The sequence below is a fragment of the Aureivirga marina genome (genome assembly GCF_015767265.1).
GTDB classification, from domain to species: Bacteria; Bacteroidota; Bacteroidia; order Flavobacteriales; family Flavobacteriaceae; genus Aureivirga; species Aureivirga marina.
This window is the reverse complement of sequence record NZ_JADPIB010000006.1, coordinates 115,344-173,014: the sequence shown is the minus strand read 5'-3', so window position 1 is coordinate 173,014 and position 57,671 is coordinate 115,344. Positions and strand designations below refer to the sequence as shown.

57 protein-coding genes (2 of these 57 cut by a window edge) are annotated in these 57,671 nt (G+C 27.3%); 35 read left to right on the top strand and 22 right to left on the bottom strand.

Features of this window, described 5'->3' with window-relative positions; genetic code table 11:
- The 7 genes from I1A51_RS13760 to I1A51_RS13730 form a co-directional block, all read right to left on the bottom strand.
- Nucleotides 1-502: the 5' portion of a GNAT family N-acetyltransferase gene (locus I1A51_RS13760; RefSeq protein WP_196894879.1), read on the bottom strand. 215 nt of this gene lie to the left of the window's left edge; 502 of the gene's 717 nt are visible here — the first part of the coding sequence; it begins with the start codon at nt 500-502; the stop codon falls past the left edge of the window.
- Nucleotides 503-506: 4 nt separating this feature from the next.
- The gene (locus tag I1A51_RS13755) at nt 507-920 is read right to left on the bottom strand and encodes a nuclear transport factor 2 family protein (protein ID WP_196894878.1); all 414 of its coding nucleotides are present in this window, start codon (nt 918-920) and stop codon (nt 507-509) included.
- 4 nt (nt 921-924) lie between these two features.
- The gene (locus I1A51_RS13750; protein ID WP_196894876.1) at nt 925-1,467 is read right to left on the bottom strand and encodes an NADPH-dependent FMN reductase; all 543 of its coding nucleotides are present in this window, start codon (nt 1,465-1,467) and stop codon (nt 925-927) included.
- A 79-nt stretch (nt 1,468-1,546) separates the two neighbouring features.
- A complete protein-coding gene (locus tag I1A51_RS13745; protein WP_196894874.1) occupies nt 1,547-2,134 on the bottom strand; it encodes a Crp/Fnr family transcriptional regulator in 588 nt (195 codons plus the stop codon).
- Nucleotides 2,135-2,197: 63 nt separating this feature from the next.
- A complete protein-coding gene (locus I1A51_RS13740) occupies nt 2,198-2,590 on the bottom strand; it encodes a YybH family protein (RefSeq protein WP_196894872.1) in 393 nt (130 codons plus the stop codon).
- A gap of 115 nt (nt 2,591-2,705) precedes the next feature.
- Complete coding sequence (locus I1A51_RS13735) at nt 2,706-3,641, bottom strand: NAD(P)H-dependent flavin oxidoreductase (RefSeq protein WP_196894870.1); 936 nt, start codon at nt 3,639-3,641, stop codon at nt 2,706-2,708.
- Nucleotides 3,642-5,255 (bottom strand): S8 family serine peptidase, encoded by a 1,614-nt coding sequence (locus I1A51_RS13730; RefSeq protein WP_196894862.1) that lies wholly within the window; start codon nt 5,253-5,255, stop codon nt 3,642-3,644.
- Between the two features lie 478 nt (nt 5,256-5,733).
- Here I1A51_RS13730 and I1A51_RS13725 point away from each other — a divergent pair, with 478 nt between their 5' ends.
- Nucleotides 5,734-8,781 carry a T9SS type A sorting domain-containing protein gene (locus I1A51_RS13725; protein ID WP_196894860.1) on the top strand — a complete coding sequence of 1,016 codons (3,048 nt, stop codon included), beginning with the start codon at nt 5,734-5,736 and terminating at the stop codon, nt 8,779-8,781.
- A 51-nt stretch (nt 8,782-8,832) separates the two neighbouring features.
- Here the strand turns inward: I1A51_RS13725 and recQ are convergent, their stop codons facing one another.
- A complete protein-coding gene (gene recQ, locus I1A51_RS13720; protein WP_196894858.1) occupies nt 8,833-11,031 on the bottom strand; it encodes a DNA helicase RecQ in 2,199 nt (732 codons plus the stop codon).
- An 83-nt stretch (nt 11,032-11,114) separates the two neighbouring features.
- Between recQ and I1A51_RS13715 the strand changes: the two genes are divergently transcribed.
- The 5 genes from I1A51_RS13715 to I1A51_RS13695 all read left to right on the top strand — a co-directional run bounded on the left by I1A51_RS13715 (nt 11,115) and on the right by I1A51_RS13695 (nt 15,051).
- Complete coding sequence (locus I1A51_RS13715) at nt 11,115-12,080, top strand: KpsF/GutQ family sugar-phosphate isomerase (RefSeq protein ID WP_196894856.1); 966 nt, start codon at nt 11,115-11,117, stop codon at nt 12,078-12,080.
- 8 nt (nt 12,081-12,088) lie between these two features.
- Nucleotides 12,089-12,898 carry a twin-arginine translocase subunit TatC gene (tatC, locus tag I1A51_RS13710; RefSeq protein WP_196894854.1) on the top strand — a complete coding sequence of 270 codons (810 nt, stop codon included), beginning with the start codon at nt 12,089-12,091 and terminating at the stop codon, nt 12,896-12,898.
- A gap of 2 nt (nt 12,899-12,900) precedes the next feature.
- On the top strand, nt 12,901-13,257 hold the full coding sequence (locus I1A51_RS13705) for a carboxymuconolactone decarboxylase family protein (RefSeq protein WP_196894852.1): 357 nt from the start codon (nt 12,901-12,903) through the stop codon (nt 13,255-13,257).
- Between the two features lie 29 nt (nt 13,258-13,286).
- Nucleotides 13,287-14,027, top strand: a complete 741-nt coding sequence (lptB, locus tag I1A51_RS13700) for an LPS export ABC transporter ATP-binding protein (protein WP_196894851.1) — start codon at nt 13,287-13,289, stop codon at nt 14,025-14,027.
- Nucleotides 14,028-14,253: 226 nt separating this feature from the next.
- Nucleotides 14,254-15,051 carry a carboxypeptidase-like regulatory domain-containing protein gene (locus tag I1A51_RS13695; RefSeq protein ID WP_196894850.1) on the top strand — a complete coding sequence of 266 codons (798 nt, stop codon included), beginning with the start codon at nt 14,254-14,256 and terminating at the stop codon, nt 15,049-15,051.
- Nucleotides 15,052-15,208: 157 nt separating this feature from the next.
- On the opposite strand, the gene I1A51_RS13690 is transcribed toward I1A51_RS13695, so the two are convergent.
- From I1A51_RS13690 to I1A51_RS13680, 3 genes are all read right to left on the bottom strand, one after another.
- Nucleotides 15,209-17,467 carry a M1 family metallopeptidase gene (locus I1A51_RS13690; RefSeq protein WP_196894849.1) on the bottom strand — a complete coding sequence of 753 codons (2,259 nt, stop codon included), beginning with the start codon at nt 17,465-17,467 and terminating at the stop codon, nt 15,209-15,211.
- A gap of 68 nt (nt 17,468-17,535) precedes the next feature.
- Nucleotides 17,536-18,039 carry a DUF6702 family protein gene (locus tag I1A51_RS13685; protein WP_196894848.1) on the bottom strand — a complete coding sequence of 168 codons (504 nt, stop codon included), beginning with the start codon at nt 18,037-18,039 and terminating at the stop codon, nt 17,536-17,538.
- Nucleotides 18,040-18,619: 580 nt separating this feature from the next.
- The gene (locus tag I1A51_RS13680; RefSeq protein WP_196894847.1) at nt 18,620-20,530 is read right to left on the bottom strand and encodes a hypothetical protein; all 1,911 of its coding nucleotides are present in this window, start codon (nt 20,528-20,530) and stop codon (nt 18,620-18,622) included.
- A 177-nt stretch (nt 20,531-20,707) separates the two neighbouring features.
- Between I1A51_RS13680 and I1A51_RS13675 the strand changes: the two genes are divergently transcribed.
- Nucleotides 20,708-21,958: a PKD domain-containing protein gene (locus I1A51_RS13675; RefSeq protein ID WP_196894846.1), complete on the top strand. Its 1,251-nt coding sequence runs from the start codon at nt 20,708-20,710 to the stop codon at nt 21,956-21,958.
- A gap of 92 nt (nt 21,959-22,050) precedes the next feature.
- On the opposite strand, the gene I1A51_RS13670 is transcribed toward I1A51_RS13675, so the two are convergent.
- Nucleotides 22,051-22,812, bottom strand: a complete 762-nt coding sequence (locus I1A51_RS13670; RefSeq protein ID WP_196894844.1) for a prolipoprotein diacylglyceryl transferase — start codon at nt 22,810-22,812, stop codon at nt 22,051-22,053.
- A 6-nt stretch (nt 22,813-22,818) separates the two neighbouring features.
- A complete protein-coding gene (locus tag I1A51_RS13665) occupies nt 22,819-23,274 on the bottom strand; it encodes a DUF4064 domain-containing protein (protein WP_196894842.1) in 456 nt (151 codons plus the stop codon).
- Nucleotides 23,275-23,445: 171 nt separating this feature from the next.
- On the opposite strand from I1A51_RS13665, the gene I1A51_RS13660 reads away from it, so the two are divergent.
- The 3 genes from I1A51_RS13660 to I1A51_RS13650 all read left to right on the top strand — a co-directional run bounded on the left by I1A51_RS13660 (nt 23,446) and on the right by I1A51_RS13650 (nt 25,575).
- Nucleotides 23,446-24,012: a Crp/Fnr family transcriptional regulator gene (locus I1A51_RS13660; RefSeq protein ID WP_196894840.1), complete on the top strand. Its 567-nt coding sequence runs from the start codon at nt 23,446-23,448 to the stop codon at nt 24,010-24,012.
- A 73-nt stretch (nt 24,013-24,085) separates the two neighbouring features.
- On the top strand, nt 24,086-24,487 hold the full coding sequence (locus I1A51_RS13655) for a hypothetical protein (RefSeq protein ID WP_196894838.1): 402 nt from the start codon (nt 24,086-24,088) through the stop codon (nt 24,485-24,487).
- A gap of 215 nt (nt 24,488-24,702) precedes the next feature.
- The gene (locus I1A51_RS13650; RefSeq protein WP_196894836.1) at nt 24,703-25,575 is read left to right on the top strand and encodes a cation diffusion facilitator family transporter; all 873 of its coding nucleotides are present in this window, start codon (nt 24,703-24,705) and stop codon (nt 25,573-25,575) included.
- A 34-nt stretch (nt 25,576-25,609) separates the two neighbouring features.
- On the opposite strand, the gene I1A51_RS13645 is transcribed toward I1A51_RS13650, so the two are convergent.
- Nucleotides 25,610-26,167, bottom strand: coding sequence for an RBBP9/YdeN family alpha/beta hydrolase (locus I1A51_RS13645; RefSeq protein WP_196894834.1), 558 nt, complete (start codon nt 26,165-26,167; stop codon nt 25,610-25,612).
- A gap of 87 nt (nt 26,168-26,254) precedes the next feature.
- On the opposite strand from I1A51_RS13645, the gene I1A51_RS13640 reads away from it, so the two are divergent.
- From I1A51_RS13640 to I1A51_RS13620, 5 genes are all read left to right on the top strand, one after another.
- Nucleotides 26,255-27,145 (top strand): AraC family transcriptional regulator, encoded by an 891-nt coding sequence (locus I1A51_RS13640; protein WP_196894833.1) that lies wholly within the window; start codon nt 26,255-26,257, stop codon nt 27,143-27,145.
- Nucleotides 27,146-27,619, top strand: coding sequence for a hypothetical protein (locus tag I1A51_RS13635; protein WP_196894831.1), 474 nt, complete (start codon nt 27,146-27,148; stop codon nt 27,617-27,619).
- A 109-nt stretch (nt 27,620-27,728) separates the two neighbouring features.
- Nucleotides 27,729-28,367, top strand: a complete 639-nt coding sequence (locus I1A51_RS13630) for an MBL fold metallo-hydrolase (protein WP_196894829.1) — start codon at nt 27,729-27,731, stop codon at nt 28,365-28,367.
- On the top strand, nt 28,368-28,577 hold the full coding sequence (locus I1A51_RS13625; RefSeq protein ID WP_196894827.1) for a hypothetical protein: 210 nt from the start codon (nt 28,368-28,370) through the stop codon (nt 28,575-28,577).
- Between the two features lie 178 nt (nt 28,578-28,755).
- Nucleotides 28,756-29,112 carry a DUF1330 domain-containing protein gene (locus tag I1A51_RS13620; RefSeq protein WP_196894825.1) on the top strand — a complete coding sequence of 119 codons (357 nt, stop codon included), beginning with the start codon at nt 28,756-28,758 and terminating at the stop codon, nt 29,110-29,112.
- A gap of 141 nt (nt 29,113-29,253) precedes the next feature.
- Here the strand turns inward: I1A51_RS13620 and I1A51_RS13615 are convergent, their stop codons facing one another.
- On the bottom strand, nt 29,254-29,991 hold the full coding sequence (locus I1A51_RS13615; RefSeq protein ID WP_196894823.1) for a hypothetical protein: 738 nt from the start codon (nt 29,989-29,991) through the stop codon (nt 29,254-29,256).
- A 262-nt stretch (nt 29,992-30,253) separates the two neighbouring features.
- On the opposite strand from I1A51_RS13615, the gene I1A51_RS13610 reads away from it, so the two are divergent.
- Both I1A51_RS13610 and I1A51_RS13605 read left to right on the top strand, forming a co-directional pair.
- Complete coding sequence (locus tag I1A51_RS13610) at nt 30,254-31,261, top strand: 2-hydroxyacid dehydrogenase (RefSeq protein ID WP_231374037.1); 1,008 nt, start codon at nt 30,254-30,256, stop codon at nt 31,259-31,261.
- Nucleotides 31,262-31,284: 23 nt separating this feature from the next.
- A complete protein-coding gene (locus I1A51_RS13605; RefSeq protein ID WP_196894821.1) occupies nt 31,285-31,818 on the top strand; it encodes a DUF1572 family protein in 534 nt (177 codons plus the stop codon).
- Between the two features lie 31 nt (nt 31,819-31,849).
- On the opposite strand, the gene I1A51_RS13600 is transcribed toward I1A51_RS13605, so the two are convergent.
- Nucleotides 31,850-34,165, bottom strand: coding sequence for a zinc-dependent metalloprotease (locus I1A51_RS13600; RefSeq protein ID WP_196894819.1), 2,316 nt, complete (start codon nt 34,163-34,165; stop codon nt 31,850-31,852).
- Between the two features lie 143 nt (nt 34,166-34,308).
- Between I1A51_RS13600 and I1A51_RS13595 the strand changes: the two genes are divergently transcribed.
- Complete coding sequence (locus I1A51_RS13595) at nt 34,309-35,073, top strand: TIGR02757 family protein (protein ID WP_196894817.1); 765 nt, start codon at nt 34,309-34,311, stop codon at nt 35,071-35,073.
- A 41-nt stretch (nt 35,074-35,114) separates the two neighbouring features.
- On the opposite strand, the gene I1A51_RS13590 is transcribed toward I1A51_RS13595, so the two are convergent.
- Nucleotides 35,115-36,767, bottom strand: coding sequence for a hypothetical protein (locus I1A51_RS13590; protein ID WP_196894815.1), 1,653 nt, complete (start codon nt 36,765-36,767; stop codon nt 35,115-35,117).
- Nucleotides 36,768-36,898: 131 nt separating this feature from the next.
- Between I1A51_RS13590 and I1A51_RS13585 the strand changes: the two genes are divergently transcribed.
- The 11 genes from I1A51_RS13585 to I1A51_RS13535 all read left to right on the top strand — a co-directional run bounded on the left by I1A51_RS13585 (nt 36,899) and on the right by I1A51_RS13535 (nt 45,575).
- A complete protein-coding gene (locus I1A51_RS13585; protein ID WP_196894813.1) occupies nt 36,899-37,504 on the top strand; it encodes a hypothetical protein in 606 nt (201 codons plus the stop codon).
- Nucleotides 37,505-37,510: 6 nt separating this feature from the next.
- Nucleotides 37,511-37,843: a hypothetical protein gene (locus I1A51_RS13580; RefSeq protein ID WP_196894811.1), complete on the top strand. Its 333-nt coding sequence runs from the start codon at nt 37,511-37,513 to the stop codon at nt 37,841-37,843.
- A 1-nt stretch (nt 37,844) separates the two neighbouring features.
- Entirely contained in the window at nt 37,845-39,362 is a 1,518-nt protein-coding gene (locus I1A51_RS13575; protein WP_196894809.1) for a peptidoglycan-binding domain-containing protein, read from the top strand.
- Nucleotides 39,363-39,444: 82 nt separating this feature from the next.
- On the top strand, nt 39,445-39,786 hold the full coding sequence (rpsF, locus tag I1A51_RS13570; protein WP_196894808.1) for a 30S ribosomal protein S6: 342 nt from the start codon (nt 39,445-39,447) through the stop codon (nt 39,784-39,786).
- A 5-nt stretch (nt 39,787-39,791) separates the two neighbouring features.
- The gene (gene rpsR, locus I1A51_RS13565; protein WP_196888487.1) at nt 39,792-40,088 is read left to right on the top strand and encodes a 30S ribosomal protein S18; all 297 of its coding nucleotides are present in this window, start codon (nt 39,792-39,794) and stop codon (nt 40,086-40,088) included.
- Between the two features lie 16 nt (nt 40,089-40,104).
- Nucleotides 40,105-40,551 (top strand): 50S ribosomal protein L9, encoded by a 447-nt coding sequence (gene rplI / locus I1A51_RS13560; RefSeq protein ID WP_196894806.1) that lies wholly within the window; start codon nt 40,105-40,107, stop codon nt 40,549-40,551.
- Nucleotides 40,552-40,630: 79 nt separating this feature from the next.
- Nucleotides 40,631-41,104, top strand: coding sequence for a DUF6495 family protein (locus tag I1A51_RS13555; protein ID WP_196894805.1), 474 nt, complete (start codon nt 40,631-40,633; stop codon nt 41,102-41,104).
- A gap of 4 nt (nt 41,105-41,108) precedes the next feature.
- Entirely contained in the window at nt 41,109-41,783 is a 675-nt protein-coding gene (locus tag I1A51_RS13550; protein ID WP_196894803.1) for a TrmH family RNA methyltransferase, read from the top strand.
- Nucleotides 41,784-41,898: 115 nt separating this feature from the next.
- Complete coding sequence (locus I1A51_RS13545) at nt 41,899-43,032, top strand: hypothetical protein (RefSeq protein WP_196894801.1); 1,134 nt, start codon at nt 41,899-41,901, stop codon at nt 43,030-43,032.
- A gap of 79 nt (nt 43,033-43,111) precedes the next feature.
- Nucleotides 43,112-44,554: a serine hydrolase domain-containing protein gene (locus tag I1A51_RS13540; RefSeq protein WP_196894799.1), complete on the top strand. Its 1,443-nt coding sequence runs from the start codon at nt 43,112-43,114 to the stop codon at nt 44,552-44,554.
- Entirely contained in the window at nt 44,544-45,575 is a 1,032-nt protein-coding gene (locus tag I1A51_RS13535) for an RNA ligase family protein (RefSeq protein ID WP_196894798.1), read from the top strand. The genes I1A51_RS13540 and I1A51_RS13535 overlap by 11 nt, the downstream gene beginning before the upstream one ends.
- 37 nt (nt 45,576-45,612) lie before the next feature.
- Here I1A51_RS13535 and I1A51_RS13530 read toward each other — a convergent pair whose 3' ends face one another.
- On the bottom strand, nt 45,613-46,680 hold the full coding sequence (locus I1A51_RS13530) for a putative type IX sorting system protein PorV2 (protein WP_196894796.1): 1,068 nt from the start codon (nt 46,678-46,680) through the stop codon (nt 45,613-45,615).
- A gap of 110 nt (nt 46,681-46,790) precedes the next feature.
- Between I1A51_RS13530 and I1A51_RS13525 the strand changes: the two genes are divergently transcribed.
- The 5 genes from I1A51_RS13525 (at nt 46,791) to I1A51_RS13505 (ending at nt 52,579) form a co-directional block, all read left to right on the top strand.
- Nucleotides 46,791-48,086, top strand: a complete 1,296-nt coding sequence (locus I1A51_RS13525) for a mechanosensitive ion channel family protein (RefSeq protein ID WP_196894794.1) — start codon at nt 46,791-46,793, stop codon at nt 48,084-48,086.
- A 6-nt stretch (nt 48,087-48,092) separates the two neighbouring features.
- Nucleotides 48,093-49,256: a helix-turn-helix domain-containing protein gene (locus I1A51_RS13520; RefSeq protein WP_196894792.1), complete on the top strand. Its 1,164-nt coding sequence runs from the start codon at nt 48,093-48,095 to the stop codon at nt 49,254-49,256.
- A 215-nt stretch (nt 49,257-49,471) separates the two neighbouring features.
- Nucleotides 49,472-50,353: a hypothetical protein gene (locus tag I1A51_RS13515; RefSeq protein WP_196894790.1), complete on the top strand. Its 882-nt coding sequence runs from the start codon at nt 49,472-49,474 to the stop codon at nt 50,351-50,353.
- 12 nt (nt 50,354-50,365) lie between these two features.
- Entirely contained in the window at nt 50,366-50,815 is a 450-nt protein-coding gene (locus tag I1A51_RS13510; RefSeq protein WP_196894788.1) for a hypothetical protein, read from the top strand.
- A gap of 276 nt (nt 50,816-51,091) precedes the next feature.
- Entirely contained in the window at nt 51,092-52,579 is a 1,488-nt protein-coding gene (locus tag I1A51_RS13505) for a catalase (protein WP_196894786.1), read from the top strand.
- A 52-nt stretch (nt 52,580-52,631) separates the two neighbouring features.
- On the opposite strand, the gene I1A51_RS13500 is transcribed toward I1A51_RS13505, so the two are convergent.
- From I1A51_RS13500 to I1A51_RS13485, 4 genes are all read right to left on the bottom strand, one after another.
- Complete coding sequence (locus I1A51_RS13500; protein ID WP_196894784.1) at nt 52,632-55,313, bottom strand: carboxypeptidase-like regulatory domain-containing protein; 2,682 nt, start codon at nt 55,311-55,313, stop codon at nt 52,632-52,634.
- The gene (locus I1A51_RS13495) at nt 55,300-56,025 is read right to left on the bottom strand and encodes a GLPGLI family protein (protein WP_196894782.1); all 726 of its coding nucleotides are present in this window, start codon (nt 56,023-56,025) and stop codon (nt 55,300-55,302) included. Before I1A51_RS13495 ends, I1A51_RS13500 begins: the two co-directional genes overlap by 14 nt.
- 98 nt (nt 56,026-56,123) lie before the next feature.
- The gene (locus I1A51_RS13490; protein WP_196894780.1) at nt 56,124-56,396 is read right to left on the bottom strand and encodes a hypothetical protein; all 273 of its coding nucleotides are present in this window, start codon (nt 56,394-56,396) and stop codon (nt 56,124-56,126) included.
- 609 nt (nt 56,397-57,005) lie between these two features.
- Complete coding sequence (locus I1A51_RS13485) at nt 57,006-57,344, bottom strand: biotin/lipoyl-containing protein (RefSeq protein WP_196894778.1); 339 nt, start codon at nt 57,342-57,344, stop codon at nt 57,006-57,008.
- A gap of 118 nt (nt 57,345-57,462) precedes the next feature.
- Between I1A51_RS13485 and I1A51_RS13480 the strand changes: the two genes are divergently transcribed.
- A protein-coding gene (locus I1A51_RS13480; protein WP_231374036.1) for a serine hydrolase domain-containing protein crosses the window boundary here: on the top strand, nt 57,463-57,671 show its 5' end (the start). 1,372 nt of this gene lie beyond the right edge of the window; only the first 209 of its 1,581 coding nucleotides appear in the window; the start codon lies at nt 57,463-57,465; its stop codon lies beyond the right edge, outside the window.

Here is a 57,671-nt window from a genome sequence, read left to right as displayed (position 1 = left end):
CTAAATAAATTATTCCACACGTCACATATTCATTTTCATGTTTACCAATAAATAATTGAATATTTTTATAACCGATTAATGAAAAAATAGTCATTTGATCTATTTCATAATTAAAAGATTTTTCCGCTATTTCTTTAAAGAATACACCTTTTTGAAAAGTATCAACAAGTTCTATTTCTTTTATATTAGAAAAAGAATTTTCGATAGATTTTAAATTTAGGAACATCGCTTTTACTGTGGAATAATTGGTGAAATTAGAATTTTTAAAACTAAAATTTAAATGATTATTCCCAGGGATTGCTATTGCATTCGGAATTTCATGATTTCTGATTTTATCCTCGAAATCTAAAACATTTTCAGAACAAATATTGAAAACTTTAGAAGGCCAAATATGATGATTAATTAACGTAAAATCAAATTCAGGATTTTTATAAAACGATCTGGTTCTCTCTCCAATTAATTTCCAAAAATCAAAAAGATTTTGAATGATTTTTGCTTCCATAATTTTATTTTTTTGAAGCGATTAAAAGTGCAGCAGAATCTTCAAAAAATCTATATTCTTTGATTTTTGAATCTTCAATAATGCAAATTTGCACCCAATCACTTTTGAATAATTTTCCCGTTGATTTTACTTCATGAACAAATTTACCAATTGCAACAACAGTATTTTCTTCTGAAATAATTCTTTTAATATCAAATTCTTTCGGATGAAATAATGCTAAAATATTTGTGATAAATTGACGAACATTTTCACGTTTTCTATAAGTTCCGTGTAATTCTTCAGTTTTTCTATTTTCATTTTCCTTAACGCTTACAATCAAACAATCTTCATGAAAAATTTGTTCAATTTCTTCCATATTTCCATTTTTAAAAGCTTGAAAATAATTTTCAACAACTTTTTTTGCATTTTCTGTTTTCATTATTTTATATAGATTTAATAAATTCATTAAGTAATTTTTGCAATTCAACTTTTAAGGTTTTATCTGTGATTGTTTTCTTTTCCTCGTCATAATTTTCAAAGAAATTTCCTAAAGAAAAACTTGTTGTAGATTTCCCTCCCCACATTGGAATAAATTTTTCTAATAGAATTAAATGTGAATTTCCACCATTTTTTCCTGGAGAAGTGCTTAATAAAAAAACCGATTTATTATTAAAAAAAGGTTGTTCAATTCTAGAAAGCCAGTCAATTATATTTTTTAAAAAAGCAGAAGGAAGTCCATTATGTTCTGGAGAAGAAATTAAAAAAGCATCCGAATTTGTAAAAGCTTTATACACTTCTTTTACAGTTTCTGGAAAACCATTTTTTTCTTCATCTAAACTATAAATAGGAAAAGATAATTCGTCAATATCAATAAATGAAACTTGAAAATTAGAGTTTTCTTCTATTTCATTTATAGCGATTTGTAATAGTTTTTTATTAATAGAATTGGAACTATTACTTCCTGTAAAAGCCAGTATTTTTTTCATTGTATTTCGTATTAAAGATTGAATACAACAAAAATAAATCAGCTAAAAATCTTAAATCTTAAGGTACCTTAAGAAAGTCTTATTTTGCAATTTTTTTTCGCATAGCGCTTAAAAATTCAGGTGTAATTCCTAAATAAGAAGCGATCATATATTGAGGAACGCGTTGTTCGATATCTCTATATTGTGAGCGGAATTCTAAATATCTTTCTTCCGCAGTTTTGCTTAAAGTATTGATTGTTCTATCTTGAAGAGAAACATAAGCTTTTTCAAATTTTAATCTAAAAAAACGCTCTATTGCTGGAATTTGATCAAAAAGTTCGTTTAAAGAATCTCGATGAATTTGTAGAATTATAGATTTTTCAATTGCTTGAACAAATTGCTTAGATGGAGTTTTGGTTAAATAACTATACAAATCATTTACCCACCAATTTTCAATTCCAAATTGCAAAATATGTTCTTTTGCTTCCTGATCCATATAATAATTTCGCAAACAACCTTTATAGATAAATTGCATATGATTTGAAACGTCACCAGGAAAAATCAAAATTTCTTTTTTCTTTAATTCTTTAATTTTAAAGTGATTTTTAACTAAAGAAATTTCATTTTCTTTCAATGAAATAGTTTCTTGAAAATGTAAAATTAATACGTCTTTCGGATTTTCTATCATGATTGTAAAATTAGAATAAAAACAAAGACAAAAAGAGCTAAAAAAAATAATTATAGAATAAAATTAATAAGGAACTGTATTCATTCCGCCAATTATTTTCCAACCATCATTTGATTTTCTCCAAGTATGAATAATTCGTGTAGATTTTGAAGATTCGATTTTTTCAGTAATCTTATTTTTAAAAACAAATCGAACAACATAAAGTGCAATCACAACACAATCATATTGTTTTACAGAATGTTTTTCTAAAACATATTTGAATTCTAAATTTTTTCCTTGTTGTACAAAATGGATAGATTCTCCAATTTCGCTTTTTGTTCTTGTTTCATCACTCCAACTTGGCCAAGCAACCAAATCTTCATCCCAAAGTTTTAAATAAGAATCTAAATCTAGATTATTTAAAACTTTCCAATAATGCTCTTCTAATTTCCAAACTTCCTTTTCAGCAGAATTCATAATAAGATTATTTTGAGTTAACTATCTTAAATTTAATGAATTATATTTTAAAAAAGAATCAGGAAATAAATTTTGAAAATAAAAAAAGGTAGCGATGAAACTACCTTAATATTGTTTAGCAAAAACTTTGTTTTACTTCATTATATTCTTGTAAAATATTGTCTAAAATTTCTTTTGCAGGTAAAATTTCTTGAATTAAACCAGCTATTTGACCGATTTCTAATTCGCCTTCATCTAAATCACCTTCAAACATTCCCTTTTTTGCTCTAGCTCTTCCAAGTAAACTTTTTAAATCATCTACAGAAGGATTTTTTGTATATAAATCTTGTAAATCATTAAAGAATTTATTTTTAATTAATCGAACAGGAGCCAATTCTTTTAAAGTTAAATGAGTTCCGCCATCTTCTGTATTTACAATTGTATTTTTAAAATTGATATGTGCAGAAGACTCTTCTGAAGCAGCAAATCGACTTCCAATTTGAACACCATCAGCACCTAAAACTTGTGCAGCTAGCATTCCTCTTCCAGAAGCAATTCCTCCAGCAGCAATTACAGGAATTTTTACTTTTTGTTTTACCATCGGAATTAAAGTAAAAGTAGTAGTTTCTTCGCGACCATTGTGTCCTCCAGCTTCAAAACCTTCTGCAACAACGGCATCAACACCAGCAGCTTCAGCTTTTAAAGCAAATTTTACGCTACTTACTACATGTACAACCGTGATTCCTTTTTCTTTTAAAAAATTTGTCCAAGTTTTTGGATTTCCAGCAGAAGTAAAAACAATTGGTACTTTTTCTTCCACAATAATATCCATAATTTCTTCAATATTTGGATACAGCATCGGAACATTTACACCAAAAGGTTTGTCAGTAGCTTTTTTACATTTTTGAATGTGTTCTCTTAAAACATCAGGGTACATTGAGCCAGCTCCAATCAATCCTAATCCACCAGCATTACTAACTGCTGCTGCAAGTTTATAACCACTTACCCAAATCATTCCAGCTTGAATTATTGGGTGTTCAATTTTAAAAAGTTCCGTTATTCTATTTGTCATTTATTCTTTGATAATTTTTCGGGTTGTTTTATTTTTTTCGTCCGTAATTCGAACGATATAAATTCCAGAAGTTAAAATGTCAAGATTGATTCCATTAGGTGTATTAGTGAATTTTTTATCCATAATTTTTTTACCTAAAACATTAAATATTTTAATATCAACTTGAGAAGAAGCAGATTTAATTTTTAAATAATCTTTTACAGGATTAGGGTAAATAGTTAAATCTGTATTTTGAATGATTTCATTTTCCTCTAAAATTTTTGTGATATTAGGAATTCCATAACCTTCTTGATCTGTTGGATTGTTATATAAATGTGCAGATTTTCTTAAAAGATCCATGATTTCCAAATTAGTTTTATCTGGAAAAGCTTCCCATAAACAAGCTACAACTCCACAAAGTACAGGAGAAGAAAACGAAGTTCCATTAGAAGTTTTAATTTGTCCAATAGCATCAATTACATAAACATTTCTACCTTCAGCACAAACATCTGGTTTGATTCTTCCGTCAGAAGTTGGGCCGAAAGAACTAAAATTTGCAATATTTCTATTAGGATCAACAGCACCAATTGTAAAAACATTTTTAGCATCAGCAGGAACACCGATATAATGCCAAGCATCATTTCCGCTATTTCCAGCAGAAGTAACTAAAATCATTCCTCTAGAAAAAGCAATATCCGCAGCTCTTGAAGCAAATGCAGTTTGTCCATTCATATCTGCATATATATAGCTATAATTTGGATTGTCATATTCTGTATAACCTAAAGAAGTATTGATAACGTCTACACCTAAACTATCAGCTCTTTCCACAGCTTGTACCCAATTACTTTCTTCGATTGGCATTTCTTGGCTAGCATCTTCAGTTATAAATAAATAAAAACTTGCATTAGGAGCAGTTCCAACAAATTCGTTTGAAACATTCCCAGCAATATCAGAAAGAACCAAAGTTCCATGAGAATTTCCCATGTAAAAATTCTCAGAATTGTTTACGAAATTATAACCACCTAATATTTTATTATTATCTCTTAGATAAGCAAAAGCATCTAAATTATTTACATTTGGAAAACCAGCATCAATCACGGCGATTGTCATTTCACTTCCTGTATAACCAAGTTCGTGAAGTTTTTCACCACCTAACATTTCGATTTGATTTGTAGCATTTCCATAATTATAATTTTCGGTTGTTTCTAATTTTTTAGAAGCATCAAAAGTTTTAGAATTCTTTTTAACTCTTGAAGAAACACCTGAACTATTTAATGTTTTATCAGCAAATTCAATATGAGAAACAAAATTTTTATTTTCTAAATTAGAAATAACTTCAAAAGTTCCTTGAATATGAAGTGCATTCATCCATTTAGATTTGGCTAAAATTTGAATTCCTGTTGTATTTTTAATTTCATTATAATAAGATGCATGAATTGGAGCATCTTTTTCATCCAAAGAAATTCCTTGTTTGATTCTTCTATCCAAAGCTTTTTGTGAAAGCATTGTTAGAGGATTTTCAATAAAATTGTTTGCTTCTGGCTTATTACTAAAATAAATCCAAGCATCTTGAATTGTATTTTGAGAAAAAGCCCAAACTGGAAGTAGAGTAATAATTAGTAATAGTTTTTTCATAATTTCTATTGAGATATTATTCTCCGAAAATACCACTTTTTTAATTTTCTTTTAAAAAGAATGCTAAAAAACTTCTTGAAAAGGCAATTTTACCTAAACTTTAACAAGCATTCTTAATTCAATGAAAATAGAGAAATCGTAGGTTTAAGCTATAATTTTAATGCTTAAATAAATGGTAAACAATCTGTTATGTTTTCAAATTTCAATTTAATATTATTATATTGGTGTAGTGAAAATAAAATAATTGGAAAAATATGCAAAAAATTACACGGATGAAAAAAACATAAAATCTCTAGTTATAACTACGAAAAAAGAAATGATTTGAACATCATTTTAATCAATATGTAAAGTGTTTAAGCAACTAAAATAATACCCGTTTCTTACATCATTTTCGATTTCAATAATCCCAATTTTGAATAGAAAATAATTATGTGAATTTAACCTATTACTAACTTAAACATTCAAAAACAAATTGATTATGAGGATTTTTTCTCTATTTATAACATTGTTGTTTTTTTCTACTACAATGGGGCAAAATGGACCAGGAGGGGTCGGAAATACTGACGGTTCTTCTGCGTTAGAACTATGGCTTATACCAGAATCGATGAAAAATTCTGGAGGACTTACACCTTCAAACGGTGAAACGATTTATCAATGGAATGACATGAGTGGAAATAATTCTCATGCATATTACCTACAAAACAATACTGCAAGTCAAAAAGGAAAAGGAGTTTATGTTACAAACTCTGTAAATTCCTATGCTTCTTTTGATGGGCAAGATTTAAATCGAAATTTTAGAACTACAAATTATGTAAATGGACGTAGCATTTTTGTTGCAAATACTCCTGGAAGTCATAATTTTATTGGTGGTCTTGTTGGATTTGAAGGCGATAAAGGAATTCGTAGAACAAAGACAAATCCCAATCAATGGCAAGCAATTGGAGCAGAAGAAAATAATGATGATGCTTGGAGTGGAACACAAGGAAATTCATTTATTGATGGTGCTTCAGGATATACACATAACCAAAAATTTCATATACTAACACAATTAAGAAAAATTAATAATGGAGGAACAAATGTTAATAATCGTTTTTTCCTTGGGGGTTATTACGCATATTATTGGTATGGTTGGGATGTGAGAGAATTCAATGGTTCTATGTCGGAAGTTATAGTTTTTTCAGATCAAATTACTTTAGCAGAAAGAATTATCATTGAAAATTATTTAAGTGCAAAATACGGTTCTGAATTGGCTTCTAATGGAAATGGGTTTTATAAAATGGATAAAAGTTCTAACGGAAATTTTGATTTTCATGTGGCTGGAATTGGGAAAGCTTCCGATGGAAGTTCTCATTTACATTCTAAAGGAACTGGTATTGTTTCCATGAAAAATCCGAGTAGTATTTCAAATAATGAATTTATTTTCTGGGGAGCTGACACTAAAAATATTCACGATTATCATTTTAACTATAATTCGATGAATTTCTCTTATCGATTATCAAATACATGGAGAGTAGATAAAAAAAATGATGTAGGAAATGTAGATATTGCATTTGAAATGACTGATATTGATATGGAAACAATTGATTCTGATTGTAATGATTTTAAATTAATTGTTTCTAGTAGTGAAAGTTTTGGAACTTATGTTTCTTATCCTTTAACACAAAATGGAACAGAGTGGAGTGCTTCTGGAGTTTCTTTTTCAGATGGAGATTATTTTACTTTGGAATACTTGCCAATGATTGGTTGGAATGGTTATGCTTATAAAAATGGAAGTGGAACAAATGAAGCTCCTTCTATGGTTGATGGATGTAAAAGATTAATGATTGATTCTCAAAATTCTTCAGGAATGACAGCTATTTTATCTGAAAATGCTGAGGTAAAAGAATTAGTTGTAAAAGAAGGCAATACTTTAGTAATTGAAGATGGAATTGCTTTATTTATTGAAGATGGAATGCAATTAGATGGAGATATTCGTTTGTTAGGAGATGCACAAATTATACAGAAACATTCAGAATCTTCAAAAGTTACTGGAGAAGGTAAAATGTATCGTCAAAGAAAATCTTTGCATCCGACAAAATATACAGTGCAATATTTAAGTTCACCAGTTTCTAGTGAAACGGGTGATAAGCATGATGTAACGGATGTAATTCATGTTGGAGGAAATTATGATGAATTAATTTATGGTGGATACCAAGGAGTTACTGCGAATTCAAATCATTCTGAATATACTTATGTGGAAAGTCCTTTTGATGCAGGAACAGCGCCTTTACAGTTAAGTAATTATTGGTTATGGAGATTTGTAGATGGAAGTTCTTATAATGATTGGGAATTTATTCGTGATGAATTTGTAAAAGTGAAAGCTGGTGAAGGTTTTTCTATAAAAGGAACTGGAAGAGATGAAACTTATGTATTTATAGGAAAACCAAATGATGGAATTTACACAACAACAATTTCACCAAATAATGAAAGTGTTTTAGGAAATCCTTATCCATCTGCATTTGACTCAAATAAATTTATTTTAGATAATATAAATGTGATTAAAAATGGAACATTACATTTTTGGGATCATGTTTCTGCAACTTATCATGGAATTGAAGATTATTCTGGTGGATTTGCTACTTTAAATTTATTAACAGGAGTTAAAGCAATCCATATTAACACAGGAGAAGAATTAATTGGTGCGAAAACACCACAAAGATATTTGCCAGTTGGACAAGGATTTATTGTTTTAGGTTCTACATCAGGTGGAACAATTACTTTTGATAATTCGCAAAGAGTACATAAAACAGAGGAAACAAGTGAATCTTTTTTATTAAGAACTACAAATAATCAAGAATCTCAGGTAAGTATTTTGAAAATGAGTTTTGGACATTTTACAGAAAACAATCAATTAGGTCTTAGACAAATTGCTGCTGGTTTTAAAGAAGGATTAACAACAGATCATGAAAATGGATATGATAGTGAAATGATTGATGAACAAGAAACTGATATCTTTTGGAAATTTCAAGGAAATGATAGAAAATATGTTATTATTGGAGTTTCAGAATTTCATGTAGATCATGAATTGCCTTTAGCTGTAAAAACAGAAAGAGACGGAATTCATACATTTAAAATTGATGAATTAATAAATATTGATGCAAAAGTATTTTTAAAAGATAGAGCAACAAGTTTAACTCATGAACTTTCTGATATTCCATTTGAATATTTTATCGAAAAAGGATACCATGATAACCGATTTTCGATTGTTTTTGAGCCACAAGAAGGTTTAGATATTGCAGAAGATAACTTAAATGAAATTAAGGTTTTCTATTCAAATTTGACAAATGAAATTGTAATTCAAACTAAAAATGAAACGATTGAGCAGGTTTCTATGTTTAACTTACTAGGTCAATCTATTATAAATAAAAAAGTAGAAAGTTTAAAAACAGAATATAAAGTTCCAATTCAAGAAACCATTTCAGAAGGAGTTTATTTGATAAATGTCAAAACTGAAAAAGGAATAAAAAGTATAAAAATCAAAATTTAAAACATAAAAAAAAGCAACCTTTTTGGTTGCTTTTTTTGTTATATCGTAAGATTAATTTGCGACATCACTAATAAATTTAATTCGCATTAATCGTAATTCTTCATAATCATAATCACCATCGAATTCTTCCAAAGCATCTTCAATTTTATCCGTTTCTGCTTCCATGAAATATTCAAAAATTTCTTCTTGTTGTTCGTCGTCAAGAATTTCATCTAAATAATAATTAATATTTAGTTTGGTTCCCATATAAACGATTCGTTGCATTTCATTAATTAAAGCTTCAAAATCTAATCCTTTCGATTTTGCAATATCTTCTAAAGGAATTTTTCTATCTGTATTTTGAATAATGAAAAGTTTTAAAGAAGAATTTTCTCCTGTACTTTTAACAACTAAATCATCTGGACGAACGATATCATTTTCTTCAACATATGTAGCAATTAATTCAACAAAAGGCTTACCGAATTTTTTTGCTTTTCCATCACCAACTCCATGAACATTACTAAGTTCTTGAATATTGATAGGATATTTTAAAGTCATATCTTCCAAAGAAGGATCTTGAAAAACAGCAAAAGGCGGAACACCTTTTTGTTTTCCAACTTTCTTACGAAGATCTTTAAGCATTTTCATTAATTGTTCATCAACAGCTCCACCAGAAGATTTAGAATTTGTTATAATTCCAGCATCATCTCCATCATCGTAGACATGATCTTCTGTCATCATAAAACTTGCAGGATTTTCCATAAATTTCTTTCCTAAATCTGTAAGTTTTATTACACCATATTGCTCAATTTCTTTTTTGATAAATCCAGCAACAAGAACTTGACGAATTAAAGCCATCCAATATTTCCCATCTTTTTCTTTTCCAATACCAAAATAAGGTTGGTCAATTGTTTTATGAGATTTTAAAACAGCATTTTGTTGTCCAACTAAAGTATTTACAACATCTTTAGCTTTATATTTTTCGTTTGTGTCTTTAATAATTTCCAATAAAGTTTTCACTTCATCTTTGGCTTCGTGCTTTTTCTTTGGATTACGAACATTGTCGTCCATATCAGCGCCTTCCCCTTTAACATCATCAAATTCTTCACCGAAATAATGTAAAAGATATTTTCTTCTCGACATTGAAGTTTCAGCATAACCAACAACTTCTTGAAGAAGTGCATGACCAATTTCTTGTTCTGCAACTGGTTTATTTGCCATGAATTTCTCCAATTTTTCAATGTCTTTATAAGAATAAAAAGCCAAACAATGACCTTCACCGCCATCACGACCAGCACGACCAGTTTCTTGGTAATAACTTTCTAAACTTTTAGGAATATCATGATGAATAACAAAACGTACATCAGGTTTGTCAATTCCCATTCCAAAAGCAATAGTTGCAACAACAACATCAACATCTTCCATTAAGAACATATCTTGATGTTTCACACGAGTTTTGGCATCTAAACCAGCGTGATAAGGAACAGCTTTTATACCATTCACTTGTAATAGTTGTGCGATTTCTTCTACCTTTTTTCTACTTAAACAGTAAATAACACCAGATTTACCATCATTTCTTTTGATAAATTTGATAATGTCTTTATTTACGTCAACTGTCTTTGGTCTAACTTCATAATAAAGATTAGAACGGTTAAAGGAAGCTTTAAACGTTGTAGCATCTGACATTCCAAGAGTTTTCAAGATATCTTCTTGAACTTTTGGAGTAGCAGTTGCAGTTAAACCAATAATCGGAACATTTCCAATCTTCTTAATGATGCTTCTAAGGTTTCTGTATTCTGGACGGAAATCGTGTCCCCATTCCGAAATACAGTGCGCTTCATCAATAGCAACAAATGATATCTTTTGAGACTTTAAAAACTCAACATATTCTTCTTTTGTTAATGATTCGGGAGCAACATATAACAATTTTGTAATTCCTTTTTCAACGTCATGTTTTACCTGTGCAACTTCCCCTTTATTTAGAGAAGAGTTTAAAACATGAGCAATTCCGTTTTGCTCAGAGACACCTCTAATCGCATCTACTTGATTTTTCATCAAAGCGATTAATGGAGAAACAACGATTGCTGTTCCTTCTTGCATAAGAGCGGGTAATTGGTAACACATAGATTTACCACCACCTGTAGGCATTATAACAAAAGTATTTTGCTTATTCAGTATACTTCTAATTACTTCTTCTTGAAGCCCTTTAAATTTAGAAAAACCAAAATATTTTTTTAAAGCCTTATGTATATCAATTTCCTGTCTATTCATTACTGTTTTTAATCTAATTTTAGATACCTTTGCATCAATGAAAGAAAATATAAAATTTATTTATAAACTAAAAATTTAACCTTTTGGATAACAAAAATAACATTATTGCAAATGCAAAGCAAACAATTGCACTAGAAAGCAAAGCCATTGCGAATTTAAGTAATTTTATTAATTCTGACTTCGAAAAGGCTGTTAAATTTATATACGAGTCAAAGGGTAGAGTTATTGTATCAGGTATTGGAAAAAGCGCAAACATTGCTACTAAGATAGTTGCGACTTTAAATTCGACTGGAACACCGGCTGTTTTTATGCATGCTGCTGATGCAATTCATGGTGATTTAGGAAACATTCAAGAGAACGATGTTGTCATTTGTCTTTCAAAAAGTGGTAACACACCTGAAATAAAAGTTTTAATTCCACTAATTAAAAATTATGGAAATAAAATAATTGCAATCACTGGAAATATTGATTCATTCTTAGGAAAAAATGCAGATTTTGTTTTAAATACTTTTGTAGAAAAAGAAGCTTGTCCAAATAATTTGGCTCCGACAACAAGTACTACAGCTCAGTTGGTTATGGGAGATGCACTAGCAGTTTGTCTTCTAAATTTAAAACAATTTTCTAGTCAAGATTTTGCAAAATACCATCCAGGAGGAGCTTTAGGAAAAAGATTGTATTTAAGAGTTAATGATTTAATTGCTAAAAATGAAGCTCCAAAAGTTTCACCAGAAGATTCTATTCAAAAAGTGATTGTAGAAATTTCTCAAAAAAGACTTGGAACAACTGCTGTTGTGGATGCTAATAATTTAATAGGAATCATAACGGATGGGGATATTCGTAGAATGTTAGAAAAGTCTACAGATTTTTCAAGTTTAACGGCTAAGGATATTATGAGTGAAAATCCGAAACATATTCACCGAGATGCTATGGCAATTGAGGCTTTAGAAGAAATGGAGACAAATAATATTACACAAATTTTAGTTACTGATAATGGAGAATATGTTGGAGTTGTTCATTTACATGATTTAATAAAAGAAGGAATTTTTTAAAAGAATATATGTCAAAAAAAGAAACCAATAATATGTCATTTTTAGCTCATTTAGAAGAGCTAAGATGGCATTTAATACGTTCTACATTAGCAATTTTTGCTGTTGCAATTGTAGTTTTTATATTTAGAACACAAGTTTACGAACAATTTTTATTTGCACATTTAAATGGAGATTTTCCAACATATCAATGGCTTTGTAATTTAAGTAAAGCATTGAGTATAGAAAGTGAAATGTGTAATTTAGAATTTGGGACAGACACTTTACAGAGTTTAAATCCATCAGGACAAATTATGAATGCGGTTTGGACTTCTTTAATTTTAGGGTTTATTGTTGCTTTTCCATACATTATATGGGAAATGTGGCGATTTATCAGTCCAGGATTACACCAAAATGAAAGAAAAAAGTCAAGATTATTTATCTTTTCAGCTTCTATTTTATTCTTTTTAGGAGTTTTATTTAGCTATTTTATTGTTGCACCTCTTTCAGTGTATTTCTTTTATAGTTTCCAAATTACGGATATTATTAAAAATCAATTTAGTTTCCAATCACATATTAGTTTAATAACAAGTACACTTCTTGGAGTTTCTCTAATGTTTGAATTACCTGTGATTATTTATTTCTTAAGTAAAATGGGACTTGTGACACCAGAATTTTTAAAGAAATATAGAAAAATAGCAATTGTTTTAGTACTTGTTTTGGCTGCGATTATTACACCTCCAGATATTGCAAGTCAAGTAATTGTTTCTATTCCAATTTTAATTTTATACGAAATAAGTATTCATATTTCTAAATTTGTAATAAAAAATCAAGAACATTAATTATGGCAGATTTGATCAAAGAATTTAATGATTATCGTCAGAAAATGAATGATAAAATTCTTTCTGAAGATAATAAAGTAATAAAAAGATTTTTCAACTTAGATACAAATGCATACAAAGAAGGACATTTAGATGTAAGAACAAAAGAGCTTCTTGGTTTAGTTGCTTCTGCAGTTTTACGTTGTGATGATTGTATAAAATATCATTTAGAATCTTGTTATAAAGAAGGATTAAATAAAGAAGAAGTTTTAGAGGCTTTGTCTATTGCAACACTTGTAGGAGGAAGTATCGTGATTCCACATTTAAGAAGAGCTTATGAGTTCTGGGAAGCTTTAGAAGAAAGCTCTAATCAGAAATAAAAATTGTTTTTCAACGTTAGTATTTAGATATGATATTAAGAGCAGACAACATAATTAAAAAATACGGAAGTAGAACTGTTGTAAAGGGAATTTCTGTAGAAGTAGAGCAGGGGCAAATTATTGGACTTTTGGGTCCGAATGGTGCTGGTAAAACAACATCATTTTATATGATTGTAGGAATGATTGAGCCAAATGAAGGACATATTTATCTAGACGATACAGAAATTACAAAATTTCCGATGTACAAAAGGGCACAGCAAGGAATTGGGTATCTTGCACAGGAAGCTTCTGTTTTTAGAAAATTAAGTGTGGAAGATAATATTTTATCAGTGCTTCAATTTACGTATAAGTCAAAAAAAGAACAAAAAGAAAGACTAGAAGAACTTATTGATGAATTTAGTTTAGGTCATGTTCGTAAAAATAGAGGAGATTTATTATCAGGAGGAGAGCGAAGAAGAACGGAGATTGCAAGATGTTTAGCTTCTAATCCGAATTTTATTTTACTAGATGAACCTTTTGCTGGAGTTGACCCGATTGCAGTAGAAGATATTCAAGAAATTGTAGCGAAACTAAAAGATAAAAATATCGGAATCTTGATTACAGATCATGATGTACAAGCAACTTTAGCGATTACAGATAAAACTTATCTAATGTTTGAAGGAGGAATTTTGAAAGAAGGAACTCCACAAGAATTAGCTGATGATGAAACAGTTCGAAAAGTTTATCTGGGAGAAAGTTTTATACTTCAGGAGAATAAGTTTAAAAAATAAAAAAATAGAAGGCACTTTTTAAAAGTGTCTTTTTTTTGGTTTAATAAAGATTATTTATTTCTAATAGATTAAAAATTAATTTTTTATAAAAAAATGGAATGATTCTAGCTTAAGTTTGTCTAAATTAGAATCATTAAAATATTCTAAAAAAATAGATTAAAGTCTTTTTTATTACAGACTTTGTTTATTTTAGCCTTTATTCAATTACATTTTACACAAATAGAATATGCAGAAGAAACTATTTTTACTACTATCTTTACTATTTATCACAAGTTATTCTTTTTCACAAGAAACAGAAGAAACTCCAACTCCAAATAAATTAAATGGACAAATTATTGATGGAACTACAAAAAGTCCAATAAATGGAGCACATATTTATAATTTAAATACTGTAATTGGTACAGCAACAAATAATCAAGGAAATTTTGAAATTTCAGCGCAAGCAAATGATACCATTTTTGTTTCGCACGTTGGTTATCAACCGATAAAACTTAGAATTACAAACGATTTATTAAAAGGAAATGAATTAGTAATTTCAATGTATGAAAAAACAGTGCAAATTGCTGAGGTAAATATTAAAGCACATGATTTAGTTGGTGTTTTGGAAGTAGATGTGAAAAATATTCCAGAAGATAAGTATACAAGAATTCATATCAATGGATTAAAACAAACATATGAAGTAGGAAAACCTTCTAAAAAAACGTTTAGTTCCCCTGTAGATGCTATTTATCATCCTGTAGATTTTCTCTATAATTTGTTTGGAAAAAAACCTAAAGAGCTAAAGAAGTTGAAAAAACTTAAAGAAGAAGATAATCTAAGAAGGCTTTTAGAGAGTAAGTTTAATAGAGATTTAATGATGGAATATTTAAACTTAAGTAAACAAGAATTAGATAATTTACTAGATGATTGTAATTATAGTAAATATTTCATTGAAAAAGCAAGCGATTTGCAAGTGATTGAAGCAGTTTTAGAATGTTATGAAAGTCACAAAGCAGTAAAGCAAGGAAGTACAAAAAGAAAGTAAAAAACAAAACATATTTATAAAAAAAGAGCTTAAGAAATTAAGCTCTTTTTTTATGTCTTAAATTAAAATGTAAACGTAATTTGAGAAATAAAATAAGTAATAAAAAAACCGAAAGAATTAATTCTTTCGGTTTTAGTTTTATATTGAAAATCTATGATTATTTAGATTTTTTGTTTTTAAACTCTTCAAATTTAGAAGGCTTCGCTTTTGGCCAACTATTGTTTGTTTGGTCAATATCAGCTAATTCGTTTTCTGGATCTACAGTAATAGATTTTAATTTCTTATCAAATCCGAAAACTTTCATTACTTCTTTATCGTTAAATCTCCAGATTTGTGCTGGGAATTGTTTACGTTCTTTTGTTCCATCTTCAAATTCAAACTCAACAATAAGTGGCATTACTAATCCACCAGGTTTTGAGAATGTAATTTCATAGATATATTTAGCAGAAGTTAATTCAGCTTTTGCTTCTTCGTCTAAATGTTCGTTAATATGTCCTGATAAAACAGCGTAATCTTCTGGCTCAACACTTTTTAATTTCTCATCAAATACTTCACTTTTCTCATTAACTAAGAATAAAGCAGGTCCGAATTGATCGATTGACATTCCATATCTTTTAGCTAATTCAAGAGCTTTTGGAGTTGGTTTATCTGTTACATAGAATAAATTTACATCTTTAATTGCAATATCATTCCAGTCTGTAGTATAGAACCATCCTCTCCAGAACCAATCTAAATCAAATGCAGAAGCATCTTCCATTGTACGGAAGAAATCAGCTGGAGAAGGGTGTTTAAACATCCATCTTTGTGCATAAGTTCTGAAAGCATAATCAAATAATTCTTCTCCCATAATTGTTTTACGTAACATCCATAATCCAGCAGCTGGTTTTGCATAAGCATTTGCTCCGAATTGGTAAATGTAGTTTGATTGTGTCATAATTGGAGAAATTCTACTTTGATCTCCACCCATATAACCAACAACTTTTGTAGGTAAACTTCTTACTGGGAAATTAGGATCATACTCATATTCAGCTAACATTTCAACAAAAGAATTAATTCCTTCATCCATCCAAGTCCAACGACGCTCATCAGAATTTACAATCATAGGGAAGAAGTTATGTCCAACTTCGTGAACAATTACACCAATCATTCCATATTTTACTCTATCAGAGTATGTCCCATCAGGTTTTGGACGACCATAATTGAAACAAATCATTGGATATTCCATTCCTTGTCTTCTAGCATGTACAGAAATTGCTTTATGATAAGGATAATCAAAAGTCATTCTTGAATAAGTCTTCAATGTTTGTGCAACAACTCTAGTTGAATGTTCTTCCCAAAGAGGGTTTCCTTCTTTTGAGAATAAAGAATAAGCCATAACAGTCTTACCATTTACATCAACAGCCATTGCATCCCACATAAATTTACGAGAAGTAGCAAATGCAAAATCTCTTACATTTGTAGCTTTATAATGCCAAGTTTTTTTCTTAGTTGAACGTCCTTTTTCTGCTTTTTCTGCTTCTTCAGGTGTTACAATATACATTGGATTATCAAACGTTTTTTGTGCTTTTTCAAAACGTTTGTATTGCTTATTAGTTAATAAACTTTTTGTGTTTTGTAAAACTCCTGTAGCATTCATCACGTGATCTGAAGGAACAGTAATTTTTACATCATAATCACCAAATTCTAAAGCAAACTCACCACGTCCCCAGAATTGCATATTTTGCCATCCTTCAATATCGCTATATACAGCTAATCTTGGGAAAAATTGAGCAATAACGTAGATATTGTTTCCACTTGGAAAAGGCTCATATCCAGAACGTCCACCTTCTTTGATGTAATTATTTATATTATACCACCATTTAATTGAAAACTCATAAGTTTCTCCTTGTTTTAAAGGTTTTGGAAGATTGATTCGCATCATTGTACGATTAATCATATAAGATACATCTTTACCTGCTGCATCTTTTACATAATCAATTTTAAATCCACCATCAAATTTATGTCCCATGATTTTTTTTGTAAAATCTTCTGGACTATAAACAGTATTTACACCTTCAGAACTTTGATCAGGAGATTTAGAATCTTTTGCTCTTACATTCTGATCTAACTGAACCCATAAATATTCTAAAGGATCTTGAGAATTATTGTGGTAAGTAATTTTTTCTTCTCCGTAGATGCGATTTTTATTCTCATCTAGTTCTAACTCCATCACATAATCTACCTTTTGTTGTGTGTACATTGGTCCTGGAGCACCTGAACCTGTTCTGTACATATTTGGAGTAGGTAGTTCTTCGTTTAACTGTTTAAATTTACTAATGTTGTAATGACCTGTTTTTTCTTGATTTTCAGTTTCTTGAGCGAAAATTGCAGATGAAATCAAGAAAAGAGATAATAGTGAGTGTTTAAATCTTCTCATGAAAGTTAGTAATAAGTTTAGTTTAAGCTCCGAAAATACTTATTTTTTTTATACTTAACAGAATTTTATTAAAAAATTAACAATCCTTTATTTTCTCGTTTTGTTAAGTGAAAAGTTTTATATTTTCCATTGATTTCCAGTTTAATAATATTTCTTTGTTCTGGATAAGTTTCCATAATTGCCGTGTTTTTTATTTCAAACGACTTTATTTCTTCTTGAAATGGAATTTCTAAATAGAATAAAACGATATCTGTATCGTATTCTTTACCGATATATTTAAATTTTTGTTTCTTTTTATTTATCCAAATTTCAAGATGTTTTTCTACATAATTTTTCATTAACTCTTTCGCATCTGGAGCTTCTTTAGGTGTGTCTAATTCTAAATCTTTTTGATGTAAATTTTCTAAAGTCAATTCTAAATCATCAATAAAAGCATTTGAAATGATTTCAAAACTTTTGTTCTTTTCATTGTATTTTATATCTGTTAAAGAAATATAATATTTATGTAATGTAAATGAAGAAAGACTTATAATTAACAATAGGAATAAACCACTTTTTTGGATAAATTTCATGTTCAGATATATTTAATTCTGCTACAAAAATAACGAAGTTTCTAATACTATTATTTTTTAAAAAGAAATTTTTAAGAGATAATAAAATGTGTAGATTTTAATAAATGTTATTAAAAAATTGAATTTCAATAAATTAAGAAATACTTTTTTATTATATATTAAATAATTGTTAAAAAACTAAGAAGAATAGGAGGGATTTAATATTATAGTGTTATATTGCAACTCAATTTATAACAAGAGTGCCAGACAAAAATCAATTATTCTTTACTAATTACCACATTAGATTATTTGATTAAATACACCTTTTAAATAATTGTTTTTATATAACGTCCGGTACTCTTTTTCATAAACTGACTTTTCAGTATCCTAAAATTATATCTTTTTATTGAGATATGAAAAGAAATTCCTGTTTTTTATATTTATTTTATTTTTAAACTCTTAAATATGGTGTATTAATTATATTTTTGTTAAAAAAATATATTATGCGTAAATAAGAATAAAAAACGACCTGAATATTTTAAATAATTCAAGTCGTTTCTACTATTTTTTTATGCGTAAAAAATACAATTTATTCTAAAAATCAACTACATGTCAGGTTTTGTGCATAATTTTTATCACAATATTGTATTTCTTCCTTTAAATTTTCAAGCTTCGTTTCTAAATCTGTTTTATACTCTAATAACTTTATTGAAGATTCTAATTTTGCAATATCTTCATTCACTAAAGTTTTAAAATCGTCAATCATTAAAATAATACGTTCCAATTCACTCGCAATAAATTTGTCCGATTCAGAAGCTGTTTCATTTTTGTTTGAATTATTAATAAAACTATTAAAACATTCTTTTTTGCGAATAAAAACAAACAAATCTCTTCGCATATTTTTCTTTAAATCAATAATCTCTTCTCGTTTACTCCTTAAACTCTTTCGTTTAATTTTTTCTCTAAAATTTGTCAACGTTGGTCGAACCTTTTCTTCACAAACTTTACATTTAGATAAATTTATTTGTTCTGTCAACATATTATATTGCTCAATAGTCTCATCCGTTACATTTCCATTTACAAGTGGAACCAACATCAAGCGATATTTATTCTTCTGTAAAGCTTCTTCAATTTTTGCAATAGAACTTTTAATCTCATCATAATCTGCCGTATTTTTCTTAGAATCCGGCAATTTAATGATGTATAAAACATTTAAATAATTTTCCAATGTTTCATTTTTTTCAAATGCAATTGATTTATTTTTTGAAATTTGATTTAAGGTAATAGTAAACGTTTTTACATCTTGTAATTCAGAATATTTTTCTAAATATTGATTTGCAAGTGTAAGTAATTCTCGATATCTAGGTGCAAAATCATTTTGATAAGAAGAGTTATTTTCAAAAATAGAATTGTTTTCATCAATAATTTTTAATAATGTTCGATAAGAAGACATCACAGAATAAAGATTTAATTCTTTACTTGCAATAGTTGTTTTCTTGTATTCACGAGAAAAAATGTTGATATTTTTCTTAAAATCAATAAATGCAGTGTAAAATTCTAATAATTTTCTTTGTTGCTCACAAACCTTTTCTGTATTGATGCTCGTTTGACAATCTTTTGTAATTCTCTGCTCGTAACCAGCCACAAAATCAGAATCAATTTTATCTCCTAAAACAGCTGGCGGAACATATTTAGAACGATAATTTACAACAATGAAATATGGAATTCCTCTAATATTTAAAATCTTACTTAATTTTTCAATATTCAATTCCGCAGAAATATTATCATCATGAATTTTCTGTACATATTTATCCAACTTATTTTGAACTTCTTTTAATTTTCTAATTGGTAAAGAATTAAAAGTATACACCTTGATAGAATGTGGTTTTTTCTCAAAATTTGTATCATTATACAGATTGATAGAAGAACGAAAAGTATATTGTCTTTTTGAAAAACTTTGTTTAAAAAATCTTCCTAATTCTCCTAAAAGACTCATAATTCCATTGGTTGGTTCAGGTGCTTCTGCAATATTGATTAATTGATCAGAAAGTGCTCTTAAAAATTTATTTCGATTGCTATCCGTTACAATAATTCCATCGATATCTGCATTTACAACACCATTAGTTTTTGCAAGAGGATAATCATCTAAAAGACGAATTCGTTCATTTCTTTCATAATGTAATTTTGTGATGTTATTTTTTCGGTCAGATTCAATTTGATAACTATATAAAGGATAAACCAAATTGTTCTGTTTGGCATCAAAATAATTTGGAAGCGTAGCTGTTAAAGTTAAATGCTCCACTTTTTCTCCTTTATTCTTTTTCGTCCTAACTAAATTGATAAATGAATTTTCATTATACAAATAAAAATCTGTAGTCAAAAATTGCCACTCTTCTGAGAAATTAAATCCAAAATAAGCATCGTGAACCAATTTGGTTGTTATTTTTCCGTTTTGAGAAAAAGCAATGCTAAGATTCAAAAATAATAATAAATAGAGTAAAAGTTTTTTCATATTTCTTTAAAAATTTAACAAGTGTTGTTAAAAAACGAGCACATTTATAAAAAGACAAATCTACCTTAAAACTTGAAAATTGCAAATTTTCTTTTTTCTTTTGTAAAATCTATGAACATTATATTTTTTTTAACAAAAAATTAACCCACAAAATAATAACGATAAAAACATCTATTTATGAAACAATTTTACAGTTTTTTTGTAATCGCTTTATTTTCAGTAATTACAATTTCAGCACAACAAAAGAAAATTTTATTTATTGGAAATAGTTATACTGGAGCCAATAATTTACCAAATTTAGTAAACCAGATGGCAACCTCAACTGGAATCGATTTAATGGTCGATAGTCACACTCCAGGAGGAACTAGATTGATGAATCATGCCGCAAGTGCGCAGACTTTGGCTAAAATTAATGCAGACCAATGGGATTTTGTGGTTTTGCAAGCGCAAAGTCAAGAACCTTCTTGGGGAATAGCACAAGTAGAGGAAGAAGTTTTTCCTTATGCAACAACTTTATGTGATCAAATAAGAGAAAACAATGCTTGTTCGATTCCTGTTTTTTATACAACATGGGGAAGAGAAAATGGAGATGCAAGTAACTGTCCATTTGTTCCTGAAGTTTGTACTTTTGAAGGGATGAATAATCAATTAATTGATCGCTATACAACAATGGCAAATGATAACGAAGGTTATATCTCGCCTGTAGCTGTTGTTTGGGCAAATATTCGTGAAAATCATCCTGAAATTGATTTGTATACTGGTGATGGTTCCCATCCGACATTATCAGGTTCTTATCTTGCAGCTTGTACTTTTTACACAATCTTTTTTCAAGAAGATCCAACAGAAATTACTTTTAATTCTTCCTTAGAGACAGAGACAACGACAATCATTAAAAATGCAGTAAAAGAAATTGTGTTCGATGATTTAGAAAATTGGAATGTTAATGCTTATGATCCTATTGCAAATTTTGTTTTTACACAAAATGAAAATGAAATTACACTAACAAATACTTCTGGTTTAAGCGAAACTTATTCTTGGGATTTTGGTGATGGTTCTGAAATTTCTACAGAAGAAAATCCTGTGCATACTTATACAGAAGCTGGAACGTATACAATCACATTAACTGCTGAAAAATGTGGAGCAGAAAATGAAAAAACTCTTGAAGTTACAATTTCAGAAAGTTTAAATGTGGAAGTACAAGAAATTAAAAATATCAGAATTTTCCCTACAGTTGTAGAAGATAAAATTTCAATTATTGGAAATATAAATGGGAAACAAATTTCAATCCATAATTCTATTGGAAAATTAGTAAAAGAAGCTGCTTTTCAAAAAGAGATTTCTCTTAAAGAACTTACTCAAGGAATTTACTTTATAAATATTTTAGACAAAAACGGAGAAGTTTTAAAGTTTAAAATTTTAAAGAAATAAAAAATAGCACAATAGAAGCACAACTTTAGATATTCTGAAGTTGTGTTTCTATTATTAATATTGCTTAAAAAATAAATGAAAACTATTTGAACTTAAACGAGTTTTTGAGTCTTTTTCATTTTCTTTTGTGTAAATAGTAGAATGATTGTAATTGCAATAAATCCTAAACTAATAATTTGAGAAGGAGAAAGGAAAGTAATTCCTAAATCACCTCTTTCATCTGATCGGAAAAATTCAATTGCTAGTCGGAAAATTCCATAAAACAATAAATAAACTGGAATGCGATTTTCAAATTTCACTTTAAAAATTAAATAAAAGAAAAGTAGAAAATCAAAAATAGCTTCGTAAAGTTGTGTTGGATGAATCTTATGATTTCCATGTTCTAAAAAAGGTAAAGAACCTTCTGGAAAAGAAATTCCAGTAAAAGTATCTGTTTCTGCTCCATAGCAACAACCTGCGAAAAAACAGCCGATTCTTCCGAATCCTTGAACTAAAACTAAAGGAGGAACTATTAAAAGTATATTTTTTTTAAAATTAAGTTTAAAGATTAAGTTTCCAATTAAAAAAACTATAAAACCAGTAATAATTCCACCCAAAAGTGTAAAACCTCCATTTTTAAAATTTTCGAATGTAAATTCCATATTATGATAAAACATTTCAAAGAATCTTGCACCAATAAAACCTAAAATTAGTGTGGCAATAATGACTAATTTTAATTTGTAATCTTCTTGAAATGGAACTTTATATTTTTCACTTTCTTTATCAAAAAATAAAAAACCAAAGACTAATCCGATTCCAATCCATAAATTATACAATGGAAAAGAAATATGTAAAAATTCTAAATTCTGGAGCATTTTGTATTAATATATAATATCTTCTTTTTCTTGTTTAAAACAAATAATTCCTCCAATTAAGAAAAGAATTCCAACAAAAACATTTAAATAATTATTCACTAAAATTCCAGCAATAGAAACCACAGCAGCAATTAACATTAAAATTCCAGCAACGTTTGGCTTAGATTTTCCTAAAATTCCTCCAATTAATCCTAAAACTCCAGCGATAAGTAAAACCCAAAGCATGATTCCTCCAAATTCTACAGAACTTTTTAATTCTGGATCAGCGATAAATTGTTCCGTAATTTCTTGAATTTCTCCGTTAGAAACTTCATCTCCATAAGATTGAACTTCTTGAACGAATTCCATAAATTTCCCATTACCAATTGCACATATTGGAGAACATAAAGCTCCCGGAATTCCTAAAACTCCTCCAATAATTCCTAGAACTAATGGTGTTTTTGATGTACCTTTTTGACTCATTTTTATTTGTTTTGATTGTTAATTTTTGATTAGCACTTTTTAAAGTTACTAAGTTTTAAAAAGCAATTATAAATTTTTTATTAAATAAGTAGTAATTATTTTTAAAATGTTACAAGATGTGTATTTAGATTTTGTACTTTGTTTAAATAAGATTTGAAAGACACCTAATAAATGGAAGAATTAGAAGAATATTTAATACAGAATTTCGATGTTTCTAAAAATGAAATAGATAATGTCTTAGAAAAATTTCAACTAATTGAAATAAAGAAAAATGAATATCTTTTACGAAGTGGAGATATTTGTGAATATATTTATTTTGTTGTTTCAGGATGTTTGCGTACTTTTTTTTATAATTCTGAAGGATTTGATTCTACTAGATATATTGCTTTTGAAAACAATTTTATTGGACCACTTCACAGTTTTATACAACAAATTCCTAGTAATGAAAATATAAGTGCAGTAGAACAGAGCAAAGTCTTAAGAATTTCACATAGAGATTTTAAAGAAGGAATGAATTCAATACCTGTAATTAAAGATTTGTACATTCAATTTTTAGAAAAAGCCTATATCATGAATTATTGGAGAATTGAAACATTTTTGAGTTTAGATGCAAAAGAAAGGTATGTATATTTATTTAATAATAATAAACTTATGATAAAAAGACTTCCAAATAAAATTCTTGCATCATTTATTGGAATTGCACCTGAAAGCTTGAGTAGAATTAAATCGAAAATTTAATTTATTAACTAATGTTAATGTTTTTATTATCCAACTAATTTAAATTTGTAAAATCATTTTACAATTAAAAATTATGAAAGCAAGAATAAACATAAAGCAAATAGTATGTTATTTTATGTTACCATTAATGCTACTTTCTGCTTTTTTTAAAATTTTTAGGTTTGGACCAGCTGAAACATTTTATGCATACCCATTACCTGAAATTATGTTGACGGGAATTCCATATATTGAAATAATTGGAGGAGTTTTGTTATTTATAGGAGCAAAAAAAATAATTTTTAGAGCTATTGGTGGAATTGTTTTAATCCCACTTTTAGTAGGAGCAATTTTTTCACATATCGTTTTTGGATGGCTTCATTTATTTAATGGAATAAATGAAAATAAAATATTAGTCTTGCCTTCTTTTTTAACTTTATGTATTGTTTTATGGATTTCATATAAACCAATTAAAAAATTATTTCTTAATCTAGGTTAATGCACAAAAAATCGCATAATTCTAAATTTGCTACATCCTTTTTAAAAGAACTATTTTACAATACATTTTATGACGAGGCCAAACATGTAGATACCCCAAATATCGTGATTGTTTGGCCATTTTTATATTTTTTAAAATGATAAAATTATAGTTATTTTTTTCCAATTGAGATTTAATAATTATTTTTAAATTGTTTTAAAAATGATGAAGAAAGAATGCTGAATAAAGCACAAATAGCAATTAAAACAATTTATATAAGTATCATAGGTAACTTTTTGTTAGCTGTGGTAAAGGCAACTTCTGGAATCTATGGAAATTCTTATGCTTTGGTTGCAGATTCTCTAGAATCTTGTGTTGATGTTTTTGCTTCTTTAATTGCTTTAATTGCTTTGCGTTATGCAGCAAAACCTCCTGATGAAGATCATCCATATGGCCATGGAAAAATCGAACCTTTAATTACTTTTTTGACAGTTCTTTTCTTGGTAAGTACAGCTACAATTATCGCACATCAAAGTATTATTAATATTCAAGAACCTCATGAGCCACCAAAAACTTTTACACTTTTTGTTTTAGGAATAATTATTATTGGTAAAGAAATTTTTTATCGTGTTTTAACTAAAAAAGGGAACGAAACAGATAGTAGTCTTTTAAAAGCGGAAGCTTGGCATCATCGTGCAGATTCTTTAACTTCTGGAGCTGCGTTTATTGGAATTTTAGTTGCGGTAATTTTCGGTGAAAAATATGCTGCGGCAGATGATTGGGCTGCATTATTTGCTTCTGCGATTATTTATTATAATAGTTTCTTGATTTTTCGCCCAGCTTTTGGTGAAATTATGGATGAAAACTTATATGATGATTTGATTTTAAAAATTCGAAAAATTGCTAAAGAAAATCCGAGAGTTGTAGATACTGAAAAATGCTTTGTTCGAAAAACAGGAATGTATTATTTTGTAGATTTACATTTGATTGTTTCTGGGAAAATAAGCGTAAAAGAAGGGCATGAAATTTCACATGAAGTTAAAAAAGAAATTATCACAAAAGAAAAAGATATCATTGATGTTTTAATTCATATCGAGCCAGATGAATAAACCAAAACTAATCAAATCAGTTTTGGTAATTAATCTATTTATTTTCTTTGATTTTCCCAATTAAAAAAGGAAATTTTGTAAATCCATCTTGATCGATAAAATGTTTTCCTTCATTTAATAAATGAAAAGAACTTTCCAATTTTATTGCTAATTCTTCAGAAAATTTAAAAGAAATAATATCATCATCTTTTGCAGAAATAGAAATGATTTTTGAACATGATTTTTTAATTTTTTTATAATCTAAATCAATTTCCACAAATTCTTGTAATTCTGGAATTGGAGTTTTTTCTGTAAATCCAGAAATTAAATACAAACTATGAATTTTTGTGTTTTTCTGATTTAAATAATGTAATAAACTGACACAACCTAAACTATGACCAATTAGAATTGTTTTTTCATCTAAATATTGAATTTCATTATTTAAATGCTTTTCCCATTCTTTAAGTTTTGGAGCTTGTGAATTTGGCATTGAAGGAATAATTACTTCAAAATTTTCTTTTTCTAATTCTTTTTTAAAATGTGGAAACCAATTTGCATTCGGATTTGCTGTGTAACCGTGAATTAAATATATTTTTTGTTTTTCTTCTTTCATTTTTTATTTAAATAAAGATTAAATGGGCGCAAATGTAGTTTTTATTTCTTTTAAATTTTAATGTAATTTTACTCTAAAATTTATCCCATGCAAAAAATCCACTATTTCAATAACATAAATGATTTTCTAGAAGATGTAAATATTCCAACTTTAAAATTTTCCGAATTTTATATTGTGAAATTTGAAGATTATGATTCGAATGAAAATGGAAAATCACCTTATTCACATGATTATTTTGAAGTTTCTTTTTCTTTAGGTTATGATGCCATTGTTTCAGTGGATGAAAATTCTGAAAATGCAAAAGATTTTAATTTAACTTTTGTTTCTCCAAGACAAATTGCAGATTGGAAATTGAATTCAATGCAAGAAAAACGAAATAGTTATATGATTTTGTTTAAACCAGAATTTTTACCTTTTGCTTCGAATGTTTTTAATATTTATGACAATTTTCCTTTTTACAATAGAAATACAAAAGCGAGTTATAAATTAACGCCAGATTTTCGTGCAGAAATAGTAAAACAATTTCAACAAATTTATACAGAATATAAAAGCGGAAAAGAAGATTCTTTAGAGTTTTTAAAATCGTATTTGACAATTTTACTTTTCTCTATTAAAAGAGAATTAAATAATTCCGAAAAAATTCACTACATTAGGACAAGAGCAGAAGAAATTGCATTTCGATTTGAAAATTTGGTTAAAGAAACAAAACAAAAAAATCAAAAAATTGCTTTTTACGCAGATAAATTGAATTTAAGTGTTGTTTATCTTTCCGAATGTGTGAAGAAAGTTACAGGAAAAACTACAAAACATATTATTGATGATTATGTTATTTTAGAAGCTAAATCGCTTTTAAAACAATCGAATGCGACAATTTCTGAAATTGCTTATGAACTTGGTTTTGATGAAAGTTCAAATTTTACAAAGTATTTTAAAAAATTAACTGGAGTAAATCCAAAAACTTATAAAGAAAAAGAATAAATGTTTTGGGAAGAATTAGCAGAAAAAACAAATGGAATTTATTTAAATAAAGAGGAAGGATTTTTAATTGGAAAAAATGATATAGAAGTTATTTCCTATCCGAAAAATTGTATAAAAATTTATAGGAAAAAATTCAGAAATTACTGGTCTTTTGGAAATCCTAATTATGAAAAAATAAAATTAGAATTATTATTTTCTGAGAAAGATTTAGATACTTGTAAAATCATAAGAAATTCTTGGTTAAAAAGAATGTTTACAGGAAAAGAATATTCTTATATAGGAAATCAATTATTTATACAAGAAATACTAAAATCCAAAAGTATGCAATTCTTTAAAACAATTCCGAATTTAAAGATTGTAGTGAAGTCGAATTATATCATTATTTCTGGAAAGATTTATGGAGAAATGCAGATGAATTTGCAAGTTTTAGTTTTTGAAGCAAAATATTTTAAAGAAGATGTAGATAAGAAATAAATAAACTAAAAAAGGATTATTTACCTAGAATTTTACAATTTTTACCTGAAAAACGATTATCTTTTAAGAGTGATTTGTTATTAATTTTGAACTCTTAAAACAAGTAAAGATGAAGCAAATTTTCCCAGATATTTGGCAAGGTGAAGCAGGCGTACAATTCGGAACTTTAAGTATTCGAGCTTATTTTTTAAAAACTTCTGAAGGCAATATACTTTTTTATAATACAAAACAAGAAGAAGATTTTGAAGATATTCAAGATTTAGGAGGGTTGGATTATCAATTTTTAAGTCATTGTCATGAAGTGGATGCGTCATTAAAAGAGAATAAGAAAAAATTTCCTTTAAAATTAGCTGGACAACCAAATTTGAAAAGGTATTTAGAAGGAATTACAGATTTGGATATCTCTTTTGATTTTCAAGAAAATACGCCAACTATCGGAAACGTGATTGTTATTCCAACTCCTGGACATACAGATTCTAGTTTGTGTTATTATTATAAATCACCTTTTGGAAAATCGCATCTTTTTTTAGCTGATACGTTATATAATGATAACGGAACATATCGAACATTAGTCGTGAGACAAGATGGAGGAAATGTTGAAGAACTTCGAAAAAGTCTTTTAAAATTAAAAGAATTGCAAGTGGATGTTGTATATCCGAGTGTTGCTGTTGGAGTTGCAAGTAATTATTTTGAAGTTTCAAATAAAGAATGGAAAGAATTAATTGAGGGTTTAATAAATAGGTTATAAATGGTTTTAGTATTTAAAACAAAATTGAAGCAAATTCAAGAACATTTTGTAAAAACAGTATTATCAGAATTTCAAGAGATTGAAAAAATTCAAATTGATTTTGAAGATATCGATAAAGTTCTTCGAATTGTATCTAAAAAAGATTTGACAAAAGATATTATTCGAAAAATGAAAGAAAATAGATTGTATTGCGACGAATTGTTAGATTAGTTGTTAAAAATAAGAACCTAGAAAATCATCAGACAAATATTGTTTGGTGATTTTTTGATTTAAATACTATTTGAAAAAAAATAAAAACATAGAAATTTACTTTTTTAACCTAAAATACAATAATAAAACAATGATTTTAAACTCGTAATTTTGTTTTACTAATTAAAAACCTAAAGTTATGAGTACTAAAAAATTAATCCCAGCATATTTTATTGGAAGTTCATTCATGCCTGAAGGACATGGAGATATAATGCCTTATGGTGAAGCAGCACATCCAATTTTAGAAAGAGAAGGAGGAGAGTTAATTGTTGCAGGTTTTACGGAGCAACATTTAGAACATTTCGAAGGAGAATGGAAAGAAAATGCCAAACTAACAATTTTTAAATTTCCTTCGATGGAACATTTAATGCGTTTTTGGAATTCTCCTGAATACCAAGCAGTCAAACATTTAAGAACAGATGTGATTCCACCGAATTTTACATTTGCAGTTGAAGGCTATGATCCATCTGTTTTTTCTTATGAAGAAAAGGAATAGTTGAAAATATCGAATGGAGTTGATTTCAGAGTTTTAAATAAAAAACACTATTTGCGCAATGCAGATAGTGTTTTTTTGAATTATGATTATAAAATCCTCTTTTAACAGAGGGAAACTAAAAAATGTTCGATTCATAAAAATTTATTCCTCGAAACCTTCTGACATACTATGACGAACTAACAAACCAGTCATTACAGAAGAAACAACTAATTTTGTATTTTCGTCAATCGTATTGTGCATCCAAACTCTTCCATTATTTAATAAAGAAACTGCTGCGATAGATTTTCCATCTTGGATAAATTCAAAACCATGAACATCAATATTTATCCAATTAGCTTGATTTTCAATCTTTTTTACAGCTTTTAAAATAATTTTTTCTTTAGGGTTATGATTATTTACTATTTCTCCAGTCGTAGTATTTTCCCAAGAACCACCATCTGGTTCATAAATGATAAAATCCCAATTTAATTTTTCATTTTTAATACTTCCAGCAAAATAATCCTCATGATGAATAGAAATTGCAAAAAAATCATCAAGTAAAGGTATTTCAGCGCTTTTAAATTCTCCAATACAAAAGACTTCTGCTTTTTGATTATCAGGTGTTATTTGCTCAAAACGCAATTTTTCTTTTGCTCCTTGGAAATGTACTACAAATGGAAAGTTATAACCAAGATTCCAACCTCTTTTTATTTTAGAAGTTTTGAATTCCCCAAAGCGAATAATTTGATTGAATTGCCAACCTTGTCTTCCACTTACTTCGTGAATAGTTGTCTCTTGTTTCAAATCATTCGAAAGAACGATATTTGGTGTTTTACATGAAGAAAACAATGCGAAACCAAGAATAAGAGCTGTTATTGTTAATTGATTCTTACGCAACATAGGTTTACTTTATTAAATGTTATTTAGTATTCAATGCGCTAATGAAACAATTATTTTGGATGTTTCCCTACCTTTTCTTGTTAAAAAAAATACTTTAACATTTTATAACGCTTAAAACCATTGTTTTATAAATAAAAAAGAACGCTTGAATAAAAAATATTTTACAAGTTTTTTTGGAAATAAATAGGAGTAAAAGTTTTAAAATACACAGAAATTATAGTAAATTTTACAAGTTTTATAAACCTAAAAAAGACGAAGAAAAATGAGTAAGAAAATCAAAATTACGGTTTTTAATTCAAAACAATGGGTAGTAGATTCTTTTTCAAAAATAAATCAAAAATTTCATTTCGAATTAGATTTTCAAGAAACAAGATTGTATTCTAAAACTGCTTTATTAGCGAATGGAAGCGATGCTGTTTGTGTTTTTGTAAACGATGATGTAAATGCTGAAGTTATTGAAAAATTACACGATTTAGATGTGAAATTAATTGCTTTACGTTGTGCTGGATTTAATAATGTTTCCATTGAAAAAGCTAAAGAAATAGGAATGGAAGTTGTTCGTGTTCCTGCGTATTCTCCTTTTGCTGTTGCCGAACATACTTTGGGATTAATTTTAAGCTTAAATCGAAAATTTCATAAAGCGTATAACCGAGTACGTGAAGGGAATTTTGCTTTAGATGGATTGTTAGGATTTGATATTCATGGAAAAACAATTGGTGTGATTGGAGCAGGTAAAATTGGACAAACTTTTATTAAAATGATGTCTGGTTTTGGTTGTGAAATTTTAATTTATGATATGTATGAAAATCAAGAAATGAAAGATCTAGGAGCAAAACACGTTTCTTTAAATACATTATATCAAAAATCAGATATTATTAGTCTTCATTGTCCTTTAACTAAAGAAACTTTTCATATGATTGACGAACAAGCAATTGAAAAGATGAAAGATAAAGTGATGATTATTAATACAAGTAGAGGAAAATTAATTGATACGGATGCAGTGATTAAAGGTTTGAAATCAAATAAAATTGGCTATTTAGGTTTAGACGTTTATGAAGAAGAAGAAGCTTTGTTTTTTGAAGATTTAAGCGAAACAATTATTCAAGATGATCAATTTGTTCGTTTACAAACTTTTCCAAATGTTTTGATCACAGCACATCAAGCTTTTTTTACAAAAGAAGCAGTAACAAATATTGCAGAAACAACTTTTGAGAATATTCATGATTATTTTATCGAAGGAAAAGTGGAAAATAGTGTGATTATTGAATAATAAATTTAAAAATCAATTAAAAAATGAACGTAGAAGAATATAAAAAAGCAGTTTTAAAACAGTTTAATTCCTATAAAACATTTGCAGAAAAAACGATTTCACAATTAGATGAAAAAGATTTGTTTTGGCAATATAATGAGGAAAGTAATTCTATAGCTATTATCATTCATCATATGTATGGAAATATGCTTTCAAGATGGACCGACTTCTTAACTTCAGATGGCGAAAAAGAATGGCGAAATCGAGAAAAAGAATTTGAAAATTTAGCAACCACAAAAAAGCAATTAATGCAAAATTGGGAAAAAGGTTGGAATTGTCTTTTTGATGCGATTTATTCTATTAATGAAGAAACTATAAATTCGGATATTTATATACGAAATGAAAAACATTCTGTAGTGGATGCTTTAAGTCGACAAATGATGCATTATCCGTATCATATTGGACAAATTACATTTATAGGAAAAATGATTTTAGGTGAAAAATGGAAAAGTATGTCTATTCCAAAAGGAAAATCGGAAGAATTTAATAAAGAAAAATTTGGAAAAGGAAAACATTAAAAAAAGCAACTAATTAAAGTTGCTTTTTTGATTATTTCTTGAATATTTTTTTAATATAAAATTCATTTCCAATTTTGACTTTCAAAATATAAATTCCTACATTCAATTTAGAAATATCAATTTTTTCAAAATTATTTTTTTGTTGATGAACTAATTTTCCTAAAGAAGAATAGAGCTGAATATTAGAAATGTTTTTATTTGATATAGTTAAGTAATCACTTGTTGGATTTGGGTAAATTTCTAATTGTTTTGAATTATAATCTTCTATAGCCAAAGAAGAATCTATAGTGAATTCTTTCTTATTTACATTAAAAAAGATATTGTCAATAGCTTCTACTTTAATTCTTGCTTTTTCAGTATTTAAATTTGGTAAAGTAATTATTTCACTTCCATCATTTTCTGTGATTTCTGATAAAATGTGAGGAAAAGTAATTCCTCCATCTGTAGATAAACTGATTTTTACAAATTTTGTGTTTATAGGCTCTATGTCAGTTTCACCTACTTCCCAAGTAATTAATTGTTCTGAATTGCTTGGGTAAATCGTATAGTTTTCACTTTGACTTGTTACTATAAAAGGATTGGAATTTGTTACTTCTATTTGAATATCATCAGAATTAATTCCACTTGCGTTTATAATGGTATCATTAAATTTTAATTTAAAATTATCATTTACAGTTACTCTAATATTCATAAATCTTGGTGTAGTTGGTAATTGAGCATATTGACCAATAATAGTATTTTGTAAAACTGTTGTCATTTTTGGAAAAGTTCTACTTGGATTTTCAGTTGGTAATAAACGCATAAAAAGTGTTCCTTGTGAATCATCTTCAACAGGGAAATTTTGTTGGATTCCTCGATCCATATTATCCCAAACATAAGTTAAATTTTCAGAATCAACATCTGTTGCGTATGCAGTTAAAGTAAAAGGAGTTTCTTTTGGAATTGCAACATCAGGACCTGCATTAACTTCTGGAACTTTATTACCAGTTGGATAATTTATTCCAAGTTCAGGATTATTATTTAAGTTTAAAACTAAAGAATGGTAAGAAGTTGCGTGCGCTCTTCCTTGTCCATTTCCACCTTGAATTGTCCAATTTCCATTTTCAGTTTCATAATTATTCATTCCACCATTTGCAATAGTATGTGGCTGTGAAAATTGATGTCCGATTTCATGTCTAGTAACAGGGATATCTAATCCACCAGAAATTCCAGCTTTATAACTTCCAGCACAACCACCACCATGTTGAGAATTTGCTAAAATGACATGACTAACATCATAATTTTCTACGCCGATTATATTATCAATAACTTCTACTTGATCAGCCATAATTATTCCCACATTATCACAACCACCAGAATTTTCAGGCATATCATTCCACGGATCTGTTTCTGGATTTTCAAAAATGAGTAATTCATTATGTTGAACCAATTCAAAATACATACAATATTCTCTTCCATAAATTAAATTAATCTCATCAATCCATTCTTTTAAAAGAATTTTCACTTGTTCAACACCTCCATTTTCGGTTGTAAATTCTCCTGTACAGGAAACTGCCATTCGAACAATTTTTAAATTTTCACCTCTACTTAAATTCGTGTCAATAAATTCAGAAGGACAATTTAAAATTGTAGTTTTAGGATAAAAAACAGAATAAGATTCTTGATTTATATGATCTTCCGAAAATAAAAAACCAAATTCTGAAGAAATTTGATTCATAGGATATTCAAAATCATTATTCCAACTCCATTGTGCTCCTAGAAGAAATAAACTTCCTCCATTTTGAACAAATGTTTTAATCAAATTAATCTGACTTTCTGAAAATGGTTCAGAATTATTGTGATTATTTGCTAATATGAGGATATCTGTATTATTTAAAATAGTTGAGGTTAAATTTGCAGACGTGTTTTCTATAGAATATCCATTATTTTCTAATTCTTGTTGTAAAATACTAGAACTAGCAGAATTTAAACTACCATTTTTAATTGTAATTCTTTTTTCATTTTGATTTTCATTCAACCAATTTATGGAATTAAGAAAAAAAGATAAATTATCCGCTTCTTGGATATAACTATCTATGAAATAATAATAATCACCAATTCCAAGAATTTTTCCATTTTCAAATTCATTTTTAATAGCAACAAATTCCTTGTTTAAAGTACATGTTGTACTAATAATTGGGATTACATTTTCTTCATCAGTTATTTCAATTTTTCCAGAATAACCAATTACATAAATATCATCAACGTTTTCAAAAATAGATTCTAAATCTTGAGAAAAAAGATTTAAACTAAATGAAATAATTAAAATTAATAAGAGCTTTTTTTTAATGAGGTTAGTTGTTTTCATATGTTAAATGTTAATTTTTTAATAATATACAATTTTATTGCTGTATTTTATTTTAAAAATTTAATCTAATTGAATATCTTAAAAAATGCTTGAAATTTGAAATAAGAACTGTTTATTTGTAGATATTTTAAAACAAAACTGAAATGAATCAAAAAGAACTTAAAGAGTTTTTAGATTTTAAAGTAAAAGAATATAATACAATAGATTTTATAGAAACAGATCCTATTCAAATCCCACATAAATTCACTTTAAAAGAAGATATAGAAATTGCAGGATTTTTAGCAGCAACAATTGCTTGGGGAAATCGTAAAATGATTATTAGGAATTCAAATAAAATGATGGATCTAATGGGGAATTCTCCATATGATTTTATTTTAAATTTTGAAGATAAACATACTGAAAAATTGGAAGGATTTGTACATCGAACTTTTAATGCAACAGATTTTTCCTATTTTTTGAAAGCATTAAAACATATTTATAAGAACAAAGGAGGAATGGAAGCAATTTTTACAAAACATGCTACAAAAACTTCTACACAAATAGCAATCTCAGAATTTAAAAAAGTATTTTTTGAATTAGAACATTTACAACGAACACAAAAACATGTTTCTGATCCAAGAAAAAAATCGGCTGCAAAACGAATAAATATGTTTCTTCGTTGGATGGTTCGAAATGATGAAACTGGAGTGGATTTTGGCTTATGGAAAGAAATTTCACCTGGAGCTCTTTCTTGTCCTTTGGATGTTCATAGTGGAAATATTGCTAGAAAACTTGGTATTTTACAAAGAAAACAAAATGATGCAAAAGCTTTAGAAGAGTTGGATATTGCTTTAAGAAAAATGGATAAAAAAGATCCTGTGAAATATGATTTTGCGTTGTTTGGTTTAGGTGTTTTTGAAAGTTTTTAAAAAAAAAGAAGTAAATGTAAATTTACTTCTTTTTTCATTTTTTATTCTTTATAAACTATTCTGCTTCCGGCCCAATTATCTCCATCTCTTGTCATTCCCATAAAGTTTATATAAATATCTGAAAATTCATTTAAAGGAGGCAATTGAATAGAATTTATATAAGTTCCAATATCGTCCCAATCATCATAATTTGTAGTAACGCTTCCATCTGCATTAAATGCCATTGAAAATTTTATTTGGAATCCCCAATCAGATGATAATCTATAAGTAAGCCAACGTGCATTAGTTTCTCTTTTTGTAATATCAACATGTTGTATGTAGATTTTTTGTGGAGTTTGATAAATATATGTTACGGCTTTTTTACCTTCTCCTAATTTATTCATTAATGCTTCTGCATTATCCCAAACATAAGTCCAGAATTTTTCATTTAATTCATTTGCTTCAAGAGTTATATTTCCAACTTGACCAACTAGTGGTAAATTTGTTATTTCATGAACTATAATATCATTTGTAAAAGGTGTAGCTGGAATTCTTTCACTTGGCAAAGTTTGACCAATATAAACATTATACATCATATCATCTTCATTATATAATTTATCTCCATAATAATACAGCCTACTATCTGAAGTTAAATTTTGATAATCAGGAATTTGATCTGGAGCTTCAATAGCGAAATAAATCTGATCTGCAACTATTGCAATTTCATTTGCTTTTTTTCTGTGCCATCCTAAAACTCCATATTTTTTTTGACTTTTAACTTTTAATCCTATACTTTTATAGAAATAATAATTTTCATTGAAAAAAATTGTTTTAGCTCTAAGATGATCAGAATGATATGCAAAACATACTCTTCTAACTCCAAATATTCCAACATAACTTTGCTCACAAGGTTGAATATTTCTTAATTCTTCTGCTTTGTCTAATAAAGTTTCTGTATGAGCATTGTTAGAGCTATTTGAACTACCAGATCCACCAGCACTTAAACAAGGAAGAGATATAAAAAAATCAGATGGAGTACTAATATCATTTGCTGTAATAGGAGCTGTTACTTTTGTAGGCTCAAAACACGGTTCATCTAATTTACTTAAATATAAAGGCGAAAAAGCAGAAATATGATTACTTATTTGAATTACCCCTCGTTCGATATTATAACCATCATAATCTTCTGTTGTATTAAATCCAGCTGAATATACAAGTTCATCTATTTCATTTTTATATTCTAAATCAGAAAATAATAAACCAATTGGAGTAAATCTATAATATTTATTACCAATAATAACTTCCCTTTTAACAGTTAAAATAGATGCTACATTTTCATCATTTACAAGATCATCATCTTGTTCAATTTCTTTTCCATTAGAAACTCTAAGAGATTTTTCTTCTAACCATGGTTGAATATTTTTATCATCTTCTAAATGAAAATATGGAAATAAAGGAGTGAAGTTTTGATCATAATATCCATACATTATTTCTGAAATAGAATCATCATCTAAAGTTTTCAAATGATCAACAAAGGAACCCAGTTGGATTTCATCATCAAATTTTAGAATGCCATTTAAAACAGTTGGATAAAAATCAATTTTTCTAGAATCTAGAGTTTTGTTTGTTGCTAAATTAACATCTTCCTCTTTTGTACAAGATGTAACAAGTAATATTACTAAAAAAAATTTAGTAAACAATTTAATCGTTTTCATAATATATTTATTTTATTTCATAGACTTATTAGTAGCAATTTTCTATAAATATAGAGAAAAAGTTAAATAATTAAAAATAAATGCTTAAAAAAGTTAAAAAAAATTATATTTGATACTTAAATAAAATAATGATGAAATTGAATTACGAATTATTAAAGGAAGTTTATATAAAAAAAGGATACGAGTTTTTTGATAGAGGAACGTATAATTTAAATTTATTTGGAATTCGTTCGAATGATTTAAAAGTGAATGAGTTTAACGATTTTATGGGAATTGCTTATAAAGATGAACTTGGAAATGATCAAGTTTTTGTGTTTAAAGCAAGTACAAAACCAGGTTTGTATTATTTAAAACATAAAAAATTAAACGAAAATGGAACAGCAATTTTAATTCCAAATCAATACAAATCTGCTTGGCGTCTGGGATATCATAAAGGTTATGAAGCATTACAACAAAATACAACGAATTTCAAGGTTTGGAGAGATGCAGATAGCGATGGAGAATTTGATTATTCAGGAGATATTTATTCTGATGTAGCAGGATTAAATGCGCATACGACAAGTTTTAAATCAACAATTGAAAGAGTTGGAAAATATAGCGCAGGATGTCAAGTAATTCAAGACGATAAAGAATTTTTGATTTTCCTTTCAATCATTAAGAAATCGTTGGATTTCTATGGAAATAGTTTTACATACACATTATTTACAGAAGACGATTTTATAAACAATAAAAATTAAAAGAAAATGGGATTAAAAAGTGCATTAAAAAAATTAGACGAAGCAGTAGAAGATTTAACATCGTTACATGTACAAACTTTTGTAGGAACAATTCAATCTACTGATGAAAATGTAAAGTTTTCAGATATTAAAACTTTAGTAAATAACAGCGATACAAACTCAGATGTAAAATTAGTTGCAGAAACTTTAGCGCAATTTGATGGAGATTCATACAATTTTGTAAATGAAGATTGGGATCAATTGCCTAAAATAGCAATTGAAATTCATAAAAACGCTGTAAAATCAGGGGTAGAAACTAGATTAGGACTTTTAGATTTATTTAAAGATTTAATTGACTAAAATGACTTTCTCTAGAGAATATCCTAGTTATGATTTTCTAAATTCAAAGGATGCTGTTTCTAAAATAGCATCCTTTGAGTCTTTAGTGGAGAAAGCTTCTGATGAAGGAGTGATTAGTGATTTACCAAAAGATGAATCGGAAACATATGATTATGCAAAGCAGCGAATTCGAATTCAAACAATTGCGACAAGATTATATCTTTTGGGGTATTTAAATAGAAAATTAAAATTAAAAGAAGGGAAAGAAAATCGAAGAAGATTACGATTAATTAAAGAAGCTGTTGGGAAATTTCAACAAGAATGCGATTTAAAACAAGATTTTTGGGTTGGTGAGCAAACATGGAATGCTTTGGATGAATTGGTGAGTTTTGAATCGGAAATGAATGAAAAATTTTGGTTTGATGGAGAAGAAATAAAAGATTCCAGAAAATTTGCTTTACATCGTGCTTTACAGCTTCGACTTTGGGCTTTAGGTTTGCATGATGATGAACCAAATAAGCGATTTAAACTTCTGGAATTTTCAGATTTAAATGAATTTATACAAATTCAAGATATTTTTCTGTTTAAAAAAACTTTTGAGGTTGGATTAAATAAATCAACTGTTTTACGAATTTTTAATCAAGATTATATTACCCAACAAATTGCAAGACGTGTAGGAGAAAATAAGGATTCTTTTTATTTAAATGCCAAAACAAATGAAAGTCGTAAACTTGGAAAAAAGTTTATCATTAATACCTTAAAAGTAGAACTTTGGCTTTTAGGATTTGATGTTTCAATAGATGGAATTGATGATTATGAATATGAAGAAGGAGGAAAGCTATTTCTTGCTTTAAAGAAATTTTATATTCGATTTAAAAATAAATCTACAACAGAAGCTCATGAATTAGCAATGAAAATGCAACCTTTTTTGTTTTCAGAAATTGATGCGATAAATCATGAAGATTCAGTTATTAATGAAGAAGAACTTTGTGAAGATGTTGTTTCCGAAATGAATACACATGAAAAAATAAATACGATGTGGGAAACGATTAAAGACAAAGGGACAAGACTTTGGGATGGAATCAAAAGAATTTGGCGAGCAATTAGAAGAGTTGGAAAGAAAATTCTAGATTTTTTTGTCAATAATATTTATAAGGCATTTTTAAATTTTGCTACCAAGAGTTTTCATTATCTAAAAAATGGAATAAAAGCAATTGTTCAATCGATTTCAAATTATGTAAAAGGAAGGTTAGAATTTGAAAATTGTACCTATGTTTTTAGAAAAGATTTGGATACACAGATTTTTATTTCAGAAAATATAAGAGAAAAAGAAGCAAACAAAATTGTGTATGCAATACAATACCAAACAAAAGCTTTTCAAGTTGGTTGTAAAATTATTAGTTTTGTAATCCAAGCAATTCGAAAATTTACAATGGGAATATTTGGTTGGGCAAGATTTTTATATGTTTTGGTGAAGAAGTATAAAGATATTAAAGCAGTTATGAAAGATTTCCATTTTTTAGCGACAAATCCATTGTAATTTATTCCTAAAAGACTTTCCTGAATCAAAAAAAGTTTTATCTTTGCACGCTCAATTATTAAACAATAAATAATTATTAATTATGAATCATTACGAAACTGTTTTCATTTTGAATCCCGTTTTATCTGAAACTCAGATAAAGGAAACAGTAAAGAAGTTTGAGGACTATCTTGTTTCAAAAGGTGCAGAAATGATTTGGAAAGAAGATTGGGGATTAAAGAAATTAGCTTACCCAATCCAAAACAAAAAAAGTGGATTTTATCACTTATTTGAATTTAAAGTAAACGGAGAAGCAATTACTCCATTTGAATTAGAATTCAGAAGAGATGATACAGTTATGCGTTATTTAACTGTAAGGTTAGATAAGCACGCTGCTGCTTGGGCTGAGAAGAGAAAAGAAAGAGTTAAAGCATCTAAAAAATAAGAATTATGTCATCAATCGATCAACAAGCAAAAGGAGGAAAACAAGGTGATGTTAGATACCTAACTCCATTAGACATTGACACAAAGCAACAAAAGAAATATTGTCGTTTTAAGAAAAATGGAATCAAATATGTTGACTATAAAGATCCAGATTTCTTATTATACTTAGTAAACGAGCAAGGTAAAATTTTACCAAGACGTTTAACTGGTACTTCTTTAAAATTTCAACGTAAAGTGGCTGTAGCTATCAAAAGAGCTCGTCATTTAGCATTAATGCCATATGTTGGTGATTTATTAAAATAAAAATTTACAGTAAATTATGGAACTTATATTAAGACAAGACGTTGAGAATCTAGGATTTAAAGACGACATAGTAACTGTGAAAAATGGTTATGGACGTAACTATTTAATTCCTCAAGGAATGGCTACTTTAGCTACTCCATCTGCTAAAAAAGTATTAGCTGAAAACTTAAAGCAGAGAGCTTTTAGAGAAGCTAAATTAGTAGAGGATGCTACAAAATTAGCTGAAGCTTTAAAAGGATTAGAAATTAAAATTACTTCTAAGACTGGAGACGGAACTAAATTATTTGGATCTGTTAACAATGCAGATGTTGCAGAAGCTATCGCTAAAGCTGGACATGAGGTTGAGAAGAAATTTATCAAGATCCCTGGTAACACTATCAAGAGATTAGGTAAATATTCTGCTGCAATCAGATTACACAGAGAAGTTATCGTTGATTTTTCTTTCGAAATTATCGCTGAATAATTTTTCTCACATTATATAAAAAAAGCCTACTCTTTAACCTGAGTAGGCTTTTTTATTTCATAACTAAATTTTTATAGAAATGAAATATAGACAACTTACAAAAGAGCAATTCGAATCACTGCATGAAGAATTTTCTCGTTTTTTAGCTGCACAACAAATTGATGTTAATGAGTGGAATAAAATAAAGGAGGAAAAACCAGAAGTTGCTGAAGATGAAATGAATATTTTCAGTGATTTAGTTTGGGAAAAAGTGTTGAAAGAAACAAAATATTTAGAGCATCATTCGAAGCATAGTATTAATTTATTCAAATGTGAAGAATTACAAATGCATCGAATTTTGATTAAAGTTTCAGATACTATTGACTTAACTTCAAAAGAAGGATTTAATTGGTTGTTAGAAAATTCAAATGATGCTTCTATAGAATATTTTAAAGCAACAAAAAAATACCACAAAGAAAGAAATGAAGAGATTTTTTTTATGGTAGAACAAGGTTGTACAATTACAAAAGGAACATATTTTGATAAGTTTAGTTCTTTAATTTCAGATAAATAAACAGATGGTAGATTTAGAATATTTAAAATATTTAGAACAATTTGTAACTCCAGAAAGACAAGCTTTATTTGATAAAGTTTTAGAAGAACGAACACGTCATTTTACAGTTGTTTTAGAAGATTTATATCAAAAACATAATACAAGTGCTGTAGTCCGTAGCTGCGATATTTTTGGAGTACAAGATGTTCATATTATTGAAAAAAAATACAATAGCCAAGTTTCAAGACACGTTGCGAAAGGTGCGCAAAAATGGTTAGATTTTCATCAATACAATTCTTTTGATGATGATAATACAGGAAATTGTATTAAATCATTAAAAGAAAAAGGATATCAAATTATTGCAACAACACCGCATAATGATTCGTGTTTTTTACCTGATTTTGATATTACTAAAAAATCTGCTTTTGTTTTTGGAGTTGAAAAAGAAGGAGTTTCGGAAAGAATGATGCAAGAAGCAGATGGATTTTTAAAAATTCCTATGTATGGATTTACAGAAAGTTTTAATATTTCTGTTGCTGCAGCAGTAATTTTAAATGATGTTACAGGAAGAATGCGAGCTTCGGAAGATTTGGATTGGAAACTTTCAGAAAATGAAAGATTAGAAAAGAAACTAGAATGGATGGAAAAGTCCATTAAAAGTATCAAACAAATCAAAGAACATTATTATAACGATAAATAAAACGGAAAGGAAAATCATCTTTTCCGTTTTTTTATAGAAAAATTAGCATTTCAAAAAGTGTTGATGGTTTGTTTCTTGTTTGGTTGTTTTTGAAAAATACCAAAATGTTGAGAGTATGAAAGCAATTATAACTAGTTTAGTTTTAATATTTTTTATTTCATGCAACAAAGATGAAATACACGAAACAAAAACGACAGACGATTTTAACACAAGAAAATCAAGAAATACTTGGGAAAACTGGAGTCGATCTTTAAATCAAAGAACTGGTTTTTCAATTATTACAGAAGATGAACATTTGTTGACTTCTGGAGAAGCGTATAATTTAGTTCCAAATGAAATAGGACATCCTGTAGCAGATTACGTTTTAAAATTAGATAAAAATGCAAATGTAGTTTGGTACAAATCTTTTGTGAATTCTAGTGAGTTAGGTTATGTAGGAAAAGGAATTACAGAATCGCAAGGACATTATTATGAAATTATAGATTCCCATCATTTTTCACCTGCTTTATTAATTAAAATTGCACCAAATGGAAATGAAGTTTGGCAAAGAGAATTTAATGGAATGTATCGATTTGAAAAGATTGTTCCAGATAATGATGATGGTGTTTTTATTTTAGGAAGTAATGCTGGAAAAAAAGGACTTTTTATTCATGTGGATGGAAAAGGAAATGTTTTAAAAGAATTGGAATATGAAAAAGAAGGAAAATCGATTTCTTTTCTAAACATTTTACAAAAAAATCCAAATCAATTTATTTTAGTTGGAAGTGAGAATTTAGAAGAAGGAATTGTTACAAGTTTAAATATAGCTCAAGAGCCTATGTTCACTGAAATTTATGAAGGAAATTCGATTTTTGTAGATATTTTACCCGATTCTAACTTGGAAAACTTTTATTTAATTTCAAAATTTCCTCAAGTTTTAAAAATGAACAGTTCTGGTGAAGTTTTAATGGAAAAAACATATCAAGGAAATACATTTCAAAGTGGGAAATTAGTAGGAAATGGTGAAATTGGTATTGTTGGTCAAAAGAATGAAGCTGCTTGGTTTCTGAAAATTGATAAAAATGGAACACAAAAAGAAGAAAAATTATATCCATTGGATCCAATTTACCCAACAGAATTTTCAACAATTTCAGAGAAACCTTCTAACCAAGGATTTATTTTTACTGGTAAATTTAAAGACGTTTGGTTACTTTCTACAGATAAAAATGGGGGAATTTTAGATGATTATCCTTTTCCAATAGAAGAATAATTTTAGAAAATCGAGAATCTAATTGTTAAAATTATATTTTTGTGTTAAAATTTGAATTAATTCTAACACAAAAATATTTATGAAAAAAGTATTGCTATTAATCGTTGCTATTTTTTCTATCATTTCATGTAGAGATAATGAAGTGAAATCTGAAAAAATAGAGAAAATAGATACTAGAAAACAACAATTAGATTCTTTATTTTCCAAATTATATAAAAATGAACGATTTAATGGAACTGTTTTAATTGCTGAAAAAGGAAACATTATTTTTGAAAAAAGCTATGGTTTAGCAAATGAAAAAACAAAAGATTCAATTCAAAATGACTATGCTTTTGAATTAGCTTCTGTATCAAAACAATTCACAGCCATGGGAATTTTTCAATTGTGGAAAGAGGGAAAATTACAATTAGAGGATTCTGTTTCTAAGTTTATTCCAGAATTGAAAAATTACAAAGGAATTACTATTCATGATTTATTAATTCACACTGGTGGTTTTCCGGATTATATGAATTTGGCTTCTGAACATTGGGATACAAGTAAAATTGCTACAAATGAAGATATCGTAAAATTGTTTGAAAAAGTGAAACCTGAATTGCTTTTTGAACCAAAATCACAGTTTAGTTATAGTAATACTGGATATTTATTTTTAGGAACAATCATTGAAAGAGCAAGCGGAAAATCTTTTGAAACTTATTTAAAAGAGAAAATTTTTGATCCTTTAGAAATGAAAAATACTTTTGTATATAGAAGAAGATTCCAACCAAAAAAACTTGAAAAATATGCAGAAGGATATATTTATTCTGATAGTTTACAAAGAAAAGTTTTACCAGATTCTGTAAAAGGAATGGAATTTTTCACTTTTTTAGATGGAATAGTCGGAGATGGAATGGTAAATTCAAATGTGTATGATTTATTGAAATGGGATCGTGCTTTGTATTCAGATAAATTAATAAATGAAAAAGATAAAAAGAAAATATTTAGCTCATATAAAACATCAGAAGAAAAAGAAACGAACTATGGATATGGTTGGAAAATTGATAGCAGTAAAGTTTATGGGAAAATAGTTTCTCATAGTGGAGGATGGGCTGGTTATATGACTTATATTGAACGTCATATAGATAATGATAAAACGTTTATTTTCTTACAAAATAACTCTACAGATAAAAATGAAATTCCGATTAAAAAAGCAAGTAATTTAACTTATGGAATTGCTCCAAAAATTTCACGAGATTCTTTAGTAAAAGTGTATCAGAATTATTTAGGAGAGTATAAAAATGAAGAAGGAAAAGAAAAAACGTTTGAAATAAAAGATGAAACATTGTTTTATGTGGTAAATCCATCTTTTAAAATTGAATTAATTCCAATTACTGAAAAGTTGTTTATGCTAGAAGAATTTTCTCCTGAAGTTTTTATTGAATTTATTTCAGATGAAAAAGGAAATATAAATCAATTTATTCTGACACGACCAAAAACAGAAATGAAACAAATTTATAATAAGAAAGAAAAAGAAAATGAAGTTTAAAAAATTTAATTCAATTGAAAATTCGTACCAAGAAAAATTTATAGAATCTATTTATGAAAATGGATTTGATTCGATGAATTATGTGGTACAAGAAAAAGTGCATGGTGCGAATTTCAGTTTTATTACAGATGGAAAAGAAATAAAAATTGCTAAGAGAACAGATTTTATAGAAAAAGAAGAAAATTTTTATAATTCTTATTTTATATTAGAAAAGTATAAGGAAAAAGTGATTGCTTTATTTGAATTTTTAGCAGAAACTAAGCAAATTCAAACATTGACAGTTTTTGGAGAATTATTTGGTGGAGGTTATCCTCATAAAGATGTTCCGAGAGATAATACTGCAAAATTAGTTCAAAAAGGAATTTATTATCATAAAGAAAATGATTTTTTTGCTTTTGATATTTTATTAGATAATGTGAATTATTTAGAGGTAGAAGAAGCGAATGAATTATTTGAAAATTTTGATTTTATTTTTGCAAAAACATTGTTTAAAGGAACTTTAGAAGCTTGTCTTACATTTGAAAATACATTTAAAACCACAATTCCAACATTTTATAATTTACCAGAAATTGAAGGAAATATTTGTGAAGGAGTAATTATTCGACCAGAAAAAGCAACATTTTTTCCTGGAGGATCTAGAGTTTTAATTAAGAATAAAAATGAAGCTTGGTCTGAAAATAATGGATTTATTGATAGAGAACTTTTACATAAAACAATTAGTGGAATTGATAAAGAAATTTCTGAAGAGTTAAAGAATTTATGTGAAAAAGCTATTACTTATATTTCAGAAAACCGTTTAAATAATGTCATAAGTAAAATAGGTGAAATAAAATCAAGAAAAGAATTTGGAAAGATTTTAGGAATGTATAATAAAGATATTTTACAAGATTTTGAAAAAGAAAACGAATTGTATAAATCTTTAGAAAAACAGAACCGTAAAATAGTTAGTAAAATAATTAATGAGCGAGCATCTAAATTAGTAGAAGCATATTTTACAACTATTTTTGAAGAAACAATTTAAAAGAAAAAAGGGAATCTAAAATGATTCCCTTTTATTTTTATTTGAAATAAGATAAGTCAAATTTTAATGAAAATACATTAGAATATAATGCATTTCCGACACTTCCGATATTACTTAAAGCATAATCGATAAAGATTCCTTTATAACGAAATCCTACACCAAAATTAGGCTGAACGCTTACACTTTCTGTATTATCAGGTTCTAAAGTATTTTGAATATTGTTTACACCTCCACGTAGAAAAACCATTTGTTTATAGGAAGCCTGAAAACCAAAAGCAGGCTCAATACTTGCAAAAGACGAGGAAATAATATCATTTGTTTCTGCAAAACGTACATTTAAATCAAGTTCTGTTAGTAAATCAAAATCTTGATTTAATTCAAAACTTCTTGCTATACCAATTTGCATTTTTGGTAAAGTTAATTCTGTAGTTTCAGGTAATTCTTGATTTTGTCCAGGAATTGCATTTTTAATTTTTTCAAATTCATCTTCATCAATATTCCAAGCATTAAATGTAGTTGTAATATCTCGAAGCATCAATCCAAATTGCCATTTTTTGTAAGAATATTGTGCAGCAACATCTAAACCAAATCCCCAAGAATTTGCAAAATCTCCGATAGTTCTTCTAACGATTTTTGCATTTGCTCCAACACTTAAATTTTCAATACTTAATTTTTTTGCAAAACTAAGATTGAAAGCATAATCTGCGGCAGAGAATAAGTTTATTCTTTCATAATCAATATTTCCATCTTTATCGATTAATTCTGTTGTATCTAAAATATCGTCAACTCCAAAACGGATTAAAGAAACTCCGAAGAAAGCATTATTTTCAAGTGGCATTGCAAAAGCAGCATAATCGTACTTAGCAATACCAGCAAAATATTCTGCATGCATTAAAGAACCTTGATATCCTTTTACACCAGTTAATCCAGCTGGATTCCAATAACCAGAATTTACATCATTTGAAGAAGCTGTTACAGCTTTTCCCATACCGAAAGCAGCTGCATCCACACCAATATTTAAAAATTCATTCGAATATTTTCTAGCAGTCTGAGAAAAAGCAAACTGACATAGTATTAACGTAAGAAATAGTATTAATTTTTTCAATGTTTAAAATTTGATTTTCGCAAATATCTTAAATTTATAATTAAATTAACACAATAATTCGCCAGATATTGTGTTTCTTGTGAATGTTTTTTAAAATAGTAGTGGAAGTTATGCAGAAAAAGACAGAAATTTTAGATAAAACAAGTTTTATAGAAAAAGTAGATACAATTTTACAAAGTTTTATCGGTGTTCCGAAAGACACAGCAATGATGATTCGTGAGATTTCAGGAATTATTTTATTATTGATTTTCGCATTTATTGTTTGGAGAATTGCGCAACGAATTTTACATAAAATTCTCCCAAAAATGGCAATGCGAACAAGTACAATGTTAGATGATATCTTCTTAACAAAAAGAGTAATAAATTCTATTTCACACCTTGTTCCAGCAATATTAATTGATATTTTTGCACCTTCTTTTTTTCATAGTTACCCGAAATTATTACCATTAATTATTGCTGTAACAGATATTTTTATTGTTGTAATTATTGCAGAAATTATTATCAATTTTATAAAATCGGTTAAAGAACATTTAGAATCAAATCCTAAATTTAAAGATAAACCAATTGCAAGTTTATCTCAACTTGCAAGATCAATTATTGTTGTTATTGCAACTATTTTGATTATTTCTATTTCTATCAATGAAAGCCCAATTGCACTTTTAACTGGACTTGGAGCGATGGCAGCTATTATTATGTTAGCGTTTAAAGACAGTATTTTAGGTTTTGTTGGAAGTATTCAATTAAGTTTGAACGATATGGTTCGAGTAGGAGATTGGGTAACTTTACCAAAATATGGAGCAGATGGAAATGTGTTGGAAATAAATTTGACAACAATTAAAATTCAAAATTTTGATAAAACAATAACTACCGTTCCAACATATGCTTTTATTTCTGATTCTTTTCGAAATTGGAGAGGAATGGAAGAGTCAGATGGACGAAGAATTAAGAGAGCGATTAATATTAAAATTTCTTCTGTAAAATTTTGCTCAAAAGAGATGTTAGAAAGATTAAAAGGAGTACATTTGATAACAGAATATATCGAGGAAAAACAGAAAGAAATTCTTACTTATAACGAACAACGTCAATTAGACACTTCTTTGGCAATTAATGGAAGAGCAATTACAAATATTGGGTTATTTAGAAAATATTTGGAGCTTTATTTAGAGAAAAATCCAAATATTAATCATAAAATGACTTGTATGGTTCGTCAATTGCCATTAACGGAAGTTGGAATTCCGATTGAAGTTTATGCTTTTTGTAATAATAAGGATTGGGTTGCATATGAAGGGATAATGTCCGATATTTTTGATCATATTATGGCATCTGTTCCTTTGTTTGAATTAGAAATATTTCAAAGTCCAACTGGTGCTGATTTTTCTGATTTTTTACAAAAAACAACTAACTAATAAATCATGCAAACGCTATATTGGGCAGGTTTAGGAATCACTTTATTTAATGGCTTTTTATTGCTTTCTAGAGGTAGAAAGTATATCGAGAATTTTTTATTAGGCGCATTTTTCGTATTAGTGTCAATTACTTTCGTTGATAAACTTTTAATGAAAGAAAATATTGAAGATAGAATGACTTTTTTAAATTTGATTGTTCATTCTTTTGTGTTGCCACAATTTATCTTTCTCTATTTTTATATTGATGCCTATTTGTTTAAAGTAAAATTTAATACAAAGCGATTTAAGAAACATCTTTATATATTTTTAGTTCTTGTTTCTTTTGTGACTTGTATTTACTTTTTTGCTGGTGAAGAAATTAAACCAAAATTGATTTTTTACACTTATGTTCCGACAATTTTAGCGATTATTTTGTTCTATTCTTCTCTTTTATTTTTGAAAATTAGAGATTATTATTACACCAAAAATATTGATTATACTAAATTTCATTGGGCGATATTTTTATATCTAATGATGTATGTGCCTTTTTATATTACAATTACTTATTTTGTAATTAAAAACTTTATTGAAGTTGATGATACTTGGATTATGATTGTAGATTCTTCTTTAATTATTATCGTTTCTATGGGATTTCATGCGATGAAATTCTGGAATCCTGATACTTTTCACCATGTAAAAGAAATTTCTGTGACAGAATATTGTAATAATTCATCTTCTTATTTTTGTGCCTATAATGAAGCTAAAAAAGAAGTTGTAGAATTAAAGGAAACACCTAAAATTTCTTCTAAAAAGAAAATAAAATATGCAAATTCTACCTTATCAAAAGAGGAAGCAATTCGTATAAAAGAGAAATTAATTGCTTACATAGAAAAAGAACAATTGTATTTGGATTCATCAATTAATATGCAACAAATTTCTAAAGATTTAAAAATTAGTCGTCATCATTTGACTGAAGTTTTGAATACTTTAATCGGAAAAAATTTCTACACATTTATAAATGAATATAGAGTAGAAGAAGCAAAGAAAAGATTAATTGATTCGAAGTATTTTAATCGAACAATTATTTCAATTGGATTAGATTGTGGGTTTAATTCTAAGTCTTCTTTTAATCAAGTTTTTAAAAATATCACCAATTTTACACCAACTGAGTATCGAAAAGAATTTATTTAATTATTTGGTTATTAATTAAATAAAAGTCTGTTTTTAGCGGTTTGGACTTTTGGACGTCCTAATGTGTAAATTAGAACGCTTTTCATTTTTTCACTTCATAGTTTTGCAAAAGAATTTTTAATCAAGCTATGTTGAACAAAAGGAAAGTATTATTCTTTTTATGTTTTGGAACTGTTTTTTTTGCCAAATCACAAGAAAAAAAACTGAATCCTTCCATGGATATTTTCAAGGTTGGATATGATATTTCTAACAATTTTTCATTTCTTTCTACTTCAGAAGAATTACCTGTTGATTTTGAAATTGAATCAAGAAAATATCTAAATTTTGAATTGAAAGTACCTATCTTAAATAAAATGCGATCGAAAGAACGCTTTTTAATTTTAGGTTCAATTCAATCTTCGGTGGATCAATATGAAATTCATCGAAATGTTTCTTCACAAAATGAACGAACAGTTTCTTTAGAAACTAGAGAGTTTTCTATTTATAATTCAAAAATCGGAGTTGAAGCACGAAAAGTTTTTTTATTAGAGAATAAAAAGCCATTAATTTTAATGAGTTTCTTGAAATATAACGGAGCTCACGCATTTAATTATCAATCAATGCAAGTTGCTTTTGGATTAAATTATATTTCTAAAAGAACAAAAAAGACTTTTTTAATGTTTGGAATGTTGATGAATTATGATCGTCATCGTTTTTTACCAATTCCAATTATTCAATATAAATATTCAAGAGAAAATGGTGATTTGTTTACAATTTTAATTCCTAGAGAAATTTCTTATTTAAAAAATATAAATAAAATCATTTCATGGAATACAGGAATTTATTTAAATGCTTCTCCAGGATACATTAAAAAATCAGATTTAATTCAAAATTCAGACGACGAAACTTGGCTAAATTATTCAAATACTGCAATTGATTTAGCAATGCAATTACCAATAAAAGTTTATAAAAATTATAAAATTATTCCAACTATTGGTTATCGAACAAATGTTGGAACATCATTTAATAAAGCGAACGAACAACCAACTGAAAGGTTGATAGAAATAGACAGTTTTAGTTCGCTATTTGCATCCATTAATTTACAATTATCATTCTAAAAAAATATCATTATGGAAATATGGGATATTTATCAATTCATCGAATATTTTAAAGTTAAAACACAAAAAACTTTAGAAATTATTGAAGGAATTAATTCAGAGAAATTAGACCAAAACAAAGAAGAAGAGTATCAATTAATTTTAAAATCACATTACTATATATTAGACAAGAATATTGTGCAACTTGTAGAAATTTTGAAATTATTTAAAAGTGTTGAGTTAGAATATGTTAGTGAAAACTATAAAAATTCTACAGAAAGCTTAAGCGAAATTTATAGTATTTCAGAACGAGTTTTTTCAGAATTTGAGGATAATGATTTGTCAAAATCATTTAAGGTTAATGATGAAAAAATGTTATTATGGAAATATTTTCGTGTTTTAATTGAAGAAGAAATAAAACTACATGCAAAACTTGAATATATTAACAAAAAAAAGCAATCAATAGTTTTAGAACTATCCTAAATTAACTATATTTGGAAAGTTTTTGGGAAAAACACTTAGAAAATCAAAAAAGTAGTCTTTAGCAACATATTTCTCCAATATATTTTTTTCGCAATTTTTTGTTTTAGATTAGATTTTCTTGTGGTTTTCCCTTTTCCTATTTCTTTTTTTGATATTAAAATAAATTTTCTTAATTATTTGTGAAACTTATTCTAAAATAAAAACAATTGATTTTGTTTATATGAATTTCCTGTGAATTATCACTAAATTTACTTTACTAATCTAAAAACCAGAGACATGAGTAATAGAAGGTTTATAACAAACGAAACAGGAATACCAGTAAAATTCTATGAAGATTCGGAATCAGTTGGAGAAAGAGGACCTCTTTTAATTCAAGATTATTTCTTATTTGAGAAAATGGCTCATTTTAATCGTGAGCGAATTCCAGAAAGAGTTGTGCATGCAAAAGGTTCTGGTGCTTATGGTACTTTGACAATCACACACGATATTACAAAATACACGAAAGCTAAAATATTTGGTGAAGTTGGAAAGCAAACAAAAGCTTTTTTACGTTTTTCAACAGTAGGAGGTGAGTTAGGTTCTGCAGATGCGGAACGCGATCCGAGAGGTTTTGCTATCAAATTTTATACAGAAGAAGGAATTTGGGATCTTGTTGGGAATAATACACCAGTTTTCTTTATTAAAGATCCAAAGAAATTTTCAGATTTTATTCATACACAAAAAAGAGATCCAAGAACAAATTGTAAAAGTCCAACAATGATGTGGGATTTTTGGTCGTGGAATCCTGAGAGTTTACATCAGGTTATGATTTTAATGTCTGATCGAGGAATTCCTAAATCACACCGTTTTATGAATGGTTATGGAAGTCATACTTTTTCTTTTATAAATGATAAAGAAGAATTGGTTTTTGTGAAATTCCATTTTAAAACTGCCCAAGGAATTGAAAACTTAACAGCGGAAGAAGCTGCACAAGTGAAAAGTCAAGATATGGATCATGCACAACGTGATTTAGTTGAAGCAATTGATCGTGGAGATTTTCCTAAATGGAATATGAAAATTCAAATTATGACAGAAAAAGAAGCGGAAGAATTTCAGTGGAATCCTTTTGATTTGACAAAAGTTTGGCCACATGGAGATTTCCCTTTAATTGATGTTGGTGTTTTAGAATTAAATGAAATTCCAGATAATTTCTTCGCTCATGTAGAGCAAGCCGCTTTTTCACCGTCAAATGTTATTCCTGGAATTGGTTTTTCTCCAGATAAAATGTTACAGGGTAGAATTTTTAGTTATCCAGATGCACACCGTTATAGATTAGGTGTTAATCATAATAGTCTACCTGTAAATAAATGTCCTTTTGCTGTAAATAATTATCATAAAGATGGATTAATGCGATTTGATGATAACAGAGGAAGTAGTCCAAATTATTATCCAAATAGTTTTGATAATTCTGAACCATATGATGGAATTGACTTAAATAATTGTCCGCATCAGCCAAAAGATAAACGAATAGGAACATTTGATAGAAATCATAATGATGATGATCATTATTCGCAACCTGGAAAATTATTTGAAATTATGCCAGAAGATGCAAAACAAAGAACAATTAAGAATATTTCAGATTCAATGAAAGGAATCACAGGAATTAAAAAAGAGGAGATTATTAATAGACAACTTTGTCATTTCTTTAGAGCAAATGTTACTTTAGGAATGGGAATCGCTCGTGAATTAGGAGTTTCTATTGATATGGATAAAATGAAAATGTAATAATTTTATATATTCAAAAATAAAAAGCTAGTCAAATTGACTAGCTTTTTTGTTAGAATCGATATTTTATTTTGCATAAAAGAAATCTTGGGAGTAAGCGATATTCTGTTGAAGAAATGCTATTGTCATCTGCAAAATAAGTTTTATAAACTTTTGTGTTTGTTAAATTTTGACCGCTCAATTCGAAACTAATTTTATTTTTCTTTACTACATATGTAGCAGAAAAATCAGAGAAATAATAAGTATTATTTTTTTTATCTAAGTTTCCAAAAAGATAACGCTCATTTTGAATGGAAAAGAATAATTTTTCACTTAAATTAAATTCTAAATCTAAAAAAGAAATGGTATTTGTAAATTTGTTTAAAGTATTAGATTTAACTTCAAATTTTTTCCATTTTGTTCCTAAATTATAATTGAAAACTCCTTTAAAACCTGATCGTAATTCAATTCCGTAATCATAATTTGAAGAAACAACTTTTCGTAATTCAGAATTGTTTACTTCATTAAAATAAGATGTTTTAAAATAATTTAGTTTCAATTTAATTCGAGAATTTATAAAATTTAAATATCGATCCACTTGTGTATTTACAATGAAAAAATCTCTATTTTTATTTAAATAGATTTGTTCTGAAAGTGTATAATTTTGCTCAATTTGAGATCTACTACTAAAATAATCATGGGATTTTAGATAACTCAAAAATGCAAAAGCTGTAAAATTTTCACTCCAATTTCCATAAGTATAGATGAGATTATATTTTATTTTTTGTAATTGATTAAATTGATTTGTTCCTTTTTTAAAATTTCTGAAACTCGTCAATATATAATTTTCATAAACATTTAAAATTGTTGCATTTGTAGTATTCACAGAAACACTTCCAGATAATTTATGCTTTTCTAGAAATTCCCATTGTAAATGAAAGTTCGGATTTATAAAAAATAATTGCTGATCTTTGGTTACATCAAAATTCTTTAATCTGTTTAGTAACTGATGCAATCCTATTTTTCCAGTAATTTGAAATTTTGAAGTCAACTTGAATGAATATTTTCCTTTCAAATAACTATCATTTGTAAAGTAACTAATTTCATTTTGAAAATTAAATGGTTTCTCAATTACAAAATCATTTTCTTTGATTGAAAAAATAGAATTTAAATTATCTTTTTTAAATTGATTTCCAGTAATTATTTCAAATAAATTTCCTTTTAAATTTTTACTTAATAAATGCGCCTCAAGTCCAAAATATGTAACTTTATTTTGAGAATTTTGAAGTACATTATTTGCATTTTCTATTGAAAATAAGTCTTCATATAAAAATTGATTTATCCAATAATTTTGTGGTGAATTTTCATAAATAAAACGACTTTTAAGTATGAAAATATCTCTTTCTTTAAATTTATTTGTATAAGTTATTTCTTGATTAAATAGTTCATTTTCAGTATTTATTTTCTCTATTAAATCTGTGGAATTAAAGATTAAATCTTTTTTTGTTTGAAAATCACCTTTATTAAAACTTGAAATAAATTCTATCAATTCTTTTTCTGATATTCGATGCTTAATTTCTAATTTTCCAAAAGCAATTTTTTTCTTCTTTCTTAAATGAAAATCTTCTGAATTTGAAAAAGAAAAATCTGGTAAATTATATTCGATAAAACTATTTTTATAAAAATCATTTTCATCCCAATTAAAAAATCCTAAAATTTTAATTTTTGTTTTAGAACTAGGATTAAAAATTGCATTTAAAGAAAGTAATTCTGTGTTATTAAAATTACTTCTATCATTTTTAAAACCTAAAGATTCCATCGAAATGTCAATTAGTTTTTTAGCATAAACATCTTCTCCAATCTTATCAATTTTATTTAAACGAAAAGGACGAATTAGATGTTGAATTGGACCTGTTGCATTTTTTCCAATATTATTGGTGTTTCCAAGAAAATAATATTTATTTTTTTTGCCAAAATTCATAAGATTAAACTGAGAATCATATCGAAACTGATCAGAAGCACCAATTCCAAAATCAATATTTCCAAACCATTGTCGTTTTGCATTTTCTTTTAATTTTAAATTAATAGCAACTTTATTTGAGTTTTCTACATTTTGTAGTAATTCATTTTCAGTATACTTTTCTAAAATTTCTACTTTTTCTATAGGTTCTGAAGGTAAGCTTTTAGATAAAATGGTATATCCTTTCTCAAAGAAATCATCTCCTTCGACCATTAATTTTTCAATTTCTTTTCCATTAACTTTTACAATTCCATCAGAATCTACATCTACGCCTGGTAATTTTTTTAAAACATCTTCAGCAACTTCTTCATTTCCACTAAGAAACTTTTTTACATTAAAAGTGACTTTATTTTTTCCAATAATAATATCTCTTTCAGCCTGAACAATTACTTCATCTAATTGCATTGCTTCATAATGTAAAATAATATTTCTTTCAATATTTTTGGATAAATCTATTATCTGAATCGGTACAATTTTTTTAGCATAAGACATCGAAGAAAAATGCAATTGATAATTTCCTGTGTCTTTTACTTGTAATGCATAATTTCCATGTTCATCAGAATAAGTATAATTTTCAATGTTATCTGATTTTTTCAGCAAAATATTAGCATAAGAAATAGGAACACCAATAGAATCTTTTATAGTTCCAGAAATTTCTTGGCTATAAAGATTGATAATTGAAAAAAGAAAAAGTAGAAAAAAATATGCGATTTTTACAATTCTATTCTTTTTCACATTTAAAACATTTTTCTAAACCATCTTTTTTTAATGAAACATTAGAAACTTTGACATTTCTTGGAAATGAACTCAAAATTTTATTTATAGCTTCATTTACAATTTCTTCTCTAATTTTTACATGTTCATCAACTAGTTTAATTTCTTTTATAGAATTAATTTCACCAATTAATGTTTCCATTTTTTGTGAACTAGATTTTTTAATCGTTTGTAATTCTAGATCAATAAAAAAAGCATCATCACTTATTCTTAAAATTAATCCAGGTAAGTTTATAAATTTCCAAGGTCCATTCATTGTCGGAATTTCTTCAGTAAACCAAGCTGTATAATTCCGTCCTCTAAATTTAGCTGTTGCTTTTTTTGCTGTAAAACGTCCAAATTTTTCTGTTATTTCTGTTATTTTCCATTTTAAATTAATTCCTTCATCTTTGAATAAATAACAATGTTCTTTAAGATCAACGCATTCATAAACAAGATTTGAATTAGTTTTCGGTCGATAAATTGTTTCAGAATTTTTTCCAACTTTTACATTTTTTTTCACTCGAATTACATTAGAATCTTCATCATATTTTGCAGAACTTTTATCTGCTTTCGTATTATTTAAAACATAAATAGATGTTTTTGTATCAAAATATAATGTATAAGATTTTAAATCTTTATTATTTCTATAAGTTGCTTCAAAAACTTGTGAATAAGATTTTGAAAATATCATTATTATAAATAGTATCGTATATAATCGCATATTTTTAGATTTTATAGAATTAAAAAACACTCTCCAATTTGAATAGTTGGAGAGTGTCTATTTAAATATTATTTATCACCAGCTATTTCGTCTGTAGCCATTGCTTTTGCAAGTTCTGCAGCTCCTTTAGCTGCATCAATACAATCGTCAGCTTCAAGTGAAGCTTCAACATAGACATGTACAGTTTGACCTCCAATTTCTACATCAAATTCTACAGTGACAGAAGCAGTACATTTAAAATCTTCTGTGATGTTTTCATTTTCTAAAGAATTAAGGTTATTTGCATTTAAACCTGCGAATGTAAATAATGTAATTGCGAAAAAAATAATTTGCTTTTTCATTTGTTTTTTGATTTAAAAAATAGACAATTCGTTCTTAACTCTTCTGGTTAAGACTCTTTTTCATGTTTATTTTATCTAAAATTCATAGGCTAGTAAATATGAGTTTTACATAAAATTTAATGCTAGCATTTTTTACTTCTTAGAACTAGAATTAAAAAGTAAAAATTTTTTAAAAGTACTCTTGTAATTGCAATTCTTTGCTAATCATAGCATTACGAATATAAGTAAATATTTTTAAAATCATAATTTTTTACACTAAAAAATGTGAAAAATTTTTATATAGCAATTTTTTTTAAGAATTTAATAAAAAGAAAAACCTTATAAGATACTAAATAATTTTTAAAAATCGTGTAACCTTTAAGTCTAATATAGCTTTTAATGAATATTTTATTTTAAAATAAGTTTATGTAAAATGTAGTTTAAAGAGAGAAAATGCTTTCTTTTAATCAAAAAGAAAATGAAAGGAATTAGGAATATAATTGATTAATCTAGAAAGTAAATAATATGTAATAAATATTTTAATTTTTAATTGGAACAAAAATTAGATTTAGAAATCTGTAATAAAGATTAGAAAAAAGCATTGTTTTTTATAAAATATAAAAATGAAAATTAGATTCCATGAATTTTTATAATAGTGTCATTAATATTTAATTCTTTATCCAATTCACATATCCAAATAATTTTTCCCCCATAAGCAGCTTCGAACTCTAGAGTAGCTTTTTCTGTTTCAATTTCAGCAATTAAATCACCTGTTTGAATAATTTCTCCAATATTAAAAAAATGTTCTACAACTTTTCCTTTGAAGTTTTCATTGTGAAATTTAGGCATCCTTATTTCAAAAATTTCTCCTTTTAAAATTGGAATATTTTGAGATGTTTGTTTTATTTCTTTTTCTTCAGAATTGTTTATATCTAATAGATTTTTAAGAGTTTTAAATATCTTTTTCATAATAAAATATATTTTAGGCGAAAGTAAAATATTTAGATATAAACTAAAATGATTTTTAATTATAAGTTGTAACAAACTCTTTTTTCTTTTGTCTTTCGATTGAATTTAAAATCGAATTATGAATTATATCACAAAGCTATTTACTCTTATTTTAATCCTATTACTTTTTTCTTGTAAGAAGAAAAATCAACAAATAATTAATTCTATTGAAAAAAAAAATGTTGTAGAAAATTATAAAGAACCCATTTTTTTAAAGGATGAGAGAATAAAAAAATTAAAGTCAAAACATTTTGAAATAAAGCAAATTTTTGAAAATCACAAAAAAGA

Bases quoted from the DNA above. Each gene is read 5' to 3' on its own strand.
- recQ (WP_196894858.1), bottom strand. From the start codon at position 11,031: ATGAATAGACAGGAAATTGATATACATAAGGCTTTAAAAAAATATTTT.
- rpsR (WP_196888487.1), top strand. From the start codon at position 39,792: ATGTCATCAATCGATCAACAAGCAAAAGGAGGAAAACAAGGTGATGTT.
- I1A51_RS13685 (WP_196894848.1), bottom strand. From the start codon at position 18,039: ATGAAATTTATCCAAAAAAGTGGTTTATTCCTATTGTTAATTATAAGT.
- I1A51_RS13695 (WP_196894850.1), top strand. From the start codon at position 14,254: ATGCAGAAGAAACTATTTTTACTACTATCTTTACTATTTATCACAAGT.
- I1A51_RS13600 (WP_196894819.1), bottom strand. From the start codon at position 34,165: ATGAAAACAACTAACCTCATTAAAAAAAAGCTCTTATTAATTTTAATT.
- I1A51_RS13515 (WP_196894790.1), top strand. From the start codon at position 49,472: ATGGATATTTTCAAGGTTGGATATGATATTTCTAACAATTTTTCATTT.
- I1A51_RS13755 (WP_196894878.1), bottom strand. From the start codon at position 920: ATGAAAACAGAAAATGCAAAAAAAGTTGTTGAAAATTATTTTCAAGCT.
- rplI (WP_196894806.1), top strand. From the start codon at position 40,105: ATGGAACTTATATTAAGACAAGACGTTGAGAATCTAGGATTTAAAGAC.
- I1A51_RS13620 (WP_196894825.1), top strand. From the start codon at position 28,756: ATGAGTACTAAAAAATTAATCCCAGCATATTTTATTGGAAGTTCATTC.
- I1A51_RS13525 (WP_196894794.1), top strand. From the start codon at position 46,791: ATGCAGAAAAAGACAGAAATTTTAGATAAAACAAGTTTTATAGAAAAA.
- I1A51_RS13675 (WP_196894846.1), top strand. From the start codon at position 20,708: ATGAAACAATTTTACAGTTTTTTTGTAATCGCTTTATTTTCAGTAATT.
- I1A51_RS13490 (WP_196894780.1), bottom strand. From the start codon at position 56,396: ATGAAAAAGCAAATTATTTTTTTCGCAATTACATTATTTACATTCGCA.
- I1A51_RS13575 (WP_196894809.1), top strand. From the start codon at position 37,845: ATGACTTTCTCTAGAGAATATCCTAGTTATGATTTTCTAAATTCAAAG.
- I1A51_RS13660 (WP_196894840.1), top strand. From the start codon at position 23,446: ATGGAAGAATTAGAAGAATATTTAATACAGAATTTCGATGTTTCTAAA.
- I1A51_RS13725 (WP_196894860.1), top strand. From the start codon at position 5,734: ATGAGGATTTTTTCTCTATTTATAACATTGTTGTTTTTTTCTACTACA.
- I1A51_RS13750 (WP_196894876.1), bottom strand. From the start codon at position 1,467: ATGAAAAAAATACTGGCTTTTACAGGAAGTAATAGTTCCAATTCTATT.
- I1A51_RS13580 (WP_196894811.1), top strand. From the start codon at position 37,511: ATGGGATTAAAAAGTGCATTAAAAAAATTAGACGAAGCAGTAGAAGAT.
- I1A51_RS13635 (WP_196894831.1), top strand. From the start codon at position 27,146: ATGTTTTGGGAAGAATTAGCAGAAAAAACAAATGGAATTTATTTAAAT.
- I1A51_RS13705 (WP_196894852.1), top strand. From the start codon at position 12,901: ATGGCAGATTTGATCAAAGAATTTAATGATTATCGTCAGAAAATGAAT.
- I1A51_RS13665 (WP_196894842.1), bottom strand. From the start codon at position 23,274: ATGAGTCAAAAAGGTACATCAAAAACACCATTAGTTCTAGGAATTATT.
- I1A51_RS13590 (WP_196894815.1), bottom strand. From the start codon at position 36,767: ATGAAAACGATTAAATTGTTTACTAAATTTTTTTTAGTAATATTACTT.
- lptB (WP_196894851.1), top strand. From the start codon at position 13,287: ATGATATTAAGAGCAGACAACATAATTAAAAAATACGGAAGTAGAACT.
- rpsF (WP_196894808.1), top strand. From the start codon at position 39,445: ATGAATCATTACGAAACTGTTTTCATTTTGAATCCCGTTTTATCTGAA.
- I1A51_RS13510 (WP_196894788.1), top strand. From the start codon at position 50,366: ATGGAAATATGGGATATTTATCAATTCATCGAATATTTTAAAGTTAAA.
- I1A51_RS13585 (WP_196894813.1), top strand. From the start codon at position 36,899: ATGAAATTGAATTACGAATTATTAAAGGAAGTTTATATAAAAAAAGGA.
- I1A51_RS13545 (WP_196894801.1), top strand. From the start codon at position 41,899: ATGAAAGCAATTATAACTAGTTTAGTTTTAATATTTTTTATTTCATGC.
- I1A51_RS13730 (WP_196894862.1), bottom strand. From the start codon at position 5,255: ATGAAAAAACTATTACTAATTATTACTCTACTTCCAGTTTGGGCTTTT.
- I1A51_RS13745 (WP_196894874.1), bottom strand. From the start codon at position 2,134: ATGATAGAAAATCCGAAAGACGTATTAATTTTACATTTTCAAGAAACT.
- I1A51_RS13505 (WP_196894786.1), top strand. From the start codon at position 51,092: ATGAGTAATAGAAGGTTTATAACAAACGAAACAGGAATACCAGTAAAA.
- I1A51_RS13520 (WP_196894792.1), top strand. From the start codon at position 48,093: ATGCAAACGCTATATTGGGCAGGTTTAGGAATCACTTTATTTAATGGC.
- I1A51_RS13690 (WP_196894849.1), bottom strand. From the start codon at position 17,467: ATGAGAAGATTTAAACACTCACTATTATCTCTTTTCTTGATTTCATCT.
- I1A51_RS13495 (WP_196894782.1), bottom strand. From the start codon at position 56,025: ATGATATTTTCAAAATCTTATTCACAAGTTTTTGAAGCAACTTATAGA.
- I1A51_RS13625 (WP_196894827.1), top strand. From the start codon at position 28,368: ATGGTTTTAGTATTTAAAACAAAATTGAAGCAAATTCAAGAACATTTT.
- I1A51_RS13630 (WP_196894829.1), top strand. From the start codon at position 27,729: ATGAAGCAAATTTTCCCAGATATTTGGCAAGGTGAAGCAGGCGTACAA.
- I1A51_RS13540 (WP_196894799.1), top strand. From the start codon at position 43,112: ATGAAAAAAGTATTGCTATTAATCGTTGCTATTTTTTCTATCATTTCA.
- I1A51_RS13550 (WP_196894803.1), top strand. From the start codon at position 41,109: ATGGTAGATTTAGAATATTTAAAATATTTAGAACAATTTGTAACTCCA.
- I1A51_RS13595 (WP_196894817.1), top strand. From the start codon at position 34,309: ATGAATCAAAAAGAACTTAAAGAGTTTTTAGATTTTAAAGTAAAAGAA.
- I1A51_RS13535 (WP_196894798.1), top strand. From the start codon at position 44,544: ATGAAGTTTAAAAAATTTAATTCAATTGAAAATTCGTACCAAGAAAAA.
- I1A51_RS13655 (WP_196894838.1), top strand. From the start codon at position 24,086: ATGAAAGCAAGAATAAACATAAAGCAAATAGTATGTTATTTTATGTTA.
- tatC (WP_196894854.1), top strand. From the start codon at position 12,089: ATGTCAAAAAAAGAAACCAATAATATGTCATTTTTAGCTCATTTAGAA.
- I1A51_RS13645 (WP_196894834.1), bottom strand. From the start codon at position 26,167: ATGAAAGAAGAAAAACAAAAAATATATTTAATTCACGGTTACACAGCA.
- I1A51_RS13670 (WP_196894844.1), bottom strand. From the start codon at position 22,812: ATGCTCCAGAATTTAGAATTTTTACATATTTCTTTTCCATTGTATAAT.
- I1A51_RS13555 (WP_196894805.1), top strand. From the start codon at position 40,631: ATGAAATATAGACAACTTACAAAAGAGCAATTCGAATCACTGCATGAA.
- I1A51_RS13610 (WP_231374037.1), top strand. From the start codon at position 30,254: ATGAGTAAGAAAATCAAAATTACGGTTTTTAATTCAAAACAATGGGTA.
- I1A51_RS13740 (WP_196894872.1), bottom strand. From the start codon at position 2,590: ATGAATTCTGCTGAAAAGGAAGTTTGGAAATTAGAAGAGCATTATTGG.
- I1A51_RS13615 (WP_196894823.1), bottom strand. From the start codon at position 29,991: ATGTTGCGTAAGAATCAATTAACAATAACAGCTCTTATTCTTGGTTTC.
- I1A51_RS13640 (WP_196894833.1), top strand. From the start codon at position 26,255: ATGCAAAAAATCCACTATTTCAATAACATAAATGATTTTCTAGAAGAT.
- I1A51_RS13650 (WP_196894836.1), top strand. From the start codon at position 24,703: ATGCTGAATAAAGCACAAATAGCAATTAAAACAATTTATATAAGTATC.
- I1A51_RS13735 (WP_196894870.1), bottom strand. From the start codon at position 3,641: ATGACAAATAGAATAACGGAACTTTTTAAAATTGAACACCCAATAATT.
- I1A51_RS13485 (WP_196894778.1), bottom strand. From the start codon at position 57,344: ATGAAAAAGATATTTAAAACTCTTAAAAATCTATTAGATATAAACAAT.
- I1A51_RS13680 (WP_196894847.1), bottom strand. From the start codon at position 20,530: ATGAAAAAACTTTTACTCTATTTATTATTATTTTTGAATCTTAGCATT.
- I1A51_RS13605 (WP_196894821.1), top strand. From the start codon at position 31,285: ATGAACGTAGAAGAATATAAAAAAGCAGTTTTAAAACAGTTTAATTCC.